The organism is Sinomonas gamaensis (genome assembly GCF_005876955.1).
GTDB lineage: Bacteria > Actinomycetota > Actinomycetes > Actinomycetales > Micrococcaceae > Sinomonas > Sinomonas gamaensis.
Genome location: NZ_SSCL01000001.1, coordinates 284,020 through 341,690, shown reverse-complemented (window position 1 = coordinate 341,690; position 57,671 = coordinate 284,020). Strand labels below are relative to the sequence as shown.

Here is a 57,671-nt window from a genome sequence, read left to right as displayed (position 1 = left end):
CGGGCGGAACGATCACGGGCGCCGGGCAGCTGCTCAAGGAGCGCAAGCCCGGCCTTCAGGTCGTCGCCGTCGAGCCCAAGGACTCGCCGATCCTCAACGGCGGGGCGCCCGGTCCCCACAAGATCCAGGGCCTCGGCGCGAACTTCGTGCCGGAGGTCCTGGACACGAACGTCTACGATGAGGTCCTCGACGCGACGCTCGAGGACTCCGTGGCCACCGCCCGTGCCCTCGCGACCCAAGAGGGCATCCTGGGCGGCATCTCCTCGGGTGCTGCGGTCTGGGGTGCACTCGAGCTCGCGAAGCGCCCCGAGAACGCAGGCAAGCTCATCGTGGCCGTCGTTCCCGACTTCGGCGAACGCTACATCTCGACCGTTCTCTTCGACGACATCCGCGGCTAGAGTCGCCCCTTCCGGCGGGCTGCGGTAGAAAGAAGCCTGTGTCACTGATCAAACGCACCTTCGCGCGGCTGCTGGAGGACCTTGAGTCCGCCAGGGCCCACGATCCCGCAGCCCGCGGAAACGTCGAGAACTTCTTCGCGTACTCCGGCCTCCATGCCATCTGGATCCATCGGCTGACCCACAAGATGTGGCAGAAGCCGGAGCTCCGATTCCCTGCCCGCCTCATCTCGCAGGGCGGGCGGTTCCTCACCGGAATCGAAATCCACCCCGGCGCCACGATCGGCCGGAGATTCTTCATCGACCACGGGATGGGCGTGGTGATAGGCGAGACGTCGGAGATCGGCGACGACGTCATGATCTACCATGGCGTCACCCTCGGCGGCCGCTCCCTCGCCAAGGTCAAACGGCACCCCACCATCGGGGACGGCGTGACCATCGGCGCCGGCGCAAAAGTCCTCGGCCCCATCACCATCGGGCACGGCAGCGCCATCGGTGCCAACGCCGTCGTCGTGAAGGACGCCCCGCCCAACTCGATCGTCACCGGCATCCCCGCCACGTGGCGCCATCGGGACGCGGTGAAGGAGACCAAGCCGGCCGTGGATCCCGCGGAGTACTACTACATCTGACGCGCTGCGGAAGAAAAGCAGACGGACGACGGCGCCGCCCACCTTGCGCAGGTAGGCGGCGCTTTTGTTCCCTTGCGGGGAACCGAACGTTCGTCTTGGGTTGACCCTTTGGGTTGGGCGGCTTGCGATGCTCGGCCCATGACCACGACTCCTCCAGAGAATTCCCCCGTCACCCGCCGTCGTCTGCTCTTGGGGGCCGGCCTCGCTGCTGTAGCCGGCTCTGCCGCGATGGCTGCACCCGCCGACGCGGCCCCCGGCACTCCGGCCGGGCCGCAGAAGGACCTGCCGGGATCTCTTTCGGCTTCCGACCCGGTTTCGGTGCCAACGGTCGACGGGCTGCACCTCCAGTTCGGCGCAGACGCCTCGCGCGAGATGGTCGTCTCGTGGCACACGCTCCAGCCAGTCGCGGCTCCCCGCGTGCTCCTCGGGGACGGCCACGGGAACTTCGCGAAGGCCGTCGCGGCGACGACGAGGAGCTACGTCGATGCCAAGTCGGGCCGCACTGTGTACGCCCACCACGGCGCGCTCGACGGCCTCGCCGCGTCTACGGGCTACCTCTATGCGGCTGTGCATGACGGGGCCACGCCCGAATTCGGCACGTTCACGACAGGCCCTCGCGGTCGGTCCCGCGTCACGTTCACGAGCTTCGGCGACCAGGGGACGCCGACCCTCGGCAAGAAGCAGACCGGAACCACCACCTGGGTCAACGACAATCTGGGCTCCCCCGCCGCTGGCGACACGACGGGCGGCGTAGAGCGCGTCCAGCCGATGTTCCACCTGTTCAACGGTGACCTCTGCTACGCGAACCTCGCCACGGACCGGATCCGCACGTGGTGGGACTTCTGGACCAACAACTCCCGGAGTGCCCGCAACCGGCCGTGGATGCCCTCTGCGGGAAACCACGAGAACGAACTCGGCAATGGCCCGATCGGCTACGGGGCCTATCAGACCTACTTCCAGGTACCGGAGGCTTCCGGTCAGACCGACGTGACGCGCGGGCTCTGGTACAGCTTCACGGTCGGTGCGGTCCGCGTGATCTCCCTCGCCAACGACGACGTGTGCTACCAAGACGGCGGCAACTCGTACGTGCACGGCTACTCCAAGGGCGCCCAGAAGGCGTGGCTCGAGGGAGAACTGTCCGCTGCACGGTCTGATCGCGACATCGACTGGATCGTCGTGTGCATGCATCAGGTGGCCATCAGCACTGCCAACAACTTCAACGGCGCCGATCTGGGCATCCGCGAGGAGTGGATCCCGATCTTCGACAAGTACGGCGTGGACCTGGTGGTGTGTGGGCACGAGCACCATTACGAGCGCTCGCACCCCATCCGCGGACAGCAGCAGAATCAGACGCTTACGCCGGTCCCTGCCGCGACCAATACCCAGACCGTGGACACGACCCACGGCACGGTCCACATGGTGCTCGGCGGCGGAGGGACCTCCGTCCCGTCCAATCAGCTGCTGTTCACGCCGCCGGAGTGCCGAGTCATCGTGTCGGTCACTGCGCCAGATCCCACCACGGGCAAGCGCGCCCCTGTCTACGTCCATGAACCCGCCGCGTGGTCCGCTGTCCGGGACGCGGCGAATTCCTACGGGTTCGGCGCTTTCGAGGTCGACCCGGGTTCCCCTGGCGGCCAGACGACCATGAAGGTGACCTACTACAACGTCACCGGAGTCGGAGGAGGCCTCGAAGCCTTCGAGACCTTCACCCTGCGCAGGCCGCGCGCCGACGCCGCCCGCTGATTCCCTCGCCGTCGGACAAGACAAAGCGCCGCCCACCGATCTCGGTGGGCGGCGCCATCGTCATCAGGCCGCAAGGTGGCGCGGCCGACGGAACCGCGTCAGTGGGTGTCGACCGCGGAGATCTCGGAGTGATCCTCGCCCCACAGGGTGTGGAACGTGCCCTCGGTGTCCACGCGCTGGTAGGTGTGGGCGCCGAAGAGGTCCCGCTGGCCCTGGATGACGGCGGCCGGGAGGCGCTTGCGGCGCAGGCCGTCGTAGTAGGCGAGCGACGAGGAGAAGACCGGGACGGGGATGCCGAGCTGGACAGCCGTGGCGACGACGCGGCGCCACGCCGGGACCGCCTCGCCGACCGACTTCGCGAACGCGGGGGCGAACAAAAGGTTGGCGGGCTTCTCCCCGCCCTTGTACGCCTCCATGATGTCCTTCAGAAGCTCAGCGCGGATGATGCAGCCCGCGCGCCAGAGGGACGCGATCTCGTCGAGCTTGAGCTCCCACCCGTATTCCTTCGCCGCGCTGGCGAGCATGTCCAGGCCCTGCGCGTAGCTGACCAGCTTCGAGGCGTAGAGCGCCTGGCGCACGTCCTCTACGAAGTTCTCGGGCAGGCTGACCTCGCCCTCATGGCCGGCGAGGGTCTCCTGGGCAATCTCGCGCTGGGCGCGCTGGGACGAGATGCCACGCGCGAACACGGACTCGGCGATGCCCGAGACCGGCGAGCCGAGGTCGAGAGCGGACTGGACCGTCCAGCGGCCGGTGCCCTTCTGGCCCGCGGAGTCCACCACGACGTCGACGAAGGGCTTGCCCGTCTTGGCGTCGACGTGCCGCAGGACCTCGGCGGTGATCTCGATGAGGAATGACGAGAGGTCGCCCTTGTTCCATTCCTCGAAGATCGCAGCCTGCTCGGCAGGCTCGATGCCCGCGCCGCTGCGCAGGAGGTCGTACGCCTCGCCGATCACCTGCATGTCGGCGTACTCGATGCCGTTGTGGACCATCTTGACGAAGTGACCAGCGCCGTCCGTGCCGATCCAGGCGCAGCACGGGGTCCCATCGCTCGCCTTCGCGGCGATCTTCTCGAGCAGGGGGCCGAGTGCCTCGTAGGACTGCTTCGAACCGCCGGGCATGATCGAGGGGCCGTTGAGGGCGCCTTCCTCGCCGCCGGAGACGCCGACGCCCACGAAGTGCAAGCCCTTCTCGGCCAGCGCGGCCTCACGGCGGCGGGTGTCCTCGTAGTGGGAGTTGCCAGCATCGATCACGATGTCGCCCTCTTCGAGCAGCGGCACGAGCTGGTCCACGACGGCGTCAACGGGGGCGCCGGCCTTGACCATGATGAGGACCCGCCGCGGCTTCTCGAGGGAGTCGACGAGTTCCTGCAGCGTCTCGGTCCGGATGAAGCTGCCCTCGTCGCCGTGCTTGGCCAGCAGCGTGTCCGTCTTCTCCACTGAGCGGTTGTGCAGCGCAACGGTGAAGCCGTTCCGTGCGAGATTGCGGGCGAGGTTCGCGCCCATCACCGCGAGTCCGGTGACTCCGATCTGTGCAGACAATGTACTCTCCGTTTCTCGAGCTCGGCCCGCTTGGTTGATGGGCCTGAGCCGCAGCCAGTGCCGCAGACTACGCTAGTGGACTGCTCGCCTGCGTGCCGCTTCTTGACAGCCTATTTCGGTGGACCTAACTTTTGGCAGCCGTTGCCGCCTTTGCCATTCAGACGACGACGGTCATGCCGCCATCCACGAAGATCGTCTGCCCGTTGACAAAGTTCGAGGCGTCTGACGCGAGCCACACGACCGGGCCGGCAATGTCGTCGACCGACCCCCAGCGATGTGCGGGAGTGCGACCAAGGATCCACGAGTTGAACACGGGGTCATCCACGAGGTTCTGGGTCATCTCTGTATGGATATAGCCCGGGGCGATCCCGTTGATCTGAAGGCCAGAACCCGCCCATTCGGCCGTCATCGCGCGGGTGAGATTCCTGAGGCCGCCCTTGGCCGCGGTATAGGCGCCGATCGACGGGCGCGCAAGGTCAGTCTGGACCGAGCAGATGTTGATGATCTTGCCGGCACCCCGCTCCACCATTCCACGGGCGGCCTCGCGACCGACCAGGAAGGCGCTGGTCAGGTCAGTGCGGATGACGCGCTCCCAGTCCGAGGGGTCCAGGTCGAGCAGCGGCACCCGGTACTGGATGCCGGCGTTGTTGACGAGGATCCGCAGGGGGCCGGCCTTGGCCTCGGCCTCGGCGATGCCCGCTGCCGCCGCCTCGGGGTCGGTCACGTCGAACGCCACGGCGTGGACGCGCTCCTCTCCGTAGACGTCGGCGAACTCCTTGCGTGTCGCCTCGGCCCGCTGGGCATCGCGCCCATGCAGCACGATCGTTGCACCGGCGTCGGCGAGGCCACGCGCAAGTGCCGTCCCGATCCCGCGGCTGGATCCCGTGACGAGGGCGACTCGTCCAGTGAGGTCGAAAAGGGCTGTCATGGGTGACTCTCCTGTGAGTGGATAGATGCGAGCCCCGAGCGGCGGCGCGCAAGCTCGTGGACGACGGCGAGGTCTTCGTCGCCGAGACCTTCCGAGACCAAGTCGGAGTAGATGGCAAGGGCGCTCGAGGCAAGGGGCAGCGCCGCAGAGGCTTCGGCAGCGGCGGCCTCGACGAACCGAAGATCCTTGAGCATGAACTTGCTGGGACCAGTCGGCGCGTAGTTCCTGGCGACCATCCGTGGCGCAAGCTGTTCCATGACGCGGCTGCCCGCGAGTCCTCCCGAAAGGACGCCGAACAGGGCTTCGACGTCAAGCCCCTGGGCCTCGGCGAGCACAGCAGCCTCGGCGAGGGCGGCCGCCGTCGTGCCCACGATCAACTGGTTGCACGCCTTGGCGAGGGAACCGGCGCCGAGGGGACCGAGGCGCACCACCGAGGTTCCCATCGCGCGGAAGAGAGGCTCGAGCTCCACGAAATCCTCAGGCTCGGCACCGACCATGATCGCGAGGGTGCCGTCAATCGCCCCTTGGCGGCCGCCGCTCACCGGTGCATCAACGACGACGGCGCGTCCCCCGGTGGCATGGTCGACGGCGTCTCCGAACCGCTTGACCGCCACGGGCGAGACGCTGCTCATGACGACCAGGCGCTTCCTGACCGTCGTCGGCTCCGCCCCCCACGCTGCCAGGATCGGGGCCGCGGCATCTTCGATCATGGGCAGATCAGGGAGCATGAAGACGATGGTGTCGAGCGCCGCCAGATCGGCGACGGACCTGACGCGGCGCCCCCCGGCCGCCTCGAACGCGCCGAAGGGTCCGTCCGAGCGATTCCAGCCCTCCACCCGCAAGCCGGAAGCGAGGAGGTTGGCAGCCATGGGCCCGCCCATGAGGCCGAGACCTACGAAACCGATAGCTTCTTCGCGTTCCATCCACGTTCCTTCCGCTTCATCGTTCAGTATATTAGGCGAGATTCAGTAGAGTGGACACATGAGCACTGAATCCTCCCTCACGGTCGGCATCGCCGTCCCGCTCGAAGCAGAGCATGTCGAGGCCATCCGCGCGGTCGATCCGAGCATCGCCGTCCTCTACGAACCCGATCTGCTGCCCCCGGAGCGCTTCCCGGCGGACCACTCGGGCGACCCATCGTTCCGCCGTTCCCCCGACGCCGAGGAGCGCTACTGGAAGCTCGTCAACTCTGCGGACGTCCTCTACGGCTTCCCGAACGAGTCGCCCGCTGGCTTCGCCAGAGTCGTCGCCGAGAACCCGCGTCTGCGCTGGGTGCACGCGATGGCCGCCGGAGCAGGCGGGGCGGTCAAGGCCAGCGGGGTTTCCAGCGCGGATCTTGAGCGCGTCATCGTGACGACCTCGGCCGGCGTTCACGCGCTCCCCCTCGCCGAGTTCGCGATCATGGGAATCCTCAACGGACTCAAGCGGACCGCGGAGCTCGCAGAGGACCAGAGAGCCAAGCACTGGCCCGACCTCCGCGTGCCCACTCGCCTCGCGTCCGGCTCTCACGTCGTGATCGCCGGCCTCGGAGAGATCGGCGTCGAGACCGCCCGGCTCGCCCGCGCGCTCGGGATGACCGTGAGCGGCACCAAGCGCACCGCTGATCCGATCGAGGGCATCGAGGAAGTCGCGGCGGCCGAGAAGCTTCCGGAGCTTGTGGCACGCGCGGACGCGCTCGTCAACACGCTCCCCGGCACCCCCTTCACGGAGAAGCTGATTGGTCGCGAGCTGTTCTCCGCCATGCGCCCCGGCACCATTCTTGTGAACGTGGGCCGTGGAACGGTGGTCGACGAGGAGGCGCTCCTCGAGGCCCTTGAGAACGGGACGGTCGGGTACGCATGCCTGGACGTGTTCGCCGTCGAACCCCTGCCTGAGACGTCGCCGCTCTGGGAACACCCCCGCGTGCTCGTCTCCCCGCATACCTCGGCGCTCAGCGTCGCAGAGAACCGCCTCATCGCCGAGCGCTTCGCTGACAACCTGCGCAAGTTCCTGGCGGGCGAGCAGCTTCCCCACCGAGTGGACCCCATTCACTTCTACTGATCCACCCGGCTGCTTGGCCGACGCAAAGACGGCTCCCGCTGCGCGGGAGCCCTCTTCTGCCTTCAGACAAGGTCAGGCGCCATCCTCGAGGAGCGTGAGATCGCGACCCTTGGTCTCCCGGACCGCGAAGGTCGTAGCGAACGTGATGAGGGAGAGCACGAGCGAGAAGCCCGCGAGCACGAGCCACGAATTGTGAGTCGCCTCAAGCAGGGCAGCGATCAGCACCGGGACGAGACCCGACGCGATCATGGCCGAAATCTCGCGGCTGAGGGCAACTCCCGTGAATCGATGGGTCGAGCCGAACATCTCCGGCAGGAGGGCGCACTGCGGGCCGAGCATGGACTGGACACCGATTCCCGTACCGATCGCGATGACCAGCAGAACGAGCCACGGCTGGCCGAGCGTGAGGAGATAGAACGCAGGGATCGCGATGACAGCCTGAAACAGGGCGCCGTAGCGGTAGACGGCAACGCGGCCGACGCGATCGGAGAGCCAGCCGAAGAAGACCACGCCGACGGCGGCCACTCCGGCGGCAACGAGGAGGGACGTAGGCCCGAGGGTCTTGTCGTCCTTGAAGAACGCGATCGTGCCGAGGAAGGAGACCGTCACCGCTGAGTAGATGGACGAATTCCCGTTTTCCGCCATGCGGATCCCAATGCCTTTGAGCACCGCTCCCCTCGAGGTCCGCCAGACCGCGCCCACGGGGTTCTTGGCAACCTCCTTGTGCTTCTCGAGCTCCTGGAAGACAGGAGTCTCCTTGAGCTTCAGGCGTATGACGAGCGCGACCGCAATAAGGATGAACGAGGCAAGGAATGGCACCCGCCACAGCCAGTCCTGCACAAGTTGGGGCTGCGCGAGGCCCAGCAGCGCGAAAGTCCCCGCACCCAGGAGCGTCCCGAGCTGGATGCCCACAAACGGCAGGGCGGCGAAGAAGCCGCGACGCGGCGCCGGCGCCACCTCGGAGATCAGCGTCGTCGCACCGGCCTGCTCCGCCCCGGCCCCGAGACCCTGGAGGATGCGCAGGGCTACGAGCAGGATAGGGGCGAGCGCCCCAATCTCCCGGTACGTGGGCAGCAGGCCGATGAGAAAGCTCGCTGACCCCATCAGGAGGATTGTGGTCAGGAGCACAACCTTGCGGCCCCACCGGTCGCCGACGTAGCCGAAGAGCAGGCCGCCGAGCGGGCGCGCGACGTAAGCGATTCCGAAGGTCGCGAAGCTCGCGATGACCTTGGCATCGCCGAAGGGCTGGAAGAAGAGGGGCGCGAAGACGAGGGCCGTCGCGAGCCCGAAGATGTAGAAGTCGTAGTACTCGAGGGCCGAGCCGACCGAGCTGGCAAGGGTTGCGCTGCGCAGCTGGGCGGGGTCGAAAGCGGTGCCCGAAGCGGAGGCTGCCCGATCACGCTGCGACGCGGGGGTCCCGACGGCGCCGTCGAGAGGACTGGTGTGCATCTGTACTCCTTTGGACGATCACTGTAGTGAACAGAGTACAGAATGCTGACCAGTTGTCCAGCATGTTGTTAGTTGTTCAGGACTTTGACCACTCGCCCATCGGATTTCCGAGCGCCCTCGCCAAGCCCTGGAGCTCGCGGACCATCGCCAGCTTCTGCTCCTCGGTGAACGTTGCCTTGAGTGAGGTGACGCTCACCCCCAGATTGGGCCCGTGGGCCCCCCTCGTGGGCACGGGAACGGCAACGCACACCACGCCGAGGGTGGACTCCTCATCCTCGAAGGCGTACCCCTGCTCCTTGATCCGCCGAAGCTCCTCCTTGAACTCCTTGCCCGTCCTGATGGAGTGGGGCGTGAGGACCGGGAGCTCCGCATCGTCGGGGTACAGCACCTCCCAGTCGTGCTCATGAAGGCGGCCGACCAAGGCCTTCCCCACGGCACACAGCGACGCTGGCATCTTGTCCCCGATGGTCGAGGTCAGCCGCACGGCGGGATGGCCCTCATAGCGGGCCAGGTAGATCACGTGGTCACCATCCAGGAGTGCTATTCGCACCGTCTCCTTGGAAAGCGTGGCCGCCTGCCCGCAGAACTGATAGAACTCGCGGATCTCGTCACGCCGGCTCAGGTACGAGGCGCCCAGTTCGACGAGCTTGCGCCCCAGCGAGAACTCGCTCCCTTCGCGGGCCACCAGCCCCGCATCCTCGAGAGCCTGCAGGATGTTCGAGGTCGACGATTTCGGGATTCCCAGGTCGCGGGCGAGGTCGCTCAAGGTCGCTCGGCCGGTAGCAGATGCGGCCAGGACATCCAGCACCGCAGCGGCGCGCGTCACCGCTGGCGCAGAGGACGAGGACGGCGCCTCCTCGCGTGATCGCTCCAGCTCTCCGCTGCCTGCTGTCTTGCTCGGTGCCACGCTGCTCCTCGTCTCAGCGAACCCCGTTCGCTTGCGGTTGTCCAAAATGCTGAACAGAGAACATGATACGGGCCGGAGCTGGATTTGTTCCGTCACCTGCAGTTCACCTAGTATTCAGAGCCAGAGCCTCCCACCGCGGCATCCCCCCAAGGCAGCGGCGGGAGGCTCTTTCCATGCCCGGGTGCCATCTCAACCCGCGCGGCTATGCGCGGAGGCTCCATCCTCCGCCAAGCTGGTCCCGGACGAGTTCGAACGTCCGCAGCCCGCTTCCTCGGAGCCCAAGGGCCGCCTGCACTTGCCAGACCTCGACATCCACTCGGCTCGCTCCGCGCGGCAGGCGCGACTCTGCGGTCCACCAACGCACGCGCTCGAACCAGCGTGCGGGTTCAGCCGCGACCCGCCAGTTGCGGTCTCCTCGCCTGAAGGAGTGGGGCGTCCCATTCGGCGCAGTTCGGACCAGAATGCTCTCCATGGGGGGAGGCTATGCATGGGCACCGACATTCGATGGAGTCTCTTGGCGTAAATGTGCACGCCATTCGCGATGTCGTTCTACGAGGGGGTGGGTCCTACCGGGATCGAACCGATGACATCCACGGTGTAAGCGTGGCGCTCTACCAGCTGAGCTAAAGACCCTTGTGGCCGGCTACGCCGGCGCGCTGCTTCACTCTATCCGATTCGGACCGGTCCCTCCGATTCGAGACAGTGCTGCCGCGTAGTCCTCGATGTTGCGGGGTTGGCCCCGCGGATTGACCACGCGATAGCGGACTACCCCGTTTCGGTCGAGGATGAACGTGCCGCGCAGCGCCATCCCGCTGCCTTCATCGAAGACCCCATACTGCCGCGCAACGGCGCCGTGTGGCCAGAAGTCGGCCAGAAGATGGAAAGAATACCCTTCCGACTCCGCGTAGGCCCGAAGCGCGTATTTGCTGTCGATCGACACGGCCAGCACCTCAGCGCCTGCTTCCGAGAAGATCTCCGGCCTGTCTCGGATGGCTGCGAGCTCGCTCGTGCAGATCTGCGAGAACGCGAACGGGTAGAACACCAAAACGACAGGACGGCCCCGGAGCGCTGAAAGTCGGATGGGTTCGCCGAATTGGTTCGACAGGGTGAAGTCGGGGGCCCCGTCGCCCGGGCCGATCGATCCTCCTGGAATGCCGGGTCCCGAAACGGTCACTTCTTCCGGGCGAGACGAGTCGCGTGCCAATCCTTGGAGACGCCGGCGGTCGAGGTCGAATGCAGTCCGGCAGTGGGCGCGGCCTCCTGGACCTCGACCGGTGGCACATGGCCCTCGCGACCTTGCTTGGGCGTCAACAGCCAGATCACACCCTGGTCCTCGAGCGTTGTCTGCGCGTCGACCAGCATGTCCACGAGGTCGCCATCGCCGTCACGCCACCACACGAGGACCGCGTCCACGACATCATGATCGTCCTCGTCGAGAAGCTCGGAGCCCACCGCGTCCTCAATTGCATCCCTGAGATCGAAGTCGACGTCCTCGTCGTAGCCGAATTCCTGGATCAGGTCTCCGTCCTTGAAACCCAATCGCCCCGCCACATTGCTCCCTGCGGCGGTGTCGGTCTCGCCCACGTTCTTTCCTCCTCGCGCGTTTCGTCTACACCCCGTGGTCGCAGGCCGCGGAATCAGTGCGCCTTCCATGACTGCGCCTGCTCCCAGCGCCTGCTCGCACGCGGAATGTATGTATAAGCCAACACCGTTTGGCCCGTAGCATCAAGCGCACGCGCTGCACGTGCACCTCCGACGCGACTAGAGTGACAGAGAGCGCGCCGCTGCTCTGGCTGGGGAACCCGGCTGCCTGAAGGAGCGCTTACACGAAAACGGGCCTGAACGTTGAGGCCCAGCGACGATATTGCCCGACGTCCGGCAGCCACCAGCTCCGGTCCTCCGGGCTCGAAGAGAGGTTGGACGTGTCTGTAGGAGAGGAAACCTCGCACATCCTCAGCGGCCTGACGAATCAGCTGCCGGACCGCGACCCCGAAGAGACCTCCGAGTGGATCGAGTCTCTTGACGCCCTGATCGAATCGCAGGGCACCGAACGCGCGCAGTACATCATGCGCAGTCTCCTCCAGCGGGCAGGCTCGCGCAGCGTAGGCGTTCCGATGGTCACCACGACCGACTTCGTGAACACGATCCCCGCGGACCAGGAGCCCGAGTACCCGGGCAACGAAGAGTATGAGCGACGCTACCGCGCCTATATGCGGTGGAACGCCGCCATCATGGTGCACCGTGCTCAGCGGCCGGGCATCGGCGTCGGCGGACACATCTCGACGTATGCGGGTGCCGCAACCCTCTACGAAGTGGGCTTCAACCACTTCTTCCGGGGCAAGGACCACCCGGGCGGCGGAGACCAGGTCTTCTTCCAGGGCCACGCCTCCCCCGGCATGTACGCCCGCGCCTTCATGGAGGGCCGCCTCAGCTCGGAGGACCTCGACGGCTTCCGCCAGGAGAAGTCCCACAAGGGCCATGCATTGTCCTCCTACCCGCACCCGCGCATGATGCCCGAGTTCTGGGAGTTCCCCACGGTCTCCATGGGCATCGGGCCGATGAATGCCATTTATCAGGCCCAGACGAACCGGTATCTCCATAACCGCGGCATCAAGGACACGTCCGACCAGCACGTGTGGGCGTTCCTCGGCGACGGCGAGATGGATGAGCCGGAGAGCCGCGGCCTGCTGCAGCTCGCGGCGAATGACAACCTCGACAACCTGACCTTCGTCATCAACTGCAACCTCCAGCGCCTTGACGGCCCGGTGCGCGGCAACGGCAAGATCATCCAGGAGCTCGAGGCCTTCTTCCGCGGTGCCGGGTGGAACGTCATCAAGGTCATCTGGGGACGCGAGTGGGATGCCCTGCTCAAGAAGGACGACAACGGGCAGCTCGTCAAGGTCATGAACGAGACTCTGGACGGCGACTACCAGACGTACAAGGCCGAGTCCGGCGGGTTTGTCCGCGAGCACTTCTTCGGCAAGACACCGGAGACGAAGGAGCTCGTCGCCGACTACTCGGACGAGCAGATCTGGAACCTCAAGCGCGGCGGCCACGACTACTGGAAGGTCTACGCCGCATACAAGGCGGCGACCGAGTTCAAGGGCAAGCCGAGCGTCATCCTTGCCATGACGGTCAAGGGATACGGCCTCGGTCCGCACTTCGAGGGCCGCAACGCGACCCACCAGATGAAGAAGATGACGCTGCAGGACCTCAAGGACTTCCGCGACCACCTGCGCATCCCCATCACCGACGAGCAGCTTGAGGCTGACCCGTACGCACCGCCGTACTACCACCCCGGCATGGATGCCCCTGAGATCCAGTACATGATGGATCGGCGCAAGATGCTCGGCGGCTTCCTGCCCGAACGGCGCGACCCCCACCAGGGCATCGCACTCCCGTCCGAGAAGGCGTACGAGGTGGCCAAGCGCGGGTCCGGCAAGCAGCAGGCAGCCACGACCATGGCTTTTGTCCGCCTCCTCAAGGACCTCATGAGGGACAAGGACTTCGGGCAGCGAATCGTTCCGATCATTCCGGACGAGGCCAGGACGTTCGGCATGGACGCGTTCTTCCCGACGGCGAAGATCTACAACCCGAAGGGCCAGAACTACCTCTCGGTGGATCGCGACCTCGTCCTCGCCTACAAGGAAGCGCCCCAGGGCCAGATCCTGCATGCGGGCATCAATGAAGCCGGCTCGGTGGCGGCCTTCACCGGGGCGGGCACGTCCTACGCGACGCACGGCGAAACCCTGGTTCCGGTCTACGTCTTCTACTCGATGTTCGGCTTCCAGCGCACGGGAGACGGCATCTGGGCTGCCGCAGACCAGATGGCTCGCGGCTTCATCATCGGCGCAACGGCTGGCCGCACGACCCTGACCGGCGAAGGAACGCAGCACGCCGACGGGCACTCGCCGCTTCTCGCCTCGACCAACCCGGCGGTCGTGACCTATGACCCCGCCTACGGGTACGAGATCGGCCACATTGTGCGGTCGGGCATCGAGCGGATGTACGGCGGGAACCACCCGGATCCGAACGTCATGTACTACCTCACCGTGTACAACGAGCCGATCGTCCAGCCCGCCGAGCCGGAGGAACTCGATGTCGAGGGCGTGGTGAAGGGCATCTACCTCTTGGCTCCGGCCAAGATCGACGGGCCTCGCACCCAGCTGCTCGCCTCGGGCGTTGCCGTTCCGTGGGCGCTCGAAGCGCAGCGGATCCTCGCCGAAGAGTGGGGCGTCTCGGCGGATGTGTGGAGCGTGACCTCGTGGAACGAGCTTCGCCGCGACGGCCTCGCCGCCGAGCACGAGGCGTTCCTGAACCCGGGCCAGGAGCCGCGCATTCCGTTCGTGACCCAGCAGCTCGCCGGGGCGACCGGACCGATCGTGGCGGTCAGCGACTACATGAAGGCGGTCCCGGACCAGATCCGGCAGTTCCTCCCGAATGAGTTCGCGACGCTCGGGGCCGACGATTTCGGCTTCGCCGACACCCGCGCCGCGGCACGTCGCTACTTCCACATCGACAGCCACTCCGTCGTGGTGCGCGCGCTGCAGATGCTCGCCCGTCGCGGCGAGGTGGACGGGGATGCGCCCCGTCAGGCGTTCGAGCGTTACCGCCTGCTCGACGTGAACGCCGGGACAACTGGCAACGCGGGCGGCGAGAGCTAGACGTCAGCTCGCCCACGTCGCCCAGCCGACACCATGACGACGGCGGCGCTCCCCACATGGGGGCGTCGCCGTCGTCCTTTTGCCGGAAGGCTTCTTGTAGCCTTCGCACAAATTCGGGCGACGGCGGGGGGAAGCCTATGCTTCTTCACATGCCCCACCAGCCCCAAGCCGCCGGAGGCACCCGGAAGGCCCGCCTGACGGTCTCCCCGGCGAAGGCCGAGACGCTGAAGAAGCTCCGCAGCAGCGTCGGCCAGCTCTCGACGACGACGACCCGCGAGCTCGAGCGCGCACTCCCCTGGTATGGACGGCTGAGTGCCGACGAACGGTCGGCGCTCGGTCTCGTGGCCCAGAACGGCATTGCCGCCTTTGTGACCTGGTACGAGCGGCCGACTCTCCCCTCCTGGGTGCTGTCCGACGTCTTTGGCAACGCGCCCACTGAGCTCACCCGGTCAATCAGCCTTCAGAAGGCGCTCCAGCTCATCCGCATCGTCGTTGAGGTTGTCGAGGAGCAGGTGCCCCACTTGGCCCCAGAAGAGGACCAGCCCGCGCTGCGCGAGGCTGTCCTCAGATACTCGCGCGAGGTGGCGTTCGCGGCCGCCGACGTCTACGCAAGGGCGGCCGAGACGCGGGGATCGTGGGACACCCGGCTCGAAGCACTCATCGTCGACGCGATCCTGCGCGGCGAGAACACCGACGCCCTCCGCTCCCGGATCGCCGCCCTCGGCTGGAAGGCACAGGAGCATTTCGCAGTCATGGTTGGCAGCTCCCCGCTTGAGCCCAGCCCCAGCTACGTGGGAGAGATGCGCCGCGCGGCCGGGCGCTACGCGAAGGACGCACTCGTCGGCATCCAAGGGGAACGCCTCATCCTCATCTTGGGCGGCATCGAGGACGACGAGACGGCATATGCGCGACTCAGCGAGCTGTTCGCGCCGGGTCCGGTCGTCTTCGGCCCGCGGGCGGAGAGCCTGCCGGAGGTGAGCTCGTCCGCCCAAGCCGCCTTTGCCGGCCTCTCGGCGGCGAGAGCGTGGCCCAACGCCCCCCGCCCCGTGGCCGCGGACGATTTGCTCCCCGAGCGCGTGGTCGCGGGCGATGACGCCGCGCGACGGGCTCTCGTCCAGAAGATCTACCGGCCCCTCCTCGCCGCCTCGAACGGCCTCGTGGAGACGCTCAGCGCCTACCTCGAACTCGGCCACTCACTCGAAGCGACCGCGCGCGAGCTGTTCGTGCATGCCAACACAGTGCGCTATCGGCTTCGACGGGTCTGCGACGTGACGGGCTGGGATCCGCTGCTCCCCCGCGAGGCTTTCGTCCTCCAGACCGCCCTTGTTGTGGGAAGGCTCTCCGCCAACCCGACGGGACGGGAACGAGGACCCCGCGCAGGAGGCTGAACTGGGCCCGCCTGACAGGGCCACTCCTCCTACCCGTTGTAGACTTCCTACAACCCGGGTTCTGGAGCTTGGTGCGTGGGGGCACCGCTGGAACCGCTCGCCCTTTGGAAAGCTGGAAACGTGCTAGCAATTGTCTGCCCTGGACAGGGCTCCCAGACGCCGGGCTTCCTTGCCTCATGGCTCGAGCTGCCGTCCGTCGCCGAGCATCTCGGAGCCCTCGGCGAGGTCGTGGGCCTCGACCTCGTGGCCCACGGAACCACGTCTGACGAAGAGACGATCAAGGACACGGCCGTCGCCCAGCCCCTCATCGTCGCGGCGGGCCTTGTGGCCGCCAAGACCCTGTTCGATGTCGAACTGTCGACCCTTCCTGTGGTCCTCGCCGGGCATTCGGTGGGCGAAATCACGGCAGCCGCCCTCGCCGGTGTGCTGAGCGAAGCCGACGCGATGAAGTTTGTGGGCCTCCGTGCCCGCGAGATGGCCAAAGCCGCGGCGGTCACCCCCACGGGCATGACGGCCGTCCTCGGAGGCGACCCCGAAGAGGTCCAGCGGGCCATCGAGGCAGTCGGTGCGACTCCGGCCAACGTCAATGGCGGCGGGCAGATCGTGGCCGCTGGAACCCTCGAGCAGCTCGCAGCTCTCGCCGCCAATCCGCCGGCCAAGGCGCGCGTCATTCCGCTCAAGGTCGCCGGTGCCTTCCACACCCAGCACATGGCCTCCGCGGTCTCCGCGCTCGAGGAGCTGCGCCCGAGCCTGTCCGTCGAGGACCCGACCGTCCCCCTGCTGTCCAACTACGATGGTCGCGAGGTCGCTTCGGGCTCTGCCGCTGTGACCAGCCTCGTGGCTCAGGTCTCGCGCCCCGTGCGCTGGGACCTGTGCATGGAGACGCTCAAATCCCTCAACGTCACCGGGCTCATCGAACTCGCTCCCGCGGGCACTCTTGCAGGGCTCGCCAAGCGCGGGCTGCCCGGGGTGAAGACGGTTGCCGTCAAGACGCCCTCGGACCTCTCGGCGGCGCTCGAGCTCTTCGCGGCAGATGCTGAACAGGCCGCCTCCACCGAAGAGGAGCCAGTATGAGCACCGCGACGCTCCGCCAGGCCCCGGTCCACCAGCACTCGCGGATCCTCGGCATCGGCGCCTACCGTCCATCGGTCTACGTCACGAACGACGACGTATGCCAGTGGATCGACTCGTCCGACGAGTGGATCCGCCAGCGCACGGGTATCGTCACCCGCCATCGCGCACCAGCAGACGTCGACCTCATCGACATGGCCGAGGGCGCCGCTCAGGAGGCGATTGCCAAGGCTGGCATCGAGGCCTCCCAGCTGGGAGCAGTCATTGTCTCCACGGTGACGCATCCGTACGCCACCCCCTCCGCGGCAGCATTGCTGTGCGATCGCCTCGGCGCAACTCCTGCCCCCGCCTACGACATCTCCGCTGCATGCGCCGGTTACTGCTACGGAGTCGCCCAAGCGGACGCCCTGGTGCGCTCAGGCGCAGCCGAGTACGTGCTCGTCGTCGGCGTCGAGAAGCTCAGCGACTTCATCGACAACTCGGAGCGGAGCATCTCGTTCCTCCTGGGCGATGGAGCAGGTGCAGTAGTGGTCGGCCGTTCGGAGACGCCCGGCATCGGCCCGTCAGTGTGGGGCTCCGATGGCAGCAAGTGGAACACCATCGGGATGACCCACTCGCTCCTCGACGTCCGCGACCTCTCTGAAGAGGCCGAGCGGGATGGCGCCGGCAACGCCGCAGCGGTACTCGGGACCGAGGCCAAGATCTGGCCAACCCTGCGGCAGGACGGGCAGTCCGTGTTCCGGTGGGCCGTCTGGGAGATGGCCAAGGTGGCCAAGCGCGCGCTCGACGCCGCGGGAATCGAGCCGGAGGACCTCGCCGCGTTCGTGCCGCATCAGGCCAACATGCGTATCATCGACGAGATGGTCAAGCAGCTCAAGCTGCCGGAGAGCGTCGTCGTCGCCCGCGATATCGCGGATGCCGGCAACACTTCGGCGGCCTCGATCCCGCTCGCCGCGCACCGGCTCCTGCAGGAGAACCCCGAACTGAGCGGCAAGCTCGCGCTCCAGATCGGTTTCGGTGCCGGGCTCGTGTTCGGCGCTCAGGTCATCACCCTCCCCTAGTTCCCAGCGCATCGGGTACCACCGCCCGCCGCGCCGAAAGCAAAGCCGCACAAGCGGCTTGCCCAGCCAGCCGGCGAGAGCCGGCGATTGAGAAAAGGAGCCGACATGGCTAGCAACGAAGAGATCCTCGCCGGCCTGGCCGAGATCATCAACGAGGAGACGGGCCTCGCACCCGACGCTGTCCAGCTGGACAAGTCCTTCACCGACGATCTCGACATCGACTCGATCTCGATGATGACCATCGTGGTCAACGCGGAGGAGAAGTTCGGCGTCCGTATCCCCGACGAAGAGGTCAAGAACCTCTCGACCGTCGGTGACGCCGTGGACTTCATCGCCAAGGCCCAGGCCTGATAAACCCCTTGCGACGGCCGGCACCCTTCGGTGCCGGCCGTCTGTTCCCTCCCGCCAGCCTCCCCGGCTCTGATCCCGAAAGGGTGCAGCATGGCCCGTAAAGTTGTCATCACCGGTCTAGGCGCCACTACACCTATCGGTGGAGATGTGCCCACCCTCTGGCAGAACGCCGTCAAGGGAGTCTCGGGTGTCCATCAGCTCACAGACGAGTGGGTCGAGCAGTACGACCTTCCCGTGAAGATCGCCGCCAAGCTGGCGGTCCCGGCCGATCAGGTCCTGGGACGCGTGGAGATGAAGCGCATGGACCCCTCGACCCAGTACGGCGTTATCGCCGCGCGCGAGGCGTGGAGGGACTCCGGCATCGAGGACATCGACCACGACCGTCTCGCCGTCGCCTTCGCCACAGGCATCGGAGGCGTCTGGACGCTCCTGAATGGCTGGGACACTCTCAAGGAGAAGGGCCCCCGCCGGGTGCTGCCGATGACCGTCCCGATGCTCATGCCGAACGGCGTGGCCGCGGCCGTGAGCCTCGATCTCGGTGCGCGCGCTGGCGCCCACACGCCCGTCTCGGCCTGCGCTTCGGGAACTGAGGCGATGGCGGTGGGGCAGGAACTGATCCGTTCCGGCAAGGCCGACGTGGTCATGGTGGGTGGCGCTGAAGCAGCCATTCACCCCATGCCGATCGCGGCCTTCTCCTCGATGCAGGCCCTCTCGAAGCGCAACGACGATCCCGAGCGCGCCTCGCGCCCCTACGACATCGATCGGGACGGCTTCGTCATGGGTGAGGGCGCCGGAGCACTGGTTCTGGAAGCCGAGGAGCATGCGCTCGCGCGCGGCGCGAGGATCTACGCGGAACTCGCGGGAACCTCAGTCACTGCGGATGCGTACCACATCACGGCCCCGGATCCCGAGGGCTTGGGGGCGACACGAGCCTTGAAGGCGGCGCTCTTCGACGCGCGGGTGCAGGCAGAAGACGTGGTGCACGTGAACGCACATGCCACGTCGACCCCCGTTGGAGACAAGCCGGAGTACACCGCGCTCAAGTCTGCGCTGGGCGGCCACGTGGACAACGTGGCTGTCTCGGCCACCAAGTCACAGATGGGCCACCTCCTGGGCGCCTCCGGAGCGGTCGAGGCAGTTCTGACGGTTCTCGCAGTGCATGAGCGCAAGGCCCCGGCCACCATCAACCTGGACCATCAGGACCCCGAGATCCCGCTCGATGTGGTCACGACTGCGCGCGATCTCCCTCAGGGCGACATTGTGGCGCTGAGCAATTCGTTCGGCTTCGGTGGTCACAACGCGGTCGTCGTGATCCGCAACCACTGATCCACCAACGACCTGTGGGGCCCGCCTGTTCGGCGGGCCCCACAGTTGTCTGCGATGGTTTCGAGTGCGACGGATGACCGCTGGGCCGGATCAGCCGACCTGGTGGAGCCAGCGGACGGGAGCGCCCTCCGCAGCATGGCGGAACGGTTCCAGCTCCTCATCCCAGGCCTCGCCGAGCGCGAGCGAGAGCTCGTGGAAGACGGCGGAGGGGTCGCCCGCGCCGGACTCGTAGGCGTACCTGATCCGGTCTTCCGAGACCATGATGTTGCCGTGCACGTCGGTAGTGGCGTGGAAGATGCCCAGCTCGGGCGTGTGGGACCAGCGAGCGCCGTCGACGCCGGGGCTAGGCTCCTCCGTGACTTCGTAGCGGAGGTGCGCCCAGCCACGCAGGGCAGAAGCGATCTGCGCGCCCGTCCCGGGTGCGCCCACCCATGACAGCTCGGAGCGGAACATTCCCGGCGCTGCTGGCTGGGGGATCCACTCAAGGTCCGTCCGCTTCTCAACGACGGAGCCAATTGCCCACTCGACGTGCGGGCATAGAGCACTCGGTGCCGAGTGCACGAACAGCAGACCACGGGTCATCACTGCAGACATTCCATCCTCCATCGCTGTCGGTACGTCTTCCCCTACGACCGGTCAGCTTGGAGTGCGTGAACCTGTGGCGGATTCAGTTGTCACGGTCATTCTGCCGGACGGATCCGGAATACGCCAGCAACCTCCACCGTGGCGCGGCCTGTGACGCCATGTCTCACGCCCGGGGGTGAGCCTGGATGTAGCTCGACCGCAAGCGCTCAACCGACACGTGTGTGTACAGCTGCGTGGTCGAGAGGCTCGAGTGGCCCAGGAGCTCCTGAACCGAGCGGAGGTCAGCGCCGCCGTCCAAGAGATGGGTGGCGGCGGTATGGCGTAGCGCGTGAGGCCCCCTTGCACCCGTGTCGCCCAATCCGCGCAGGGCTGCGTCGACCACCTCTCTGGCCTGCCTCTGGCCGAGCCGTCCCCCACGGCGTCCAAGGAACAGAGCGGCGCCGCTGGCTTGGGTCACAAGCACGCTGCGGGCTCCGAGCCAGCGCACGATGGCGTTGGCGGCCGGGACACCGAAGGGGACCGTTCGTTCCTTGTCCCCTTTGCCCAGGACCCTGGCGGTACGCGAGCCGAGGTCGACGTCGTCGACGTCCAGCCCGACCAGCTCCGAGACACGGATCCCGGTGGCGTAGAGCATCTCGGCCAGAGCGAGGTCGCGGACAGCAACTGGATCCCCAGTTTCGGCGTCCCCGGCCAATTTCTCGAGAAGGCGTCTCGTCTGGTCTTCGTGGAGGACATCGGGCAGGTCCCTATGCTGTTTGGGAGACGCGAGCCTCAGCGAAGGGTCGACCTCCAGCTTCCCCTCTCGCACGGCCCATCCCATGAAGGACCGAACGGCCGCGGAGCGGCGAGCGAGCGTGGATCGAGCCCGGCCGCCCTCGCTCTGAGAACCCAGCCAACGGCGCAGAGCGGCGAGATCGATGTCCGCGAGGGTGTCTGCGCCCTCTGACGCGACCGCCTGCAGCATCGAGAGGAGATCGCCCTCGTACGCCCTGATGGTGTGCACTGAGCGCCCCCTGCCGAGCGCGAGGTACCGCAAGAACCCCTCAAGGGGGTCGCGCAGACCTTCGGGCAGGCGCTGGCCGCGAGGAGTCCGTTCGTCCACATCCCCACTGTGGACGTTCGGGACGGATGCCACAACGCGACACTCTCGCTTTCCCGCATCACGATCTCTTATCGCTCCTCCTCCATCCCCCGGGAACAGCCTGAGAGAGGCCCAAGAGCTGAAGGCGCCCGAGGCCGGCGCGCACTTGGGGACCGCTCAGGCCAGCGACCCGAGCCAGACTGTCCACGGTGGTTCCGGTCTTCAACGGCAGAGCGTCGAGAAGCAGGAGGTCCTCTACCGTGAGGCCGTCGTGCGGCGCCGAGTGACCTTCTCGCTGGCTCTCGAGGCCTTCGCCCACAGGGGCCAGCAGCTCGTAGACGTCCCTCACGTCAGTGACGCACACAGCCGCTCCGTCCATCAGGAGTCGATGACAGCCTGCGGAGCTTCCGCTGTATACGGACCCGGGCACGGCTCCCACGATTCGTCCGAGGTCGGCGGCGTGATGAGCGGTGCTGCGAGCCCCCGATCTCCAATGGGCCTCTACGACCACCGTGGCACCTGCCAATGCCGCAATGAGCCTGTTCCTCCGGAGAAAACGATGTTTGGTCGGCGACGCACCCGGAGGGAGCTCTGACACGAGCAGCCCGCGGTGCGCGACGGCCCGTAAGAGCTCCTCGTTCCCCGAGGGGTAGTAGCGATCCAGACCCCCAGCCATCACTGCAACAGTGGGAAGAGCGGGCCCCTCGGAGGACAGCGCGGCTCGGTGCGCCTGAGCATCGATGCCGTAGGCACCTCCGCTCACTATCGTGAGTCCACGGTCCACGAGCCCTCGGGCCATCTCCCCCGCGACGCTCAATCCATAGTTCGTCGCGTCTCTGGACCCGACAATCGCCGCCGAGGCTGTGTGGGAGGGCAACCGCTCTTCGCCCCTCACCCAGAGGCCGATCGGAGCGCGCGCGCCGAGGTCCTCGAATCCATCCGGCCACTCCGGGTCCTCGGGGATGATGAACCGGCCACCGAACCTCGCGATGGTCTCAAGGTCACGATCCGGGGCGAGGTCGGGGACGCGGGCCTTCCATCGCCCGAGCGCCCCCGCAAGGCCCTCCCATCGGTTGGCTCCAGTTCCGAGCGCGAGGCTTCCTACTCGTGTCTCGATGGTGGGATCGATCGGCAAACGTCCCGAAGCGACCGACAGCGCCTCAACCGGTCCCAGTGCTCCGACAAGAGCTGCCCCTGTCGAATCACCGGGTTCGACTAGTCTTGTCAGAGCTGCCCGCGCCCTCCTCACCTCGTCCATGCTTTCCCCTCCCGTCGGAAGACCCAGACCTACTCCCCTGAACCGCATCCCACCTGTCATGACCGGGACTCCGTAGCCCGCAGAAGGAGGGCCTGGCCGATCTCGTCCTCACCCGGGCGTGGCAGGCCTGCCAAGTCAGCCAAGGTCCAGGCGACACCGAGGTCGACGCATTCGCATAGCTAATGGGAGGGAGGACGACCGGCTCAAACCCGTGGCATCTGTGCCCCGCCAGAGGGAACTTGCTGGTGGCTTTTAGAAGCAGAAGGCGCCCGCGAGGGGTGGAGCCTCCGGACGCGTGCCAACCGATGGAAAGGATCGGCAGGGACGTCCAATCGTAGGGGCGGCTTGGTGCAAGCATCGGACCACGAGGCAAGCCGGAAATATTGCACGAGTGATATCGCACGTCCCCGTCTACGACGACACGCTCATCGGGAGCCGTACACCACTCTGCCGGACGCTACCCCACAGGCCGACCACATCACGAAATGCCGCCTCGATTGCCGGCTTGAAGCCCATGGCACCCCAGCGATCTCGCAGCTTGAGGCGCACATTCATGCCTGATGGGACCAGCTGCGGGGCAGCGACCCAATCCCTTGCGATGGGCGCCCAACCCTCCTCCGTGTGGTTCGCGTCGCGTAGATGACCGCGTCTCCAAGCATTAGGGACAACGGCCACGCTCGTCGATTCGAACCAGGCAATGTCCGCCCCGGCGTGCCGACGCTCAACCTGCCGATGCTCCTTCCGATCGACGGCCTCGAGGCGCCCACTTGCCTAGAGTACCGCCGGAAACGAGAAGGCAAGCGCTCCAGCAGTGAGAACACCTCAGACTTAGCTGGCCCACGTCGCCGGCTCCATGCGGCGTCAGCGAGAGAGTTGTTCCACTGGTACGTCGAGAGGGCATCCTCGATCGTAGAACCACAGTTGCCATGACCGTGTCATGAGGGATCGTTGGTGACGTCGGCGTTGATGGTGAATCGGTACTGGCCGTCCGTCGGACGGTCATAGATCTGCAGTGTGATCTCCTCGCCCTTGCGGTAAGCGCTGTACTGACCAATCAGCTCAGCGACCTCGGCCTTCGACCACGTAGCGATGCTCGCTACGATCTCCCGGCTCATTCATTGCTCCCCCTTATCGGCGTAATGCTCGTTCTTGCACCCATCCGTCCGCCAGTTCTGATCGGCCCGAGCGCGCCGCGCTTCCGGCGTCTCGGCTGCTTCTGGCATGCTTTCCGAGGACGGCAACCAAGCAAGGATGGGGAACGACATGGCCGCTGCGAAGAACGTAGCCGAGATCTTCTTTGATGAGTCTGGGCATGACGGTGAAAACCTGATGGGCGGGAGCACTCCCGTGCTAGCTCACAGCAGCGTGCATATGGACCTGGCCGAGGCGTCCGACTTGGTGGACCACCTGAGAGGGAAGACTAGAGCGCAAAGCCCGGAACTCAAGATCGGGGCCGTGATCCGCAACCGCGGTGCGATCGACGACCTGTTTGGCGAACAGGGGGCGCTTGTCGGCCATACCCAGGTCTACGTTGTCGAAAAGGCTGAAATGGCCGCGGGAAAGATGGTTGACCTGCTTATAGAGGAGCGGGCGTACGCACGGGGCGATGACCTCTATAAGGACGGAACCCACAGGCGCATGGCGCGTGCTCTCTACGAACACGGCCCGGAAGACCTAGGGGAAGAACGTTGGCAATCATTGGTAAGCGCCTTTACCTCCCTCATGCGCGAAAACCAGCGGAAGGGCGAGAAGGAAACCATTGATGGCTTTTTCGAGAAGGTCGAGGAAGCCCGCTCGGCTGCGAAGCGTACGAAGCTGAAGATCGTGCTCGGCCAGTTGGCAGATACTCGGAAGCAGGCGGAAGAGTTTCAAGCGGACGTAGCCAAGGGCGATATAATCAAGAGCCTCGATCCATTGCAGACGTCCCTGATGCAACTGGCGTACGACTGGAGCAAGAAGCTCGATCGGCCGGTGATGGTCATGCACGATGCTCAAAAGAACCTGACCGAGCGCGTGATGAATGCGGTCATGTACACAGCCAGCACGAAGCCGCCCGCCCACTTTAACCTCCCTGACAGCCGCTTCCCTCTCGTCGGAATCAAGCACATCGACTCGAAAGCAGATCCCCGCATCCAACTTGCCGACGTAGCCGCCGGCTTCACCCGCCAAGTTGCGGAGAGAGCCTTGCGAGGGAACGCCGAGGAGGAAGAACTCGCTCAGGTGCAGCGTCTTGTGCACTTCAATTCGATCTGGGGAGACGCCAAGTCTTGGGAACAGATCCGCCCGCGGGACCTTTTCCTGATCTAAATACACGCGTCCTCTTACGGGAGGTTCTCTCAAATAATCCGCGAGACCTAAACCTGCGGCGCCACGCCCCTCTGCTCGCCGCCTCGGCACTCGTCGCGGCGCTGATCGACTCGTTCGCGATCAACTACTTTCAGATCGCGGCGAACTGACAATAGTGATGCCTGCGGGCACACCGGCGACATGGGTCTGCGCGGATCAGCGTGGGCCCATCACGATCCCCCCGCGAGCCGTCCGATTGCTAGATCGGACGCTCCTGGTCGTTTGTCATTGCTGGCCCGTCGACCCCTAGTCCTTGCGCAGGATTCCGGTGAGTCCGGCCAACATGAGCACGGTGAGGAGCCAGGCGAAGCCTTTAATAGCGGCGAACGCCGCCAGCAGGAGTGCGTTTCCGGTGACCCGCCAGGCGTTGCTCTGGCCTGTTGCAGCGGCGGGTATGGCTGTGTCCACAGCGAACAGGCCGGGACTGAACTGCGGGTAATCGGGCGGAGCTGCCGTGGCTCCCGTGACGTGGATCTCGTCGGTGCGATTGTTCTCAGTGACTGCGACCGTGCTCGCTCTAGCATCCGCAGGGGTAAACGCGGGGGCATTGGCGGAGGCCAGCAGGAAGACGGTGACCCAGAGCGCGGCCAGCAAGTAGGCCGCCCGACGCGGATAGTAACCATATCCGACCAAGACACCATAGGCCCATCGGATTAGCCTCGAAATCGGCGGCGCGGCGCGTGTTGTTCGCTTAGCTGCGCAGTGCCTCAGCCATCGGGCGTCTGCGGGCTGTCCGACCTGGTCGTAGACCTTCGCCAATTCCTTCCATGGTTGGGGGGGAAATTCCCTCTTGTTGCCATTGGCGGGTCGAGTGTCGACGGTGTCCAGCCACGCTCGGGCGCTCTTCCTGTCCGTACGGAGAAACCCATGGACGGTCCCCAAAGTCCAGCCGTGGGCGGCAGAGAGGCGGGGCAAGCCTTCGTCAGGTGGGCGGGCTCCTACGGCTAGGATGCGGGCCGTGACGAACGAAAGGTCTATTGTGCTCCCGGTGGCCGTGGCCCCATCGAGCAGAAGCTCGTCAAGGGTCGCAGCCGTAAGTTTGAGGGCGTCCCCACTGGTGTTGCTGAATTTCGCCTTAAAGAGGTTGAGGCGACCGTGGATTCGGCTGCCGGCGAACCTGACTTCGCCGGTAGCCTCGATATCGTCTAGGAACACGGCACCGGTAACTTCGACACGATCGAGGTTCAGCGCGCATTTATCCCCGTTGCTAAGTGTTGCGTGAGTCAGGCTGAGCTCGTCGCTTATGTGTGCGTCGAGAGCTCTGACTTCCCCTTCTGTCACAAGTTCTTGCATGAACGCGCCCCCGGATATTTCAGCTCCGTCAAGATTGAGGGCATGTCCGCCCGGGTTCTTGAGTTTCGCCCTATCCGTCAGCGAGAGCTGGCCGCCGATCCGCACGTTGATCGCCCCGACTTCACCCCTGACTCTAATCCGGTCCATCAGAAGACTATCGGCGATCTGGGCCCCGTTGAGGTCGAGCGCGTGCCCATTCCCGGAAGCGTGAAGGCTGGCCCGGGTTAGCCTGAACTCGCCGTCGATGTGAGTGCCGATGCAGCGGACCTTTCCCTGGGTCCGTAGCCTGTGCATGACCGCGCCCGTGATACGAGCCCCGTCAAGACTGAGAGCGTCTCCCCCCTTGTTGTGGAGTTGTGCCCTTGTCAGGTTAATCTGCGAACCGATACTCGCCCCGAGCGCCCGGACTTCCCCTGTCACCCGGACCCCGCGCATGTTCACGCCGCCGGCGATGTCAGCTCTGTCGAGATTAAGTGCGAATGCTTCTGCACTGTGCGTCGTCAAACTAGCGGTGAGCACAGCGTGGTGCATGTTGAGAGGCGCACCTATGCGCGCCCCGATCGCCCGGACTTCCCCTGTGGCGTTGACGTCGCTCATGAACACCCCACCAACAATGTCGGCTCCGTCGAGATTTAGCGCGTATCCCTTCTGATTGCAGAGGTGTGCCCCGGTAAGGATGAGCTGGCCGCCAACCTTCGCACCTGGAGCCCGCACCTCTCCGGCTGCCACAAGCCCATCCATGAAGAGACCACTGGCAATCTCGGCCCAGTCGAGCCCGAGGGCCCATCCGCCCTTGTGATCGAGGCTGCCGTTGGTCAGGACGAGCTGCCCGCCTATCCGTGCTCCCAGGCCCCGGACTTCCCCCCAGGCCTTGAGACCCTCCAAGGCCGTGTCCCCTCCAATATGAGCGCCATCGAGATTGAGAGCAGTTCCCCCCGGGCTGCAGAGTCTCGCCCCCGACATGTCGAGCCCGCTTCCGATTTGCGAGTTTTCTGCCACCACGGGTCCTGTCGAATGGAGCTCGGTCAGCTTGCAGTATCCCGTCAGCCGCGCCGAGCGGAGCGACAAGCCAGGCAGAAAAACGCCCTCAAGAACTAGCTCAGGCACGACTGCCTGCTCGAAGGAGGGCGCCTCCTCGAAGCGGCAGAAGGAAAAAACGATCCGGCCGGTGGGCTTCGCGTGGTCGAGGTCGAGACACCCCGTCACGATCGCTCCGCGGATCCTCAGCCCTCGAGGATCTGGCACGAAATCGCGTTCCAATAGAAGAGCCCGGATGTCCTCAGCCGACAATTCGCCCAGCAACCCGGCCTCCTCAGCGCGGGGCAAGTCAAAGTCGTCCTCGTCCACTTCTGGCGCCAAGTCAAACACCGTTCCCGATACCGCGGCATGGCGCAACCGTTCCCTCATCTCACCGCCATCGTCAACGCTCATGAAGTCCAGTCATATCACCGCGCTGGACGCTGCCGGCGGGGGCGTACCGACAGGAGAAGCACGTCCCTTTCTCGTTACCGCCCCTTTCTTCTATAAGCAGGCATGCTTCGCGGCCCCAGACGACCGTCTAGAGGCCAAGCGGAGTCTGTCCATGGCCCGGATCGGGCTGAATTCACGAAGCCTTCATACGTTTCGCCACTCAATTCGAGTACATCCAAGTGTGGCTAGCGACTTTGAGGGTTTGGGAGAGTGCAGGTAGATGATCAAGGGTGCAAGCGGCAAGCCATCCGTGTAGGTCGTGGCCATTTGGAGAGAGGACGCGAAGCTCGCAGGGTGGTACGCCGCGGGCCGACCAGGCAAGCAGGAGCAGGAGGTCAATCAGCAGTGGCGTCCTACAGAATTCAATCCGCTTCGGGAACAGTTGTGCTGCCTCCCGGAGGCGAGCGCTGGCGGTTTTCAAGCTGGGGCGGTGACGACGAGACGAATACTCCGCAGTACATTGCACTGCTTGCGTTCCTAGAGGAACACCAGCTCGAACATGTTCCGATCGAGCTTGCACTGGTTCACCGGGCAGACAACGATTACAACCCCAACGCGATAGCCGTCGTGACACCGGCAGGCTCTGGCGGAGACGTCGACAGCCGGCATTTGGGATATCTCCCCGATTCCGACCTATGGAAAGTGGGGATGGGGCTCATCCCCGATCTTGCCGACTTTGCTGGAGGAGAAATCGCCTGCACCGGGCTGGTGGTCGAAGGCTACGAAAGCAAAGCCATCGCACTCTCCTTGCCCGGTCACGCCGAGTTGGCTAAGGCTATCGACGATTTTCTTGGTCCAGATCGGGTCCGGTGGCGGCACTCGCAACCAACGCAGAAGACAGAAGTAGCGAACGCGGACCTCCGCGCATTTGACGAGAACCACGAACCCGTAAGCAACATCACCATATCCACGGAGCTCAGCTTCAGAGGACCATTCCGCTACCTCAGAGTAACCGACGCCGCGTCGAAGCGCTTCTTGGGCGACGTCGACCGGGGCCATCTGTTCCTAAAGGACGAGCGCGAGCGGCCAAACGTTTCCGCCTTGCTTGCTGCCGCGGGCGTCCCCGTAGCCGAGGTGATCCAGCAACCGGTCATCCCCTTAACCGAAGAATGGCCGATCACGACCGCTCCCAACATCCACACGCACCGGAAGGTTGACTTTCTGAGCTTCCACCTGCGCGGTGTCCTGATCGCACAACTCAACCTGTCCACCCGGAAGCTTTGGGTGGAAGATAACAATCTTCTCGGAGCGACGCTCTGCTATGCAGCCCGAGCCGGTATCGAAGTCCGGGAAATAGGTTTGCCCAGAGCGCCTTGGGGGCTTGTTAATGAGGTCCACCCACGCGACATGAGAGATCAGGACTTTCGAGATTCCCTGGTAGAGAAGCAGGAGGCTTCGGTCGAGCGCATGCTATGTAGGCTCGTCGCATCTGTGCAGGCTGCCGGGCTTGACGACGTTCTTTCAGAAGGCGCAATCATGGCTGAGCGATGGCGAGCCGACGACATAAACTCTGAGCCATTGTCGCTATTCCGCGTACACGAGGTCTTCGTGGCCCCGCGGCAGCAATTGTTCGGTGCACATACCCTAACGGCTAGATCGAAACGGTGCCGGTTGTGTGGCCAGCGCGGCTTCACGTTCAAGTCGGCCCTCTGCGTCGAGCCCCTCACGTATTGCCATCAGTGCCTCGAACGCGCGTGCCGGGGAATGATCGAGGATCGTCCGATCGCGGCCAGAGCTCTGGGAATGCTGGGTCAACTCGAGTTTGACGGGGTGCCCATGCTGGAGGCTCAGCTAGACGCTCTGCACATCAACACAGCCTCTCCCCTCCATGCGCCGGTCATCGATAAGCTCCTCATGCTCAGGTTCGTGATAAGGCGCCGAAAATTCCCTTGGACGTACCTCCTTGAAGAAGCCGGATTCTTCCCTGGCGGGCTCCGCCTAGGCTGGGGAACGCTCATCCGGGCCAGAGACGGGCACCTATGTTTCTCACTCGGCGAGAAGACGGTGTGCGATTTTTTGCACCAGCACGGGATCAAGCATGACCGAGAGCCTTTCTATCCGATAGATCCCGATTTCAATCCCCACGGGCTCCGACGTGCGGACTGGAAATTGGACGACCTGACATTCGTGGAGTTCTGGGGAATGCCTAATGACCCCAAATATGCGGCGAAGATGCGCCAGAAGAGGCAACTTGCCCAACGTAGGGGTCTAACACTCATCGAGCTCACCGAGCGGGAGCTACCAACGCTTCCGACCGTGTTCTCGGAATGGCTACCGACTACGGTGACGGGAACCTCCTGGGTGTGGTCTCGGGCTGTAACGGACTTAAACGATGAATCTGGAGTGAACGGGTGACCCAGTCGATGTGGTGTTCAAAGCGGGCTGGACCGGCGTCGCCGGGTTCCGGACCAGCTACCTAGCGGCTCGGTAGAAACGTCGACGCTGCCTCTAGCCCATCCTGCCCCTGACGATGTGGTCCCTACAGGCTCCGAGAGGCCAGCCCCAGGCGCTGGGGCACGGCACCAGACATCTGACACGACATGTCCAAACGTCTACCGATGGATCAGCGAGGCCGTGCGCTCATGACATCCTGAAGATCGTGAAGCACCTGACCGGGCTGCTCCCGAGTTCAGCGGGTGCTGGGATTTGCATTATTGGTGGAGGGGAAGATGGGAAGCAGACGTCAGCGATCTGGGGCTTGCCCCAGGGACCGAGGATTGGGACTCTGATGGCTCGACTCGCGAGAAAGGTTCCAGTCAAGGCCAAGTCGCTCGAACAGCGCCTCTGGGACGCCGCCGATGCTCTCCGGGGGAACCAGGAGCCCTCCGAGTACAAGCATGTCGTCCTCGGCCTAGTCTTCCTGAAATACATCTCTGACCGCTTCGAGGAACGCCGCCGAACAATCGAAGCGTCCCTGAGCGATCCGGACTCGGACGACTACATCCCAAACGAGACTCGCCGCGCAGTATTCCTCGAGGATCGCGACGAGTACGCCAGCCACAACGTCTTCTGGGTGCCCGAGCTGGCACGGTGGGGATACCTGCAGGGCATCGCCAAGCTGCCCGACATTGGGCAGCAGATCGACCAGGCGATGGACCTGATCGAGAAAGAGAACCCCACCATCCGGGGTGTGCTCCCGCGTAACTATGGGCGCGAGGGCCTGGATAAGGGGCGCCTCGGCCAACTCGTTGACCTGATCGGGTCGATTGGGTTCACCGAGAGCGACGACCACGGCTCCGACGATGTCTTGGGCCGCGTCTACGAATACTTCCTCGGCCAGTTCGCCGGCAAGGAGTCCGGAAAGGATGCTGGAGCGTTCTACACGCCCCGCAGCGTGGTCAAGACCCTCGTAGAGATGCTCGAACCGTTCCACGGTCGTGTCTACGACCCGGCCTGTGGATCGGGCGGTATGTTCGTCCAGTCGGCGGAGTTCGTGAAGGCCCACGGCGGCGAACGAACAGACATTTCGGTCTATGGGCAGGAGTACACCGACACTACCTGGAAGCTCGCCAAGATGAACCTCGCGCTCCGAGGCATCGAGGCAGACCTCGGCGACCGCTCAGCCGACTCCTTCACACAGGACCTCCACCCCGACCTGCGGGCGGACTTCATCCTCGCCAACCCACCGTTCAACGTCTCGAACTGGTGGAACGGCAAGCTCGCTGACGACCCCCGCTGGAAATACGGCACCCCTCCCGAGGGCAATGCCAACTTCGCCTGGGTACAGCACTTCATCCACCACCTCAGCCCGAAGGGAACAGCCGGGTTTGTTCTCGCGAACGGATCCTTGTCCTCAAAGACCGGAGGCGAGGGCGAGATCCGCCGGAAGCTGGTCGAGGCCAAGCTTGTGGATTGCGTCGTCGCCATGCCGGACAAGCTCTTCTTCAACACCGGGATCCCAGTTAGCTTATGGATTGTCTCTAAGGAGCGACACGGCAACGGGCACCGTGAGCGTCAGGACGAAGTTCTCTTCATTGACGCCCGCAAGCTCGGTGTTATGGAAACCCGTCGCTTGCGGGTCCTTGACGACGATCGGGACATCGCGAAAATCGCCGCTGCATACCACGCGTGGCGCAACCACGACGGCGGCTACCAGGACGTGCCCGGCTTCGTGAAAGCGGCGAGCATGGACGAGATCAAGCAGCACGACTTCGTGCTCACGCCCGGCCGCTACGTCGGGACTCAGGAAGCCAAGGCCGACTCGGAACCAATCCGCGACAAGATTGAACGGCTCACAAGTGAGTTGTATGCCGAGTTCGACCGCGGCCGAGAGCTCGAGGACGAGGTGCGAGAGCGGCTTGGAGGTCTCAGATGACGAGTCTTCCCCGCGCTTGGCGTCGGCGATCGCTTTCGGACTTCATCCTCCTTCAACGTGGGTTTGACCTTCCGAAAACCAAGCGGCGTCCTGGCCCGTTCAGGGTGTTGTCGTCAGGTGAATCCTCGGGCTGGCATGACGAAGCGCCTGTGAAGGGGCCAGGCTTCGTAGTCGGTCGAGCGACAAATATCGGGCGGCCCACCTGGTCGGATGAGGACTACTGGCCTTTGAATACTGTCCTCTACGCGAAGAATCTCTTTGGCAACGACATGAGATTCGCTTACTACTGGTTCCTCGCGACCGACCTAAGTGCCTACAACTCCGGCAGCGTCCAGCCTATGCTCAACCGGAACTACATTGCTCACGTTGCGATCGATGTACCGCCATTGAGCGAGCAGCAAGGGATTGCCGCGACACTCGCCGCGCTTGACGACAAGATCAAGTCGAACCAACGTCTGATCGGTCTCATTCCAGAGCTGATCCGCGCGAGGGTCAATGCCTCGCTTGAGTTAAGGAAAGAGTCTGTCCCTGCCTCTAGCATGGCGAGGTTCGTCAATGGCGGTGCTTACACCAAGGATGCAACCGGTACTGGTCGCATGGTCATTCGGATCGCTGACCTCAATTCCGGCCCGGGGCCATCGACGGTTTACAACGACCTTGATGTCCCCGAAGAAAAGACAGCTCGTCCTGGCGACATCTTAATGTCGTGGTCAGGCTCGCTCGGAGTTTACCGATGGGCTCGCGACGAGGCGATTGTCAACCAGCACATTTTCAGAGTGATCCCGAGCGGCTACCCGGCATGGCTAGTCTTTGATCGAGTGGAGGCGGTGATCGAGATCTTCCAAGCGATCGCGAAGGACAAGGCGACGACCATGGGGCATATCCAGCGTGGCCATCTGGACTCGACCTTTGTTGATCTACCTACCAGCGACGCGATCAGACAACTCGATGCGGATCTCGGACCGCTTTGGCAGCGCCTCTTGCTCTCAGAGCAGGAAGTGTTGAAGCTTGTCTCTCTTCGTGACGTCCTCCTTCCTGAGTTGCTTTCCGGGCGTCTCCGCGTGCCAGAAGCTGAGCGGGCAGTAGAGGAGGCCTTCGCGTGACTGTCCTGAACGAATCGACTGTCGAGCTCGCGGTTCTTCAATACCTGCGCGAGGTCGGCTACACGATAGCCTTCGGTCCGGACATCGCGCCAGAAGCACCTGCGCCTGAGCGTTCGTCGTACGAGCAGGTGTACCTGTTCGATCGACTGCACGCTGCAGCCATTCGGCTCAACCGTGGCCTCGACACGACCGTTGTTGAGGAAGCGATCAAGCGCCTCGGCCGAGCGGAGTCGCAGAACGCAATCGCGGAAAACCTCCGGCTACACAAGCTACTGACCGAGGGCGTCCCAGTGGAGCATCGAGGCTCTGATGGTGCCGTCCGTACAACTCGTGTCCGCCTCATCGACTTCGAGAACGCTGCAAGCAACGACTGGCTCGCCGTGAACCAATTCACGGTGATCGAGAACGGCAAGAACCGGCGACCGGATGTCGTGATCTTCCTCAACGGCATCCCGCTCGGCCTGTTGGAGCTGAAGAACCTCGCCGACGAGCACGCAACACTCAAGGGCGCCTGGAACCAGATTCAGACCTACCGCCACGACATCCCGTCCCTACTAACGCCGAACGCCGTGACAGTGATCAGTGACGGGCTCAGCGCGGCGATGTCGTCCTTTACGGGCGGCTTCGAACACTATGCGCCATGGAAGACGATCGATGGCCGCGAGGTGGTAACGAACCTGCCCGCGATCGAGGTGCTGGTCAAGGGCGTCTTCGACCAGGAGCGGTTCCTCGATATCCTTCAGAACTTCATTGTCTTCAGCGACGAGTCCAAGGGGCTCGTGAAGCGCGTCGCAAAGTACCACCAGTACTGGGCCGTCAATTCCGCTGTCGAATCGACTGTGGAAGCAGCTGGGCCTGACGGCGACCGACGAGGCGGTGTCGTGTGGCACACCCAAGGCAGCGGCAAGTCAATCGAGATGCTGCTCTATGCAGCAAAGATCATACGCGATGCCCGAATGGGCAACCCGACCCTCGTGTTCATCACCGATCGCAACGATCTAGACGATCAGCTCTTCGGCGAGGTGTTCGCACCGGCCGAGATTCTGCCGGAGAAGCCCATCCAGGCCGACTCCCGAACAGATCTCCGCGGTCTGCTTAGACGTGCCTCGGGCGGAATCGTCTTCACGACATTACAGAAGTTTGCCCCGGAGCCCGGCGGGGACACAAACCCCGTGCTGACTGATCGGCGGAACATCGTGGTGGTGGCCGACGAGGCGCACCGCTCGCAGTACGGATTCAGAGAGTCGCTCGACGCGCGCACCGGACAGTTGAAGTCTGGACTCGCCAAATACATGCGCGACGCCATTCCCAACGCCACCTACCTCGGATTCACGGGCACTCCGATCGAGTCGAACGACAAGTCGACGCGCGCAGTGTTCGGGGACTATATCGACGTCTACGACCTCACTCGTGCTGTCACGGATGGTGCGACTGTCCGGATTTTCTACGAGTCCCGGCTCGCGAAGGTGTCGCTGGATCCTGATGTGCATGCGGCGATCGACGGACTAGCTGACGAAATCACCGAGACCGCTGAGGAAGACGAGGCCACGCGCGCCAAGTCCAAATGGGCGCGCGTGGAGGCGGTCGTAGGCGCGAACGACCGTCTTGATTTGATCGCGGGTGACATTGTCGACCACTGGGAGAAGCGCCGGGCCGAGATGCTCGGGAAGGCCATGATCGTCGCGATGTCGCGCCGTATCGCCGTCGACCTCTACAGCAAAATCGTCAAGCTCAAACCCGAGTGGCACAGCGACGATCCGATGACGGGGACGATCAAGGTCATCATGACCGGCTCCGCCGCCGACCCGCAGGCATTCCAGCCCCATATCTACGATAAGAAAACCCGCAAAGACCTGAAGCTAAGGGCCAAGGACCCCAACGATCCGCTCGAGATCGTCATCGTCCGCGACATGTGGCTCACCGGCTTCGACGCGCCTGCGATGCACACCATGTACGTCGACAAGCCTATGCAGGGGGCCGGCCTCATGCAGGCCATCGCCCGGGTCAACCGCACCTTCCGGGACAAGCCAGGCGGCCTGATCGTCGATTACATCGGTGTCGCAACCAACCTTCGCAAGGCCCTCGCCGAATACTCCCCGAGCGACCGAGACCAGACCGGCGTGCCGATCGAAGAGATCGTCTCGCAGATGCTGGAGAAGCACGACATCGTGCGCGGACTCCTCCACGACTGCACCTACGACGCCTCGCCCAATCTGACTCCCGCGGCACGTCTCGCCCAGCACGCGCTGGTCCTCGACTTCGTCATGGGCGACCCGGACCGCACCGCCCGATACCTCGACCAGGTGCTCGCCCTGGCCAAGGCCTTCGCGCTCTGCGGCGCCCGGGACGAGGCAGCGGGGATCCGCAACGATGTGCGCATGTTCACGGACGTCCGCGCGGCGATCCTGAAGATCCAGAACCCGGACTCCGGGCATGGCGGCAGCGGCGCCGTCGAGATGGACACCGCGATCGGACAGCTCGTCAACGAAGCCGTGACCGCCGACGAGGTGGTAGACATCTACAAGCTCGCCGGGATCGAGACGCCGGAACTGTCGATCCTGTCCGACGAGTTCCTCGACAGCCTAGCCGGCAAGGAGAAGCCCAACCTCCAGATGGGACTCCTCCGCAGACTCATCAACGACCAGATCCGGACAGTCCAGCGCACTAACATCGTCCAAGCACGGAAGTTCTCCGAGCAACTGGATGAGGCAATCAACCGCTACACCAACCGAGCATTGACGACGGCCGAAATCGTCGCAGAGCTCGTAAAGCTCGCCAAGGAGATGCGGGACCAGAACGACCGGCACAACAAGCTCGGCCTCTCCGTAGCCGAGGCAGCCTTCTACGACGCCATCGTTCAGAACGACCTCGCCGTCCTTCAAATGGGCGACGACACGCTCAAGAAGATTGCGGTTAATCTCGTGCACGCCGTGCAGAAGAGTGCCACGATCGACTGGTCTCTCAAGCATTCGGTCCGGGCCGCAATGCGCTCCAAAGTCCGTCGTCTACTTGCGAAGTTCGACTACCCACCCGACCACGAGGAAAAGGCGATCGAGCTGGTTCTCCGACAAGCTGAGCTGATCGCCGTGAACGGAGCCTTGGAAGGTCAATGAGGTAGGGGTCGAACTCCTCCTTTTATCACTCTCATCCTCTCTAACTCTGTGAATTGCCAAGCAACTTGGTCCACGATGGTCAGTCGAGCACGCAGCGGCGCTTGATCTCGTCGAGGATGCTGCGGCGGCGTGCCTTAAAGAGTTTCAGACTGTCCCGGCGGTAACGCTTATAGGTTGGCAGGTCGGAGGGCAGCACCGGTGGTTCGAAGTCGTTGAAGGGGAGCAAGAAGCGCACGGCACCGTGCTCGTCCACGAAGTCACGGAGAATGAAATGATCGATATATCCGTCGAAGGAGCCGAAGAGCTCGAAGAAGTTGGCATAACGATCCATCGTGGTGCTCAAGGGACTTGTGCCACCCTCGTAAAAGCGCCGGATCACTTCGAGGGTCAAGTCCCATCGGTCTAGGATCCGCCGATGCTTTCCCCGATTCTGGTTGAGACTGCCCTGCGAGACTGGGAAGATCATGAAACCGCAGATCGTATATGAGCGTCGCAGGAACGCATCATTGACCTCGTCTGAGAGCTGCGTGAACAGGTGATGCAGCTTTCTCCGATGCCGCGTCGCAATTGTGTCGCTTCCGAGAACAATTCTGGTGTCGCCCGATTTATACACAAGATACGGCGCGAGAGAGAGCCCTGAGTGAAGCTCGAACGGCCGCCCGTCAGGGAGGGGCTTGCTCCATAGGAGTTTGTGGTATCGCCGGAGTGTGGGGCTGTGACTGTCGGGGTCCTTACCCGCCGGGGTGTCATCGAAGAAGTTGTAGTCGACGTCAATCTCACAAATATCGTCCATGAACTGAATCTAGCCGCGACCAAAGTCTGTTAGCTGCCTTGAACACGCTTACGCGCCTTCGCCTTGCCGTCACCCTCCGCCGCCTCATAGGAAACGTAATGCGACCTGTGGTCACCAAACCGAGCAAAGTACATTCGGTAGGCCATACGGAACCGAGTGGTGCACAACGTGAACAACAGGCGTGTCGGATCCACCGCGATCCGGAACAAGTGGGCCTATAGGCGGGGGCTCTCGTGAGCCAGCACCACCTCCCCCACGTGGTCGAGTCTCGGCGCGCATCCCGCTACAAGGGACTGTGGGGGCGCTGAACAAATGGGTAGATGAGATTCTTCGTCGGGCCGGCGAGAGTGTGGCGCATTTTCGACCCTCGTGCCCTACAGCCGGTGCCGACTCCTTGGTACTGCTCCAGAACCCCTCGGAGGAAGCGCAGACAGGGGCCGGCTTCATCAGCCGAGACAGCAACGACTTCACGGCCAACCACAGCTCCCTCGCCGCCGAGGAGGCCCAACTTCACTTCACGTGGTCCCTTCGTTGGAACGTTGTGCCCTGGCTGGATCGAGAACCCGGCCTTTGGCCAGCGATCTCTGGCCAGCGAGGCACGGAGGGCCGCACCCTACCTTGCGGAGATGCTCAATATGCGCCCCTCTCGCCACCCAAGGTCATACTGCTACTCGGGCAGCAGGCCCAAGATTGTTTGGGCCTCCCTGCTCCTGAAGGCAACACCCCAGATCCGCTCCTTGGAGGTCGTGGCTCTCCCCGAAGTCTCCAAGGTACATCCGGCCAGAGACGAGCTTGCCAGGCCCGACGACTTCGACGTCACCTACGAAGGATTCGACGGTAGGAGGTTCTCGGGCACTTGCCCGAACAAGGACGTGCCCGCGTCACCTGCAGCCGACATGAGGACACACGGATTCACCAACAACTTTCCGATTGCTCGCGCAGCGGGACCTGCCGGGCTACCATGGACCGCAGCATCCCACCAGTCGAAGGCTTCATCGCATCAGACGAGGGCTACACGATCCTCGATTAGCCTGGGAGAGGGAACCGGTCCGACAGTCTATTGCCCGAAAGAGCATCCCTTACCACTCGCACGCTGTGGCTACTGGCCGATTGCTTCTTTGACGAGGAAGACTTGGCTACTGTGGGGCATGATCAGCCAGGCCTCTTGTCCGGTACCGGGATCCCGGGTCCGCAGCCCGAAGGCCTCGAACCCCTTGACCCGCGCGCAACCCATGGACCCTTCCGATGTGTCATCTGGGCCGGCAGGGATCAAACAGATCCGATCGCTTCCCTTGGAAGCGGCGTGGTAGCGCAGGGTGGTTCCCTCGCCGAGATAACGGGAACTCCCAAGGTGGTCTATCCCCGTCTTTCCAAACGTTGACCGTCTATCTGACGGCTGCTGAGGGCCAGCCATGGCCGGGACAATGTCCGAAGCCTTGGAGACCCTTCTGTGTTGCGAGGCCGCGATCCCGGCAATGGTCGCGCCGCCGGCGAGCCCTGCCCCAGGGGCCAGAGCCCCGCCGCAGATCCACAGGCCTCGTGCTCCACGATGACGCTTGGTGCTGGGCGCGGGCGACGAGCTCCTCGCGCTGCGCGGCACTGAACCGGTCGACGACCTCAGCCTTGCTCATAGTCCTCCTCCTTCCAAGACCGCGGCGACGACGACAGGGACCCCGTGTGGGCGGGCGTCGGGAGGGAGGCCCCCGGCTCTTGGCCGCCGCCGGGCTGATCTTCAGGGCCGAGGCCGCGGCGGAGAGCGTGTGCTCCTCGAAGACGACCAGGCTCACTAGGTGCATGTCGGGGGCTTTCAGTGCCCCCCAGAGCCGGGGCCAGCTCATGATCGAGCTGCCGCCTGCAACCCGAGGGGGCATCCTCCGCCACGCTTTCCGAGAGGTCCTCGGAGCCGGGGTAGGGAGGCGAGCAGCTTCCGGTACCGCCGGAGCGCCCGGCTGTGGCAGCCACGGCAGGACAGGCCCCCTCCACCACCCGGACGTCCTTCCGGCGCCGCCACCGCTCCAGAAACGCCGAGGCCATCATGTCCTCGGCGTTGTGGTGGTTCCCGCAGAGCCGATACGCGTGATTGAACACCAGATCCCTGTGCGTGTCATACAGCGCACCGAATGATGCGCCCTTACCCCGGAGGCTGCGGGACCAAAGGTCCTCCAATTCGCGTGCCACAGACGAAGGCCGAGATCCTTCGTTGGAACGACGACTATCGAACAGCCGTTTCGATGGACTTAGCCGAACGGAAAGCGACAGCGGAGCTCATGGACGCCCTCGACGATCGGAGGTTGCACCTGGCGAGTCGAATTGCCGACGAGCTGGGTCAGGCAAAGGTGCGGTACTACAGTGAGGGGCTTCTGGCGTATCGCTCCTGAGAGCCGCGAGTGATCGCCCACCACGACGACCATGGGCCAGGCCCGCACCGACCGTTAGCCGAGCCGCCCATCAAGATGCACGATGAGGGGATGACGGAACAACCATGAAGGCACGTGGTCGGCGGTGAGTTTGTAGTTCTCTTGCCTTGAAATTCGTGGTGCTGCAGCCGGGTGGCGGCCTCCACTGAGTAGCTAAGGGGCACGCCGGTCCGGCCTTGCGCTCCTCAACATCAACAACGGCCCCGTACGCATGACTTCGAACACCGGACCTTGGTGCTGGCGGCGCCGTAGTGCCACCGCCTATACAACGAGTGACGGCGCGTGCTTATTGTGATCCATCGGCAAGTCGGCAGCGGGAGGGGTCTGAGACGGTGCAACCCTTGGGACAACTAGAGAAACTCGATCCGCGCACCGTGTGGCCGCGCGAAGCCTCCGACTTCACGCCGTGGCTGCTCAGTGACGCCGAGACGCTCGCGGAGGTCCTTGGGATCGATCTCGAGTTAACGGAAGCCGAGCACCCGGTGGGAGGCTTTGCTCTCGACCTTATCGGCCGAGACCTCACAAACAACTGCGTACTCATCGTGGAGAACCAGTTGACCGGTACGGATCACGGTCACCTCGGGCAGTTGGTAACTTACGCCGCGGGAACCGAGGCACAGACCATAGTCTGGCTTGCCACGAACTTCAGGGACGAACATCGGCAGGCACTGGACTTCCTCAACGACTTGGCTGCCGGTGATGTCAGGTTTTTCGGCGTCCAGGTTGGCGCGGTGCGCATTGCCGACTCGCCTCCGGCCCCGCTGTTCGAGCTTCGCGCACAGCCAAACGATTGGCATGCCACAGTCTCAAAGGACGCGAAGACATCGTCTGCGCAGGCGGGGAGGTTGCCGCTCTACGTGGCCTTCTGGACAAGGTTCCTCGAGCGTTTGAGTGTTGAGCGACCGGGATGGTCGAAAGCTCGAAAGCCCCAGGCAGCGAACTGGTTCTCAATGCCCTGCCCGTTCAAGGGGCTCTCCTACTACTCGGCCTCGTTCGCCCAAGGAGGAAAGCTCCGCTCCGAGCTCTATCTCGACTCCGTAGACGCTGAACAGGTCCAGAAACTCTTTGAATGCCTCGCTGCCAACAAGGGCCTGATCGAAGAAGTGTACGGTGCGCCGCTGACTTGGGAAGACCTGCCTAACCGCAGGGCCTGTCGCATCGCAGACTACAGCGTCGGAGAAGTGACCAACGGGGACGCGTTTGACGACTACATCGACTGGTTCTTCGATACAGGTGCACGGTTGCGAGCAGCAGTCGACGCGGCTCTTGCCACCGGAGCCATCGATGCGTGAGCTGGGGCAGGACCGACATGTGTGCTCGTCGCGAATGCTGCGGTCGTAATCTGCGAGCGGCATGCCCGAGGGTCCGATCTGGGGTTGGAACCGAAAACGCCTGAAGAGGGCGGCTGCCCCCAGCCCGGCATGAGCCCCTGTCCATGGGTGTGGTCGCCAGTCCCTGTCCACGGAATGGCCCCGTCTCTGTGAACCGGCGGCTGAGCGCTGCGGCCCCGGTCTACGAAAGGTTCCTTTGACGGGACGCCCGCCCCCTCCACCAGCCCGCCGGCGGCTCTGTCGAGAATTGTGGATGTGCGCGCTATGCGGGGGCGATCGTCAGCGGTAGGTGGCCGCATCTGCCTCCACCTGGAGGATCCTCACGGGGCAGACACCTGGTTCCTAGGTTTGGCACCGTTCGCGGGAGACTAGGCGATCTCCGCAGGGCATCTTCGCCAAGTCCGGCCGCCCCCGGCCGTATATCCGGGTGATAGCATCGCGGCATGCTTAGGGGGGTCAGTCAAAACGTATCCTTCTGCATGTCGCGCTCACGCTGTTTTGTTTGGCTCTTTTGCTGTCAGCCTGCGTCCCCGAACCGAAGCTCTCGCTTTCAGAGTCGTGTCGCCAGGTCATCGCCGCGGAAACCCCGATACCGCGGCCCGAGCCCACTCGAGTTCCATGAAGTCCAACCTGCGGAGTCAGAGCAAGACACTTGCGGCGCTCAAAGATAGGGTTGCCGAGCCGTTAAGGGAACACGTCAACGCGCTGGCTGAGTTTAATGCCGCACTCGCCGACTCCAATGGCGGTCTACCACAAAGTCAGGTGGATCGTGCGTCGACTGCCCACCGACAAATATCTGTCTTGTGGGGCGGGTAACTCTACCGCGACAAACAGGGGAACCTGCAGGAGTTCGTTCTGCAGTAGGCCATACCCGACGCGCAGATGCACTCGGCGACAGCCGCTCCTCCTGCGCAACCCATTAGGCTGTAGCGCAGTAGAGATGGACCACACGGCTGCCCCCTCCCAGGGCCGAAAAAGCGGACAGCGCGCCCCATACTCGGATACTCGTCAGATCGGCTGAATCCGTCATTGTTGAGATTGAGGCTGAGCCACAGCAACCGTCTGTGGACCGTGGAGTCCAGCTTGCTCACATACTCTGGGGCCAACATCTTGATCGTTGTGGGGCAGATGGCTACGACTCGCTGATTGACCCACTCGACGCGCTCCGGGCCATGGCGTGCGGTCAGGCGCGCCTCGTCGAGGATGATCCGTGCTTCATTGAGCAAGCTTAGGTAAGCCTCCCGCTTCTGGTTCCGGAGCCACTGCTGATGCTCTGTCGCCTTGCCGAGGCGGGTCCCAAAGCAATCCGCCGAGCGCGAAGATGCCAGTCACGACGGGGACCAGGAGAGTGAGGCAATCAGCCTTGCAACATAAGGCCACTGTATAGACAGACCCCCCTCCTCGCGGAGGCGGGGTCTACTTGGAGCCCAGGAGTCTCGCCCGGTTCAGCTGCCGAGTTGAAGGCTCACGCCACTCTTTAGCTCGTCTTCCTTGTAGTCGATGCTGCCACGGTGAGTCACCGTCACGCTGTAGAACTTGTTCCCGCTGGGAACGTCGCGGACCTCGAAGCCGAATTTGCACGAGTAGCCACCATCGGACGATGTGCCCGATTTCAGGCTCCCTATGCCTACCGTCTTCCCGTCGACGGCGACCTTGACTTGAGCTCCCTCCTGCATATCGTCGTAGCCCCTATAGCCGTGGCACTTGATGTTGTCCCCGGTGACACCACTGCCCACTACTGTGACCGTGCCTTTGGCGACGAAGGTCGACGGGCCGCTCTGTGTCTTCTCTTCGCTGGCGCTGCTGCTGCCGCCGCACGCGGCGAGGCTGAGGCACGCAGCCACGGCAGCGACGGACATGGTTCTCTTCAAGACTTCCCCCTACGAGTTGAGCGGATACCCGGATACTAATGGACATGTACGACGCCGTGCTACAAGACGTGACCCCCAAGGTCCTTCCCGAACCTGCGTCTGTCTAGCCTTCGAAGATCTGGGTCACCTTGAAGCGTCCGGTCACGTTGGCGGTCACGTCGACCGTGCAACCGAAGGTGATCGTGTGCAGCTCCGCGGTTTCGCGGCGAAGAACGAGCTGGGGCGGGCCAGGTCTACCGCGTTACTTGTTCGCACTTTCTGCGCAGCGGGCTTCGACAAGCTCGCTCCTTACCGCTGTCCGGTGATGGCTCCTTGAGCGGAAGGCCGGCGTGACCATCTGCCACGCGCTCTGGCAGAGCGATGGCCTGGCCGAGGCCGGACCGATCGGTGATTTCTCGGAGCACCACTAGCACCTGAGCCTGAGGAGGGGATCGTAATCTGGCGCGCCGGTCTCTAAGGCCGGGGACTCCCCAGAGCGGCCCGAGATCGGGTCATGGATTCGATCTTCGTGAATGGCACAGTCGAAGGGCTGGGCCTGCGCCGAGGCGCTAGCGGGGCACGGATGTGATGGAGCGCGGGTCGAGGTCGGGCCGGAAGCGCTGCAGACGCGTTGAGTGCCTGAACGCTCTCCCGGTGCGTGCGGCGTCTGCGGAGACCTCCACCGCGACGGGCTCGACGAGCGTCAGCCGCACCGGCCCGCGGTCCCGGGCGAACCGGTCCAACGCGGTCGTCGGGACTTCCTCGGGCCAGGGGTGCTCCCCCACCGGTGCGTGGAGGAACGGGGCCGCTCTCGCAGCCTGTGCCGGCGTGAGGGGCGCGGTTCGGCCGGCGAAGCGCAGCTCGCCGGCGGCGTCGTAGAGTCCCAGTACCAGCTGGTCGGGTCTGGTGCGGCTTCCGACCACGGCGCCGCAGACGGCGTCCGCCTCCGACCTGCGCTTGGACTTGAACCAGATCCGGCCCGCCTTGTACGGCGCGTCGGGCTTGGCGAAAAGCCCTTCGAACCCGCGCTGGTCGGGGTCGTCCCACCACTGTCGTGCGGCGGCAGGGTCGAAGGTGGACGGGCACAGTTCCAGTGGAGCCTCGAACCCTGCCGCGAGCTCCTCTCAGAGTGCCCGACGCTCTGACAGGGGCCGGGGCCGCACGTCGCGGCCGAGGACCGCGAGGATGTCGAAGGCGATGAAGCTGGCCGGCTGCTCGGCGGCCAGCCGCCGCGCCAGCGCGGGCCCGGCGCCCACCCGGCGCTGGAGGGCATAGAAGTCTATCCGCTCCTGCGACGAGGACACGATCTCGCCGTCGACCACACACAGCCCTCCGGGATGAGCAGCCCCGCGCCCCGTTCGAGCTCCGGGAATCGGGGCGTGAGGTCGGTGCCGTTGCGGCTCCAGACGCGCACGCCTCCGTCCTCTACGACGATCGCCGCCCGGAAACCGTCGAGCTTGGGCTCGAGGCCGAGCCCGGGCTGGTTGGGGATCGCGGGCACGGCCTTGGCAAGGGCCAGATCGAAGGACCCGCCCAGGGAGTGCGCTCTCCCGGCTGTCATGCCTTCACGGTAGACCCGCACCGGCAAGCGCGAGTAGGAGCTTCCCTCGCGCTCGATCCTCAGTCCGCTTTCCGGTACCCCAGTGCGTGGAGGGTTTCGATCATCTTCTCCGCCATCGTCACCTCGTCACCCGCCAGATGGCGTTTGGCGCGGGTCAGGGCAAGTCGATACCCTCCGGAGAGGACGGCTGTGATGACCCATTCGTCTCTGGTGAAGCGGAATGTTGTGAACACTCCTGTGGCATTGTGGATGAGCAGTTCCATGCGTTCGGCGAGTTCCATCCCCTGCCGGTGTATTGCTATCCGTGCCATGGAGTGGCTCCCCTAGCGACTGCAGCCAAGGGTCGGGGCAGATGCAAGGACGGCAGCGACATCGTCACTGGCCTCCGTGGTTAACACTGCTCCCCACAGCGCCGAGGACGATGATGATGAGGTAGATCGTCGTCCAGGCGATCGCCGCCACGATGGAGACCCAGCCGAGGATTACTCCGGGGCGGCCGCTGACGTTGTAAACCTCGGCCTTCTTCCCCTGAAGGATGGCCGGGATGCCGCATCCGACGCCGACACCTACACCGAGCAGGCCGATGAAGGGGACCCAGCCGATCATCACGGCGAAGAAGGCGCCGACAATGCCAAGGATCAGGCCATTCTGGGCGTGCTTGCCGCCTTCCATCCTCCGCCGGTCCTGCTCGTAGAAGTGGGTTTCCTCATAGTGCTGGCCATACGGCGCAGGCGAGTGATAGGACATTTCGTTCCCCTCCGAACTGTTCTCTTTCCGTGTCCCTTCACTCTTCCAACCCGAACAGGCTCGTGGCGACACTTGCCTGTACTCGATTTCGGTCTTTACTCTCCCGGTGGTTCAGCTGGCTTTGACGATGGCGAGCTCGTCCCAGTGGGTGGTGGCCCTGGGTGAGAGCATTTCGCGTTTCATCCGCCACTGGGGGCCGGGGCGGAGCCCGGCGTGCCCCAGGCCCAGGTACTCCTTCCCGACCTTCTGGTGGACCTGGTCGAGGAGGGTGGCGATGCCCTGTTCCTCGTGCCGGTAGCGGAAGGGCTCCAGGGCCTGCTGCCCGGTGGCGGGTCGGAGGTCGGCGAGCAGGATCCCGGCCCTCGCGTACCCGGTGCCCTCCTCCAGCCGTGGGAGGAGCTTCTGGGCGGCCCTGGCGAGCACGACCGGGTCGGTGGTGGGCGCTGGCAGGGGCACGAGGACTGTCGGGAAGGAGTGGTCCTGGGCGTAGTGGCTGGTGTCGGCGAAGGCGGTCAGGAGCTTGGCGGCCTGGTGGTGGCGCTCGAGGCGGGCGGAGCTCTGCTGGGCGTAGACGGTCAGGACCTGGCGCATCTCTGCCCGGGTGGTGACGGGGGTGGAGAAGGAGCGGGAGACGATCAGCTGCTCCTTGCCCTGGCGGGCCTCCTCGAGGGGGATGCAGGGGATGCGGTTCAGCTCGAGGACGGTGCGCATGACGACGACGTTGAACCTGTCGCGGATCATCACGGGGTCGGCTGCTGCCAGGTCTGCGATCGAGGAGATCCCCAGGGCGGCGAGGCGCTTCTCTAGGCGGCCGGCGATGCCCCACACCTCCGAGACGGGCAGCTGGGACAGCAGCTTGGCCCGCCACTGCGGGTGGGTGGCCTCCCAGACGCAGACGCCGTCGAAGGCAGGGATCTTCTTCGCTGTCTTGTTCGCAAGCTTGGCCAGGGTCTTGGTGGGAGCGATGCCGACGCAGACCGGGACGCCCACGAGCCGGCGGAGCGTGCCGCGGATCTGCCTCCCGAGGGCGGCGAGGTCCCCGGCTGCGGCCCGGGGCCCCAGGCCCAGGAAGGCCTCGTCGATGGAGTAGACCTCAAGCCAGGGCCCGAACCGGGCGATGACCTCCATGGCCCTCCGGCTCAGGTCCCCGTACAGCTCGTAGTTCGACGACCGGGAGACCAGCCCCGTGGACGGTGCGAGCGGTGCCAGCTTGAACCACGGCTCTCCGACCTCGACCCCGAGGGCCTTGGCCTCCTTCGAGGCGGTGACGACGCAGCCGTCGTTGTTCGACAGCACCACCAGCGGCCTGTGCTCCAGGGAGGGGTCGAAGACCCGCTCGAAGGACGCGTACGCCGAGTTCACGTCCACGTGGGCGACGAGTTCGTGCATGGGTTCAGCCCGCACGGCGGCCGCCGTCCCGGAGGTGCCGTGTTCCGTAGGTTGCGACCCCCAGACCAGGAACTCGGTCAGTTCGGGGACGACGATGTCGGGGTACCTCGGGTTCTCTGCGTGCAGGACGACCCCGCGGGCAGTGAGCCAGAGCCGCTTGACGGTCAGCTCGCCGTCCAGCACGGCCACGACCACGTCCCCGTGCCGCGGCTCCAGGGACCGGTCGACGATGAGCTCATCGCCGTCGCAGACCCCGGCCCCCTCCATCGAGTCCGCCACGACCCGGACGATGAAGGTCGCCGCCCTGTCCTTGATCAGCTGCTCGGTCAGGTCGATCGGGCCGTCGTAGTAGTCCTGCGCCGGGGACGGGAACCCGGCCGGCACGGCCTGCGGCGCGAGCGGCAGGAGCAGGGGCCGGGCATCGATGCGCAGCGGGTTCAACCCAGAGGCCACACCCCGCACCTCCATCGAATCGAAAACCCGTATGAATGCGCCATTATGCATTCATACACTTGTTCCCATCATGATAAGTCCGACTCCGACAACAGACTCCTCCCGCGAACGTGGACTACTCGCGGCCCGCCAAACCCTCACCCAGCCTCAGCGCGATCCAGAATTTCAGGCCCTGCAGGACGGCGCCTCGGGATCCGGCTCCGGTGTCCTGACTCGTGACGGGCCGACCTGGCGGTGCCCCCGTTCAAGGTTGCGCCATCCCCGGAAGGTCAGAGCGAGAGGTTCTTCTCCGAGCAAGTGACCGGTGCCGACTAATCCTCAAAGGTGGGCTCGCACCGCGATGGCAAAGGGAGCCGACCCTCCAGCCTCGATCAAGTTGCGATCGAACTTCCTCAGCCCGTCCCGATCTATTGGTTGATCATGGCCTGCCGGCATTACTCCCCTTCTCCAAGCTGAACGAACGGTGGCCGGACGCGAGATACGGCAGAGAGCTTCTCATTCAGTCTCGAAATCGCGGAGTCGAACCACTTGTCATCGACCCAGAATCTCCGGCCGGTAGTCCGATTGTTCCGCGTCTCTGCCCGGTTGAGTCGCTGGCCTTCGTACGGGTGTGTAGCGGGGCGCGCGTGCAGTACATCGCTCCGGATCTCCGCAGCGACGTAGAGCGCCCTATACACCTCTGTCAGGTAGTCCCTGATCGGCCCCTCGCTGGCTGCCTTCGCAGCATCCTTGACTTCCCCCGCGATGCCCGAAGTCATCATTGGTTCCAGCTTGTCCAGCAAAAGGTCGTCTGGGAGTTGGGTCGCGAGACGATGCAGATCGCCGAGGATCAGCCATTCAATCGACGAAACCGTATACGCCACCTCACCGATCCTCGCGAGGTACTGCGATTCGGGAAGTGCGACAAGTGATCGTTCCATCAGTCACTCCTGGGCTCGTTGAGTGGGGGGAGTGGAGGGACGCGTGCCGTGGTCATCAGCTCCAGCTCTTCTCGTCAGCGTAACGGGCTGTTTTGGAGAGGCGCCGGTAGATGGTGGGTCGGATGACGTCGAATTCGGCTGCGATCTGATCCACGGTGTAGGCGCGCCTTCCGTCTGGACCCGTCTCCTTGGTACATCCGGCGTGCGAGGCCCACCTGCCTCCGACCAGCCCGGCCTGTCGCGAGAAATGGTGAGGTACGGTGAATCCTTGCCCTATCCAAGAGCGGCCTCTGTCGCGGAATCCCGCCGGAAGCGCCGAGCATCCCAATCGCGCAGACAATGGAGATGGCCGACTCCCCACCGCAAGGAGCAGGCCATCAGCGTCCGAGATGGCTAGGACTGGCGGGCGTATTGTGTTGCAACTATCACTTGAATTCGCCCATGCACCGGATATTGCGGAGGATCGCCCGCACATTCACCATTGCCTAGCTCGGGTCCGATTCGAACAATCTTCGTGGGTGGGTGCCAGAGTCGTCAGGATATGGAGCAATGGGTCGCTCGGATGGATCACGTCCATTGCGGATAGCTGCCGCAATCTCGTGGAAGTCCGATAGTTTCCGCGGCCCGGATACAACCGTGAAGTCCGGCAGCTGCGTCAGCCTACATGTGTGCATCTCCTCGCGGAGGCTAGCCCAGAAGGCCCGGAGCCGCCTGTACTTTTCGAGCTGCTTAGATGAATCGAGAAAAGTTACTGCACCCGTAAGGCACGAAGAGATGAGCGCTAGGACTCCTGCGACGGGTACGCCCGTGGTCGAGGCAAGTGCCGTCCCTCCCGCAACGGCAGCCAAGATCGAAGCTGGCAAACCGAGCAAGTAGTAGAGACTAGAAAAGAGGGCGACACGTCCTTCGCAAATCAAATATAGTCGCTCAGCCTCGGCTTCTAGTTCAACGTAATCGTGCACGAATGCTCCGCGATGGGGAAGGGACAACCGCTCATTTTCGGCCAGGAGCTCCTCCGCACGAATAGCTGTGTACTCGGGTTTGAGTGGACTCGGACGGCTCTTGTGTTCGATCATGGCAGCGGCATCCCTTCCCATGAGTGCCCGAAACAACAGAGACTACTGTGAAGTTGCATAAGCGGGATTCAACGTGATATCGATTTTGTCGCCTTGGTCCTCAACTTGGATGTAGGGATTTCGGGTTATGTTATCAGCGCTAAAGTCGACGTTGGTCCCATCCCAGAGCTTAGAATGCAGAATCCAGCCGCCATGGGTGACGGGAATGGTAATCGTGCTGCCCCAAGTCAAGTTTTCCTGGCTGCAATCCGACGTCGGCTTGCTCGGATTGGGCGTTGGGTCAATAACGGGTCCTCCAGTGTCGCCACCGTCGCCCTTCCGAGCTGCTGGAAGAGCCACATGATGAAGGAGATCGCAGTACTGGTTTTCAACGATTTGAACCCGCTTGCTTTGATGAACAGTCACATGGAAACTAAAGTCCCCCGAGTTAACACTCACCCCAAGGGGACAGTTGGCGTAGGACCACGCGTTAAAGGCGACTTCTTTTGGTTCTATGTATGAAACCTCCCACTTTGATCTCGCAGCGAAGCCATAGTGGTCTGGGACAATATCTGCGGCCGTTATAATCGCTTCCGGATCTTTAGGTGGGTGCTTGACAGGCTTGCCATCGGGCCGTAGTGACTGGTCCTTACATGTTGACCATGACTCAACGCGATAATCGAGGCCGGTACTGTCGTGACCGTCGGGCAGGTTGAAAGTCGATGATACGGGGCCGTCAATCTTTGATGTGTTCTTCAAAGTCAGTTCTAGAAGCGGAATATACGGAAGAACATGCATCTCAAGCCTGAAGTGACCCAGCTTTACAGTACCTAGTTTTTGATTTTGATCATATTGAACCTCCAAATCCATGTGTACTCTACTAATCCGATCGGGTTGCAGGTTGAGCTGATCAGGCGGCAGATCGAAGACAACTTCATTGGTTGACCAAGCGGCCTCGGGCCTTATCGTCTTGTTCCCAACCTTCAGAGTCGGGAGAGTGCCTGTGTCGAAGGCGTAGGGCCAATTGCCATGGACGTGAAACTCCACTGGTTTGTTATCCTCCAATTTTAGAGCCGTGGATTGGGGCCAGTACCTAGTTACCTGTGGATTTTTATTTGTCCAATTGAAGCTGTTGAGTAACTGCTGGAGGTTGTCTGTGGCCTGTTGATTGAGTTCCTTAGCATCCCTCGCAAAGTTCTTTTCCATCTGCTCGATTCTGACGAGTGCGCCGCGCACGGTTTGATCGACGTTATTTATCGTCTTCTCTAAATCAGCGGCGAACTGTGATTCAAAATCCTTCGCGTACAGAAATGCTTGGCCCGCGGCTGTGCTGAGAACGTCGTCTGCGTCCGCTGTCGCGGTGTCTAGGATTTTCGTGACCGTTGACTCAAAGTCTGAGAGAATCTGGCCAACAATCTCTTGTTGGCAAGCGGTCAGGCTCAGGCATGCCAATGCCGAGACAAGCAAGACGCACAATGTTCTTATCATACTCTTTGGCATTTCGTCAAACAATCGCAATCTACTTGGTTGTCTCGCACTTTCCGGATTCGTCAATGGTGACAATATTTTCACCTCCGTGAAGGGAAACTGTGCAGGTGCCAACCTCGGCCTCTGAGATTTCCCATGCACCTTGCTTCAAATGGTCAACGGAATCGCTAAAGCGGCATTTCGACGATTGGGCTGGAGCTTCGGCTCGGACGGCATGGACAATGCTGTCTCGGGGACTTGCTGCGAGCCCCTTTCCAGGAACGGGTTTATAACTCAACTGAGTGTTTGTCGCACAACTCTTGGCGCCGTTGCTATTGATCCAAAAGACGATGTCGAGAGAAGCTGATAGATTTGTCTCGGTCGCGCTGGTGGTACCAGCAGACGAGGAGCTGTCGGTGTTGTTGGAGCTATTGGTGCATGCGCAAAGGAGCGCCGCGAGGCCTACACCCAGAAACACGGAGACAATTTGGGGTCGATAAGCGAACCCGGGCATTCTCAACGTTCTAGCTATCAGACACCCACGTGAACGTGACATGATCACCTCCGGTCACTCCAGTCCAATCAGAAATCGCTAACCCGGCAGGTCCCCATGCCCCAAGGAACTGCGGCTTCTGGAACACGGCTGACACGACCGTTAGATCCTGGGCATTCGCATCATCGTTCGCGCTTGCGTTACCGTTGGCTTGGACCCAAGTTGACTTGTCCGCAACCTTGACCTTAATTGCCTTGTCCCAAGAGCACTCATCTTTCAGGGTGAGGTGGAGGAGGCCGGCTGCCTCCACGTTGCGGTCGATATTCCATTTGATAACGTCGGAGTGCTCGGAAGTCATTTGTCCCGAGTCCTTGGTCCCGTCGAACAGTGCCACCATCGTGCGCGTCGACGGAAGGAGTACGCCAGGCATCCCGATGAGGATTGGATACGGCGCGTTCAGCCAGACGCCATTGCCCTTGTCAGATGCCCTGATGGCGGCAACTTCCCATGCGATGTGCAGGGCGAGTGCGGCCGCTACGTACGGTACCCAGGCACCTACGAGGCCTAGGGTGCCAAATGTCGTGACGAGCTTGTCCTTCGTCGCGGTGCTTCCGAAGTTGGTGAGATCATCAACTTCAGAATGTTCAAGCCCGATTGTCAGTCCCCGCATGTCGAAGTCTGTTGTTGCCACAACGCCTCCCCCTTCAAAAATACCGGAGCCATTCACCGGCGGCGTCTACCATTTGGGGAAGCTGAGATAGAAAAGTCAATGGATGGACTAATGGGTCCTATCTGTGAGAGCGCTTGTCCGACACACTGTGGGCGTGACACCTCCAGTGAGGCGCACGTCTGCACGCACAGCCGATATCAACCGAAAAGGGTAGTGTTCCCCCTTCGAAAACGAAGTAGCCAATGGCCCCGGCTTGATACCGGGTCCTTTCCTGTGAGAAATCTGGAAACCAGGCCCTCAGGCGTAGCCTGTGTCAGGCGACAGTAGACTTTCAGGCGCTCTACTTTTCCTGTCACGTCTAGCTGCCCTCTTGTCTGCGGACGACTGATGCGCGTTAATCGGCGCCGTGGCTGTGAACCTACTTGAACGCGCAGTTGGATTGCTTGACAATTGGGCGGGAAGCCGTGACCCCAGTCCCGCCGATGTGCAGCACATGATCGGCTCCTGGGCAGCGCGGAGTATGGTCCAGTACTTCTTCGTGGAACGACTTGTGTCTGTGGCTTGGCACCACATAGATCACACCAAGAAGGCTCCCAACAACTTCATCGACTACGACTACAGTTGGAACTTCGTCAGCGATCTAGGAGCACGTGGCTGCCATATCCTCGACGGTGGGACGGTTTATGAGCGGTGGGTGTGTTCGCCCTTGTTTGCAGTGATGAACGCTTCGTTCATGCTCGTAGGTATCGGTGTATTTGTCGCTGCAGCCCTCATCTCTGCAACAGTGCTGAGGGCGGGCGGCAACCTTCGTGCGCAGCAGCGCCCGCGGAAGCGCCCGGCTCGGTTCCTTTGGACGGAGATGAGTCCATCCGTGCGCCTCGTCCATCACCTAAATGGTGAACACCACGGGCACAAGCTCACCCCGCACCATTGGCTGACCACAATCATGCGTCTGCTCATGGCGCTAAGCGGCATTGCCCTCATTTTTGTCGGTGGCTTCCCAGAGGACTACAACTGGGACATCCATGCCTCAAGCACGATGATTTTTCTTGTGCTGGCTATCGCGTCTCTCGCGTGCCTCGTCATGCTTTGGTGGAAGACAAGGATCTTCCCTGCGCTGCTCATCCTCTTCTCCGCGGTGGTTGCGGCAATCGGGGGTGGGTTGATGCTCGTCGCCTTGGTCTTCAGCATTCAGCCCATCGACCGAGGCCTTTTGGAGCGCCTGGTCGTATACGGGTTCATTGCTGGTATGACCGTCATGGGTGTCACACTTGGGAGCGCCGGACGCCGTGCTCGACGAGCACGTCGGGAGACCAGGGAGTATCGTCGACGCTCATCAATCCCGCGATTCGGGATTCCAAAGCGGCGAGTTTGACTCTTGAGCGACCTCCTCATCGGTCAGACTGTGCAGGAATCCGAAGATGTTCACTTCCAGCGATGAGAGCAGCAAACCGTACGACGCGGAGGGCTGGACGCGTGGCAAAGGAGCTGCTGGCGCAGCTCACCGGAGCGCGCAAGGCTGCCCCGGGTGCCCGCGCCGGCGTCCCACGGTCTGAGACCGGGGCGCGATCCATTTTCCGGGCAACAGATTACCCCCGGATGATCGTGGTTAGGATCCTACACAGGGCACGATGAGATCATGTTGATTCGAATGTGGGTCTCGATCCTGGCCTGGGGCGATTGAAGTCCGCGATCCGATGCACGAAGGCAGCGACGTCAGTGGGAGGTAGCTTCGCGAGGTCCAGGTTCTTCAGGTCGGTGTACCCGCTGACCCGCAGTTCCGTGACCTTGGCAGCGAGAGAGCCGATCTCGGCCACGCGGTCGAGGAACCGCTCGAAGCGCTGCCGGGCAAGCCCCTCAAGCCCCTGCGCCAGTGAGAAGTCCGGCTCGAGGCCCAGCATCCTTCCGTACCCTCGCAGGACAACGAAGCCCACAGGCCCGGCCTCCGGGTCGACGACGGCCACCGCGCAGGTGGGGAGTTTGGTGGTCCTGCCTTCCACTATTATGCCCGAGTTCTCGGCCGAGCCAAGGAACGCTTCGCAGGCCCGCAGCGCGTCTGGATAGCGGTCCTTGACGTCTTCTCGGAACCTCGCCGCCGCCCACAAGGTTCTGGTGCGTGGGACTGCCTCACGTTCGCGGTCCACGGCCAGCTGTTCCCCATTGACCACGACGTCGGTTGTCGACACTCGGGAATTGTCATGCTGGGCAATACGCGGCAGGGTCCCAATACTGCCTGGCCCAGGTTCGGGTTCGGGCTCCTCGGACCACCACGGTTTGTCGTCGACCTCTTCACCCTCTGCCGCGGCGACGACGGCCTCGTGCAGGTCCCGCCACGCCGTTTCGCCGCCGGCCAGCCGGATGACAGCCTTCAGCCGGATGCTCTGGAAGCCATACTGTTCCAGCGCGCTGCGCTTGACCACATAGAAGGACCATTGGCTGACATCGAGCGGGTCGTTCTTCTCGTGAAGTTTCGCCGTCTGCACGCAGAAGACGTACACGTGGGCGTTGAGCTGCTTGCCGGCGGGATCGTAGTCATGGCGTGGGTGATACCTGGTCCCGCGCAGCCCTCGGAAGCTGATCTGGCTCGGCCTGGGCTGTTCCCACGCCTGAAGGTAGGCCGAGGACTTCACCTCGACTCTGATCCCGTCCAGCAGCAGGTCATAAGCGTCCCATTCCACTCTTCTGACCTCGCTCAGCCCAAGCGCCTTGGCGACCAGGAACTCGGCCAGATAGCCGCGGACGTTGTTCGTCCGCAGGTCACTCATCGCGAACTGCCAGAAGTCAGCCACCGTGGCGTCGGTGCCGAGGAAGCGGTCGGAGCCGTCGATCGGCCGCGCCGCAGGCGGAACTATCCATGAATCCTCCGACATGCGAGAACCGTAGCCGTTGCCTCCGACAAACGACACTCTTCGCTTCGGCGTCCTCGAATCTGATTCCACGGAAGAGCTCAATCACCCGACCTAGGCGTGTTAGGCCCACGAAGGGATCAGCTCTCGGGACGCATGAGACCGCCGTTCTTCAATCCCGGAACGCCCGTCACAGAGGGCTTCCATTCTGCACTTCCGCCGTGAAGGGCCCGACAATCCAGTCATCGACATTCACGCGCACTACTTCATCGCCGAGGCATACCGCACGGCCAAGCGGTGGGTGGCCGCCGCAGGCACTGGCGGCCAGCAGGAGCGCCAGGCGCAGGACTCCTGCTCCTCGGAGCTCAGGCACCACCGCACTGCCGTCCATGCCTGAAAAAGGGCGAGAACAGCCGGGCGAAAGGCCCCGTAAGGCGATGGGGGTGCGAGTCAACGACCCAGCGCGACCGATGTTAAGGCCTCGAACCGGGTAGCCGAGAGGCCTCGGTGCCTCCTCTAAACAGGCGCGTCGAGGGATCGCTGAACCGACCGGAGACTTGAGAAGCAGCATCGCGAATGCGGGTCGATCGCCGCCGCCGTAAACAGGTCTTTCTCCGGATCGGTGGATCGCCTCGTCGAAGTCTTCGACGAGGGGTCGAGGATTCACCTCGCGTCGAGGGTGACCAGCCCACGGCCTGCAGTGAGCGGGGTGGTGTGCCAGCGGTCTGCTGGCTCCAGGTCGGCGTGGGCGGTGCGAGGACCTGGGCGGCGAAGATGCCGGGGACGGAGTTGATGAAGCCGTGGTGGGCGGCCATATAGAGCGCGCCGGGAACGGGCATCAGGCGCTGGGGCATCACGCCTCTAGGTGTACCTAGCCATGAGGTTGGTTGCAGGCGTGTCGCATTGACGTAGGGAGAGCCTCCGGATGGGGTGTGGCTTGTCGAAGGCTGCACCATCAACCCGGAGGCTCTCATGTCCCACGCTAATGCCCGTCTGACCTTCCACGGTCGCCTGCTGATCGTCCGGCGCCACCTTCAAGGATGGAAACAGGCCCATATCGCCGCCGCTATGGGCGTCTCGCGCAAGTGCGTGAAGACCTGGATCGATCGTTATGCGGCCGAGGGCGAGCCCGGCCTGCACGATCGCTCGTCCCGCCCGCGCATCTGTCCTCGCCATACGGCAGACGAGCTCGAGCAGAAGATCATCGCGTTGAGGAAGCGAGAACGCCGCGGCCCCGACTGGATCTCGGCCCAGACGGGCGTGCCCGCCCGGACGGTCTCCCGGGTGCTTGCCCGCAACGGCATCCCGCACCTGGCGGCATTGGACCCGATCAGCGGGGAGGTGATCAAGGCTTCCAAGGCTACAGCCCACCGCTACGAGCGCCAGCACCCGGGCAAACTGGTCCACATGGACGTGAAGAAGCTCGGGCGGATCCCCGACGGTGGCGGCTGGCGTGCCGAGGGCCAGACCCGCCCGAACCACCAAGCCGCACCGACAGGGCCCGGATCGGCTACGACTACGTCCACTCCCTGGTCGATGACTTCTCCCGGCTCGCCTACTCAGAGATCCTCCCGGATGAGAAGGGCACGACCTGCGCCGCATTCCTCGAACGCGCGATCGCGTACTTCGCCGCCCTGGGGATCGGCCGGATCGAACGGTTGATGACCGACAATGCCTGGGCCTACCGCTACTCACTGGGCGACGTCTGCGCCGGGCACGGGATCCGGCAGAACTTCATCCGCCCGCACTGCCCGTGGCAGAACGGAAAAGTCGAACGCCTAAACCGCACCCTGCAGACCGAGTGGGCCTACCGCCGGCCTTTCGCCAGCAACGACGAGAGGGCCGCGGCGCTTGCCCCTTGGATCGAGCACTACAACACTGGACGCAGCCACAGCGCACTCGGCGGCCGTCCCCCGATCAGCCGACTGCAACCAACGTGATGGCTAGGTACATCTAGGAGAGATCGCCCCCGCCTGCCCGCTCGAGGTCGCGGGAGTCCGGCCACGGTCCGCTGCTCGATCCTCTCCATCCAGGCCGCCGCGCCCTCGGGCGCGCCTCGCCGCCGCCGCAGAGACCTCCGGGCGGACCTGGCCTCCACCGGGTCTTAAAGGCGCTCATGATCCACCCCCGGATCGTCTCATTCTCTCTGTCACTGCCTCCCGGAATCGTGTCGCTCGTGGTGCGTAGATGTTTTGTCCCGCCTGTGTTTGCACCTCGTTTGAGAAGCCGAGTTCGGCAAGCAAGACGAGGTGGAGTAGGCCGATGGTTGCGGCGGGCAATCCCCATCTGGCACCACTCGGTATCCGCTCGAAATTACGACCCTCGAGGTGGGCGACGGCGTTACGCGCATCGCGGGCCCACCTCACCCACTGGTTAGCGTCTCCGACCACCTCGGCTACTGCTTGGGCTGCCGGAATGTTTACAAGTTCTCGCATTCGTTGGACAAAGCCAGCTCCGTTATTAAGACGTTCTAGCAGCCAGTCCCTATTCTCGTGATCAATCCTTTCGTTAACCATCTCCACGAGGGAGCCGTGCGCATCCTCAGGAATCGACCTTGCTTCAGGCCGCAGCGCCCGATGGATACTTTCCGCAGCGGACGTAGCATTGAGGATCTGGTTTTCGATAAAGCCCCTGCTGTTGTAATCGAGGCCGAAGAGCACATGGATTCCCATACCGACCTTGGTGTGCAATGCGTACCACTTTGGGAGAAGCTCGCCGAGTCGCATGTCCCTCATTTGAAATACATAGCGGAAGATGGTCGTCGGTGCGTCCTCTGCTGGTTGGACCAAGGGAGCGTAGAGTAGTTCGACCTCCCCAACCTCCGGTTCATCGTGGATGAGTTTCACGGACCTTATTGCGCACGCATGCCTGGTGGCGAAAGTAATGAGGTCCTGGAGGATTTTTGTCTTGCCTTGGAATCCGTCCCATGGCATTGGGCGTGAGCTGCTGATCATGGCATGCACCTCCTCCGATGCCGAAACCTCTCGTCGGGCATTTCGGTCTTTCGTGGCTATGCTGAATGTGCTTTGCCATCGGAGTTCTACTGTAAAATCACCAAGGTCCCCGACAGGCCGCTCTCCGGAGGGAGTTCGAAGCTCCCAGCGTGCAACTGACAACCCGCGGGGCGCACCGTTTTCGTCCACCTCGTATTCCTGGCTCGATTCGAATCCAGTAATCCCTGACCAAGCAGTGAGGTTGTCGATCTCAACCTCTGAAGCCGTGAAGCAGGGCTGATCCGGGCTTTCCAGATGCACGCCCCGAAGGACCGCATGGACTCTGATTTCCTGCGGTTCGTCTCCGAGCAACGGCGCGAAGTTCGTCACCCAAGCATCGATCAGGGTGAAGTCCTCGTCGTCAGCGGAACCATGTAGGTGCTGCGCGGGCTCATCGACTTCCCTGTTGGACTCGGATCGAGCGTGAGGATTTGGGAGCAAGGAGCCAGTGAGCTGGAGGTGGCAGCCTCCCGAAGCGTCGACAGTTAAAATTCCGCCGACGGCCCGCTCGGGTGCGCTCGGAAGCCACCACTTACCTACAAAGGTTCTGTCGGTCACCACACATGTCCTTCCAACACAGTCCTCCTGCGAAGGACCAACGTAAGCGGATCGAGCGACGAGTCGTCACTCTC

At 63.5% G+C, this 57,671-nt stretch carries 44 protein-coding genes, 1 tRNA gene and 2 pseudogenes (1 of these 47 running past the window's edge); 18 read left to right on the top strand and 29 right to left on the bottom strand.

The features are described 5' to 3' along the window. The 3 genes from cysK to E5679_RS01565 all read left to right on the top strand — a co-directional run. Window positions 1–398 carry the 3' portion of a cysteine synthase A gene (gene cysK, locus E5679_RS01575; protein ID WP_138413332.1) on the top strand. It extends 535 nt beyond the left edge of the window, so the window shows 398 of its 933 coding nt (coding positions 536–933); the start codon falls outside the window, past its left edge; its stop codon occupies window positions 396–398. Between the two features lie 38 nt (window positions 399–436). Next, a complete protein-coding gene (gene epsC, locus E5679_RS01570; RefSeq protein ID WP_420821025.1) occupies window positions 437–1,024 on the top strand; it encodes a serine O-acetyltransferase EpsC in 588 nt (195 codons plus the stop codon). 138 nt (window positions 1,025–1,162) lie between these two features. Further along, complete coding sequence (locus E5679_RS01565; RefSeq protein WP_138413331.1) at window positions 1,163–2,767, top strand: purple acid phosphatase family protein; 1,605 nt, start codon at window positions 1,163–1,165, stop codon at window positions 2,765–2,767. A 98-nt stretch (window positions 2,768–2,865) separates the two neighbouring features. Here E5679_RS01565 and gndA read toward each other — a convergent pair whose 3' ends face one another. The 3 genes from gndA to E5679_RS01550 all read right to left on the bottom strand — a co-directional run bounded on the left by gndA (window position 2,866) and on the right by E5679_RS01550 (window position 6,156). Beyond that, window positions 2,866–4,305, bottom strand: a complete 1,440-nt coding sequence (gndA, locus tag E5679_RS01560) for an NADP-dependent phosphogluconate dehydrogenase (RefSeq protein ID WP_138413330.1) — start codon at window positions 4,303–4,305, stop codon at window positions 2,866–2,868. A 157-nt stretch (window positions 4,306–4,462) separates the two neighbouring features. Further along, window positions 4,463–5,233, bottom strand: a complete 771-nt coding sequence (locus E5679_RS01555) for an SDR family oxidoreductase (protein WP_138413329.1) — start codon at window positions 5,231–5,233, stop codon at window positions 4,463–4,465. Beyond that, window positions 5,230–6,156 carry an NAD(P)-dependent oxidoreductase gene (locus E5679_RS01550; protein WP_138413328.1) on the bottom strand — a complete coding sequence of 309 codons (927 nt, stop codon included), beginning with the start codon at window positions 6,154–6,156 and terminating at the stop codon, window positions 5,230–5,232. Before E5679_RS01550 ends, E5679_RS01555 begins: the two co-directional genes overlap by 4 nt. 58 nt (window positions 6,157–6,214) lie before the next feature. On the opposite strand from E5679_RS01550, the gene E5679_RS01545 reads away from it, so the two are divergent. Beyond that, window positions 6,215–7,273, top strand: a complete 1,059-nt coding sequence (locus E5679_RS01545) for a D-2-hydroxyacid dehydrogenase (RefSeq protein WP_138413327.1) — start codon at window positions 6,215–6,217, stop codon at window positions 7,271–7,273. Window positions 7,274–7,345: 72 nt separating this feature from the next. Here the strand turns inward: E5679_RS01545 and E5679_RS01540 are convergent, their stop codons facing one another. The 6 genes from E5679_RS01540 to E5679_RS01515 all read right to left on the bottom strand — a co-directional run bounded on the left by E5679_RS01540 (window position 7,346) and on the right by E5679_RS01515 (window position 11,213). Continuing rightward, a complete protein-coding gene (locus E5679_RS01540) occupies window positions 7,346–8,722 on the bottom strand; it encodes an MFS transporter (RefSeq protein WP_138413326.1) in 1,377 nt (458 codons plus the stop codon). A gap of 76 nt (window positions 8,723–8,798) precedes the next feature. Next, window positions 8,799–9,629, bottom strand: coding sequence for an IclR family transcriptional regulator (locus E5679_RS01535; RefSeq protein WP_249335874.1), 831 nt, complete (start codon window positions 9,627–9,629; stop codon window positions 8,799–8,801). 202 nt (window positions 9,630–9,831) lie between these two features. After that, entirely contained in the window at window positions 9,832–10,101 is a 270-nt protein-coding gene (locus E5679_RS01530; RefSeq protein ID WP_138413325.1) for a hypothetical protein, read from the bottom strand. A gap of 88 nt (window positions 10,102–10,189) precedes the next feature. Further along, a tRNA-Val gene (locus E5679_RS01525) sits at window positions 10,190–10,262 on the bottom strand. A gap of 28 nt (window positions 10,263–10,290) precedes the next feature. After that, window positions 10,291–10,803 (bottom strand): peroxiredoxin, encoded by a 513-nt coding sequence (locus E5679_RS01520; RefSeq protein WP_138413324.1) that lies wholly within the window; start codon window positions 10,801–10,803, stop codon window positions 10,291–10,293. Next, a complete protein-coding gene (locus E5679_RS01515) occupies window positions 10,800–11,213 on the bottom strand; it encodes a DUF3052 domain-containing protein (protein WP_249335873.1) in 414 nt (137 codons plus the stop codon). Before E5679_RS01515 ends, E5679_RS01520 begins: the two co-directional genes overlap by 4 nt. A gap of 338 nt (window positions 11,214–11,551) precedes the next feature. Here E5679_RS01515 and aceE point away from each other — a divergent pair, with 338 nt between their 5' ends. The 6 genes from aceE (at window position 11,552) to fabF (ending at window position 19,490) form a co-directional block, all read left to right on the top strand. After that, window positions 11,552–14,293: a pyruvate dehydrogenase (acetyl-transferring), homodimeric type gene (gene aceE / locus E5679_RS01510; protein ID WP_138413322.1), complete on the top strand. Its 2,742-nt coding sequence runs from the start codon at window positions 11,552–11,554 to the stop codon at window positions 14,291–14,293. A 149-nt stretch (window positions 14,294–14,442) separates the two neighbouring features. Beyond that, complete coding sequence (locus tag E5679_RS01505; protein WP_138413321.1) at window positions 14,443–15,681, top strand: PucR family transcriptional regulator; 1,239 nt, start codon at window positions 14,443–14,445, stop codon at window positions 15,679–15,681. A 120-nt stretch (window positions 15,682–15,801) separates the two neighbouring features. Beyond that, window positions 15,802–16,755 carry an ACP S-malonyltransferase gene (locus E5679_RS01500; RefSeq protein WP_171042200.1) on the top strand — a complete coding sequence of 318 codons (954 nt, stop codon included), beginning with the start codon at window positions 15,802–15,804 and terminating at the stop codon, window positions 16,753–16,755. Continuing rightward, the gene (locus E5679_RS01495; RefSeq protein WP_138413320.1) at window positions 16,752–17,813 is read left to right on the top strand and encodes a beta-ketoacyl-ACP synthase III; all 1,062 of its coding nucleotides are present in this window, start codon (window positions 16,752–16,754) and stop codon (window positions 17,811–17,813) included. The genes E5679_RS01500 and E5679_RS01495 overlap by 4 nt, the downstream gene beginning before the upstream one ends. Before the next feature lie 105 nt (window positions 17,814–17,918). Then, entirely contained in the window at window positions 17,919–18,164 is a 246-nt protein-coding gene (locus E5679_RS01490; RefSeq protein WP_138413319.1) for an acyl carrier protein, read from the top strand. Window positions 18,165–18,254: 90 nt separating this feature from the next. After that, window positions 18,255–19,490 carry a beta-ketoacyl-ACP synthase II gene (fabF, locus tag E5679_RS01485; protein WP_138413318.1) on the top strand — a complete coding sequence of 412 codons (1,236 nt, stop codon included), beginning with the start codon at window positions 18,255–18,257 and terminating at the stop codon, window positions 19,488–19,490. Between the two features lie 90 nt (window positions 19,491–19,580). Here fabF and E5679_RS01480 read toward each other — a convergent pair whose 3' ends face one another. From E5679_RS01480 to E5679_RS01465, 4 genes are all read right to left on the bottom strand, one after another. Next, entirely contained in the window at window positions 19,581–20,084 is a 504-nt protein-coding gene (locus tag E5679_RS01480; RefSeq protein ID WP_138413317.1) for a DUF3145 domain-containing protein, read from the bottom strand. 154 nt (window positions 20,085–20,238) lie between these two features. After that, window positions 20,239–21,210, bottom strand: a complete 972-nt coding sequence (locus tag E5679_RS01475) for a tyrosine recombinase XerC (RefSeq protein WP_420821024.1) — start codon at window positions 21,208–21,210, stop codon at window positions 20,239–20,241. A gap of 25 nt (window positions 21,211–21,235) precedes the next feature. Next, window positions 21,236–22,414, bottom strand: a complete 1,179-nt coding sequence (gene dprA / locus E5679_RS01470; protein WP_138413315.1) for a DNA-processing protein DprA — start codon at window positions 22,412–22,414, stop codon at window positions 21,236–21,238. Window positions 22,415–23,349: 935 nt separating this feature from the next. After that, window positions 23,350–23,529, bottom strand: a complete 180-nt coding sequence (locus tag E5679_RS01465) for a hypothetical protein (RefSeq protein ID WP_138413314.1) — start codon at window positions 23,527–23,529, stop codon at window positions 23,350–23,352. 148 nt (window positions 23,530–23,677) lie between these two features. Between E5679_RS01465 and E5679_RS01460 the strand changes: the two genes are divergently transcribed. Next, on the top strand, window positions 23,678–24,721 hold the full coding sequence (locus E5679_RS01460) for a DUF3800 domain-containing protein (protein WP_138413313.1): 1,044 nt from the start codon (window positions 23,678–23,680) through the stop codon (window positions 24,719–24,721). 285 nt (window positions 24,722–25,006) lie between these two features. Here E5679_RS01460 and E5679_RS01455 read toward each other — a convergent pair whose 3' ends face one another. Continuing rightward, on the bottom strand, window positions 25,007–27,484 hold the full coding sequence (locus E5679_RS01455; protein WP_138413312.1) for a hypothetical protein: 2,478 nt from the start codon (window positions 27,482–27,484) through the stop codon (window positions 25,007–25,009). 423 nt (window positions 27,485–27,907) lie between these two features. On the opposite strand from E5679_RS01455, the gene E5679_RS01450 reads away from it, so the two are divergent. The 4 genes from E5679_RS01450 (at window position 27,908) to E5679_RS01435 (ending at window position 36,054) form a co-directional block, all read left to right on the top strand. Next, window positions 27,908–29,878 (top strand): hypothetical protein, encoded by a 1,971-nt coding sequence (locus tag E5679_RS01450; RefSeq protein WP_138413311.1) that lies wholly within the window; start codon window positions 27,908–27,910, stop codon window positions 29,876–29,878. Between the two features lie 373 nt (window positions 29,879–30,251). Next, on the top strand, window positions 30,252–31,838 hold the full coding sequence (locus tag E5679_RS01445) for a class I SAM-dependent DNA methyltransferase (RefSeq protein WP_138413505.1): 1,587 nt from the start codon (window positions 30,252–30,254) through the stop codon (window positions 31,836–31,838). After that, on the top strand, window positions 31,835–32,941 hold the full coding sequence (locus tag E5679_RS01440; RefSeq protein ID WP_138413310.1) for a restriction endonuclease subunit S: 1,107 nt from the start codon (window positions 31,835–31,837) through the stop codon (window positions 32,939–32,941). The genes E5679_RS01445 and E5679_RS01440 overlap by 4 nt, the downstream gene beginning before the upstream one ends. Further along, window positions 32,938–36,054 (top strand): type I restriction endonuclease subunit R, encoded by a 3,117-nt coding sequence (locus tag E5679_RS01435; RefSeq protein ID WP_138413309.1) that lies wholly within the window; start codon window positions 32,938–32,940, stop codon window positions 36,052–36,054. The genes E5679_RS01440 and E5679_RS01435 overlap by 4 nt, the downstream gene beginning before the upstream one ends. 79 nt (window positions 36,055–36,133) lie before the next feature. Here E5679_RS01435 and E5679_RS01430 read toward each other — a convergent pair whose 3' ends face one another. Together E5679_RS01430 and E5679_RS21535 are read right to left on the bottom strand one after the other, a co-directional pair. After that, window positions 36,134–36,847, bottom strand: coding sequence for a DUF6994 family protein (locus tag E5679_RS01430; protein WP_138413308.1), 714 nt, complete (start codon window positions 36,845–36,847; stop codon window positions 36,134–36,136). A gap of 1,617 nt (window positions 36,848–38,464) precedes the next feature. Continuing rightward, entirely contained in the window at window positions 38,465–39,025 is a 561-nt protein-coding gene (locus tag E5679_RS21535) for an RNA polymerase sigma factor (protein ID WP_212746891.1), read from the bottom strand. 580 nt (window positions 39,026–39,605) lie between these two features. On the opposite strand from E5679_RS21535, the gene E5679_RS01420 reads away from it, so the two are divergent. Further along, window positions 39,606–40,556, top strand: coding sequence for a DUF4268 domain-containing protein (locus E5679_RS01420; RefSeq protein WP_171042199.1), 951 nt, complete (start codon window positions 39,606–39,608; stop codon window positions 40,554–40,556). 1,484 nt (window positions 40,557–42,040) lie between these two features. Here E5679_RS01420 and E5679_RS01415 read toward each other — a convergent pair. The 11 genes and pseudogenes from E5679_RS01415 to E5679_RS01370 form a co-directional block, all read right to left on the bottom strand. Beyond that, window positions 42,041–42,466 carry a hypothetical protein gene (locus E5679_RS01415; protein ID WP_138413306.1) on the bottom strand — a complete coding sequence of 142 codons (426 nt, stop codon included), beginning with the start codon at window positions 42,464–42,466 and terminating at the stop codon, window positions 42,041–42,043. 548 nt (window positions 42,467–43,014) lie between these two features. Further along, window positions 43,015–43,368 (bottom strand): hypothetical protein, encoded by a 354-nt coding sequence (locus tag E5679_RS01410; protein WP_138413305.1) that lies wholly within the window; start codon window positions 43,366–43,368, stop codon window positions 43,015–43,017. A gap of 201 nt (window positions 43,369–43,569) precedes the next feature. After that, window positions 43,570–43,749, bottom strand: coding sequence for a DNA ligase-like domain-containing protein (locus tag E5679_RS01405; RefSeq protein WP_138413304.1), 180 nt, complete (start codon window positions 43,747–43,749; stop codon window positions 43,570–43,572). Beyond that, window positions 43,725–44,006, bottom strand: coding sequence for an ATP-dependent DNA ligase (locus E5679_RS01400; protein ID WP_138413303.1), 282 nt, complete (start codon window positions 44,004–44,006; stop codon window positions 43,725–43,727). The genes E5679_RS01405 and E5679_RS01400 overlap by 25 nt, the downstream gene beginning before the upstream one ends. A 59-nt stretch (window positions 44,007–44,065) precedes the next feature. After that, on the bottom strand, window positions 44,066–44,317 hold the full coding sequence (locus E5679_RS01395; RefSeq protein WP_138413302.1) for a hypothetical protein: 252 nt from the start codon (window positions 44,315–44,317) through the stop codon (window positions 44,066–44,068). A 64-nt stretch (window positions 44,318–44,381) separates the two neighbouring features. Further along, a complete protein-coding gene (locus E5679_RS01390; protein WP_138413301.1) occupies window positions 44,382–44,753 on the bottom strand; it encodes a hypothetical protein in 372 nt (123 codons plus the stop codon). A gap of 111 nt (window positions 44,754–44,864) precedes the next feature. After that, on the bottom strand, window positions 44,865–46,142 hold the full coding sequence (locus tag E5679_RS01385) for a Y-family DNA polymerase (protein WP_171042219.1): 1,278 nt from the start codon (window positions 46,140–46,142) through the stop codon (window positions 44,865–44,867). Window positions 46,143–46,199: 57 nt separating this feature from the next. Further along, window positions 46,200–46,610: pseudogene (locus E5679_RS20705) on the bottom strand (LexA family protein); the annotation flags it as partial. Window positions 46,611–47,029: 419 nt separating this feature from the next. Further along, window positions 47,030–47,515, bottom strand: coding sequence for a hypothetical protein (locus tag E5679_RS01380; protein ID WP_138413299.1), 486 nt, complete (start codon window positions 47,513–47,515; stop codon window positions 47,030–47,032). Window positions 47,516–48,633: 1,118 nt separating this feature from the next. Beyond that, entirely contained in the window at window positions 48,634–50,037 is a 1,404-nt protein-coding gene (locus tag E5679_RS01375) for a hypothetical protein (RefSeq protein WP_138413298.1), read from the bottom strand. A gap of 524 nt (window positions 50,038–50,561) precedes the next feature. Next, the gene (locus E5679_RS01370) at window positions 50,562–51,257 is read right to left on the bottom strand and encodes a hypothetical protein (RefSeq protein WP_138413297.1); all 696 of its coding nucleotides are present in this window, start codon (window positions 51,255–51,257) and stop codon (window positions 50,562–50,564) included. A gap of 436 nt (window positions 51,258–51,693) precedes the next feature. Here E5679_RS01370 and E5679_RS01365 point away from each other — a divergent pair, with 436 nt between their 5' ends. Beyond that, entirely contained in the window at window positions 51,694–52,575 is an 882-nt protein-coding gene (locus tag E5679_RS01365; RefSeq protein ID WP_138413296.1) for a DUF998 domain-containing protein, read from the top strand. Between the two features lie 262 nt (window positions 52,576–52,837). Here E5679_RS01365 and E5679_RS01360 read toward each other — a convergent pair whose 3' ends face one another. After that, window positions 52,838–54,070, bottom strand: a complete 1,233-nt coding sequence (locus E5679_RS01360) for a hypothetical protein (protein ID WP_138413295.1) — start codon at window positions 54,068–54,070, stop codon at window positions 52,838–52,840. A gap of 948 nt (window positions 54,071–55,018) precedes the next feature. On the opposite strand from E5679_RS01360, the pseudogene E5679_RS01355 reads away from it, so the two are divergent. Beyond that, window positions 55,019–55,986 (top strand): annotated as a pseudogene (locus tag E5679_RS01355) (IS481 family transposase). Between the two features lie 174 nt (window positions 55,987–56,160). Here the strand turns inward: E5679_RS01355 and E5679_RS01350 are convergent. Further along, window positions 56,161–57,597, bottom strand: a complete 1,437-nt coding sequence (locus tag E5679_RS01350) for an ApeA N-terminal domain 1-containing protein (RefSeq protein ID WP_138413294.1) — start codon at window positions 57,595–57,597, stop codon at window positions 56,161–56,163. Window positions 57,598–57,671: the final 74 nt, after the last annotated feature.

Bases quoted from the DNA above. Each gene is read 5' to 3' on its own strand.
- E5679_RS01505 (WP_138413321.1), top strand. From the start codon at position 14,443: ATGCCCCACCAGCCCCAAGCCGCCGGAGGCACCCGGAAGGCCCGCCTG.
- E5679_RS01385 (WP_171042219.1), bottom strand. From the start codon at position 46,142: ATGCACGAACTCGTCGCCCACGTGGACGTGAACTCGGCGTACGCGTCC.
- E5679_RS01460 (WP_138413313.1), top strand. From the start codon at position 23,678: ATGGCCGCTGCGAAGAACGTAGCCGAGATCTTCTTTGATGAGTCTGGG.
- E5679_RS01465 (WP_138413314.1), bottom strand. From the start codon at position 23,529: ATGAGCCGGGAGATCGTAGCGAGCATCGCTACGTGGTCGAAGGCCGAG.
- E5679_RS01490 (WP_138413319.1), top strand. From the start codon at position 17,919: ATGGCTAGCAACGAAGAGATCCTCGCCGGCCTGGCCGAGATCATCAAC.
- E5679_RS01440 (WP_138413310.1), top strand. From the start codon at position 31,835: ATGACGAGTCTTCCCCGCGCTTGGCGTCGGCGATCGCTTTCGGACTTC.
- E5679_RS01395 (WP_138413302.1), bottom strand. From the start codon at position 44,317: ATGGCACGGATAGCAATACACCGGCAGGGGATGGAACTCGCCGAACGC.
- E5679_RS01480 (WP_138413317.1), bottom strand. From the start codon at position 20,084: ATGTCTGCAGTGATGACCCGTGGTCTGCTGTTCGTGCACTCGGCACCG.
- E5679_RS01555 (WP_138413329.1), bottom strand. From the start codon at position 5,233: ATGACAGCCCTTTTCGACCTCACTGGACGAGTCGCCCTCGTCACGGGA.
- E5679_RS01540 (WP_138413326.1), bottom strand. From the start codon at position 8,722: ATGCACACCAGTCCTCTCGACGGCGCCGTCGGGACCCCCGCGTCGCAG.
- dprA (WP_138413315.1), bottom strand. From the start codon at position 22,414: ATGGACGAGGTGAGGAGGGCGCGGGCAGCTCTGACAAGACTAGTCGAA.
- E5679_RS01380 (WP_138413299.1), bottom strand. From the start codon at position 47,515: ATGGAACGATCACTTGTCGCACTTCCCGAATCGCAGTACCTCGCGAGG.
- E5679_RS01445 (WP_138413505.1), top strand. From the start codon at position 30,252: ATGGCTCGACTCGCGAGAAAGGTTCCAGTCAAGGCCAAGTCGCTCGAA.
- E5679_RS01365 (WP_138413296.1), top strand. From the start codon at position 51,694: ATGATCGGCTCCTGGGCAGCGCGGAGTATGGTCCAGTACTTCTTCGTG.
- E5679_RS01565 (WP_138413331.1), top strand. From the start codon at position 1,163: ATGACCACGACTCCTCCAGAGAATTCCCCCGTCACCCGCCGTCGTCTG.
- E5679_RS01495 (WP_138413320.1), top strand. From the start codon at position 16,752: ATGAGCACCGCGACGCTCCGCCAGGCCCCGGTCCACCAGCACTCGCGG.
- E5679_RS01550 (WP_138413328.1), bottom strand. From the start codon at position 6,156: ATGGAACGCGAAGAAGCTATCGGTTTCGTAGGTCTCGGCCTCATGGGC.
- E5679_RS01545 (WP_138413327.1), top strand. From the start codon at position 6,215: ATGAGCACTGAATCCTCCCTCACGGTCGGCATCGCCGTCCCGCTCGAA.
- E5679_RS01390 (WP_138413301.1), bottom strand. From the start codon at position 44,753: ATGTCCTATCACTCGCCTGCGCCGTATGGCCAGCACTATGAGGAAACC.
- fabF (WP_138413318.1), top strand. From the start codon at position 18,255: ATGGCCCGTAAAGTTGTCATCACCGGTCTAGGCGCCACTACACCTATC.
- E5679_RS01360 (WP_138413295.1), bottom strand. From the start codon at position 54,070: ATGTCGGAGGATTCATGGATAGTTCCGCCTGCGGCGCGGCCGATCGAC.
- E5679_RS01455 (WP_138413312.1), bottom strand. From the start codon at position 27,484: ATGAGCGTTGACGATGGCGGTGAGATGAGGGAACGGTTGCGCCATGCC.
- E5679_RS01400 (WP_138413303.1), bottom strand. From the start codon at position 44,006: ATGACAGCCGGGAGAGCGCACTCCCTGGGCGGGTCCTTCGATCTGGCC.
- E5679_RS01430 (WP_138413308.1), bottom strand. From the start codon at position 36,847: ATGGACGATATTTGTGAGATTGACGTCGACTACAACTTCTTCGATGAC.
- E5679_RS01530 (WP_138413325.1), bottom strand. From the start codon at position 10,101: ATGGAGAGCATTCTGGTCCGAACTGCGCCGAATGGGACGCCCCACTCC.